This is a genomic window from [Clostridium] symbiosum, from assembly GCA_036419695.1.
GTDB classification, from domain to species: domain Bacteria; phylum Bacillota; class Clostridia; order Lachnospirales; family Lachnospiraceae; genus Otoolea; species Otoolea symbiosa_A.
The window spans coordinates 4152201-4209871 of record CP143946.1 but is presented as its reverse complement, the minus strand read 5'-3'; the positions used below and the strand labels follow the sequence as shown (position 1 = coordinate 4209871).

Sequence of the window (57671 nt, the reverse complement as noted above, 5' to 3'; positions counted from 1 at the left end):
CGCAGGGACAAAGACGGGAGACAGGCTCCGCGTATTTATTTATAAGGATTCGGAGGACCGTCTGATCGCGACGGCAACTATGCCGAAGCTGCAGGTGGGAGAAACCGCGCTCCTTAAGGTGACCGATGTGTCCAAAATAGGTGCATTCCTGGACATGGGTCTGGAAAAAGAACTGCTGCTTCCTTTTAAGGAGCAGAACCATAAGGTGCGTGTCGGTGAAGAATGTCTTGTAGCCCTTTATGTGGACAAGAGCGGCCGGCTGGCGGCGACGACAAAGGTATACTCCTATATGAACAGCAATGCGCCATATAAAAAGGACGACTGGGTAGAATGCCGTGTCTATGAAATCAATGAGAATCTGGGAGCCTTTGTGGCTGTCGATGATAAATATTATGGATTGATCCCGAAGAAGGAACTGTTTTCCAGCTGCCATCCCGGCGAGGTGCTGAAAGCCCGCGTGACGAAAGTCAGGGAAGACGGAAAGCTGGATTTGAGCCTGAGGGATAAAGCATATCTGCAGATGGATACCGATGTGGATCTGGTGATGAAGGTGGTTGATGAGTTTGACGGAGTCCTTCCCTTCAATGACAAAGCGGATCCCGAAGTGATCAAACGGGAACTGGGCCTGAGCAAGAATGCATTTAAGCGAGCCGTAGGACATCTCTTAAAAGAAGGTAAAATAGAGATAACAGAAAAAAGTATCAAAAGAAAAGGAAAGTGAGGAAATGAACATGAAGAAAGTAATCAGCACAGAAAACGCACCGGCAGCAATCGGACCTTATTCACAGGCGATTGAGGTAAACGGCATTGTCTACACATCCGGCCAGATTCCGGTAAACCCGGCTACAGGCGTAATTCCTGAGGGAATCGAAGCACAGGCCGAGCAGGTGATGGAGAATGTAAAAAACCTTTTAGAGGCGGCAGGTTCCTCAATGGCCAATGTAATCAAGACAACCGTATTTATCAAAGACATGGGCGAATTCACAAAGATTAATGAGATCTATGCCAGATACTTTGAGGGTGACTGCCCGGCACGTTCCTGCGTGGAAGTTGCCAGACTGCCGAAAGATGTTCTGATGGAGATGGAAGCAATTGCTTTAAAATAATTGAAGCTTAAAGAATTACAGTTTGAAGAATTACAGATGAGTGAACGGAAGATCCGGCCGGAAGGCCGGGTCTTTTTAATATAATAGGATACTTCCATGATATTAAAAGCCCTCCGGGCAGGAGGCGCACTCACGCCAAGGTGTAATATGCCGCTATGTGGCCGCGCCTGGCGCGCGAGTCCGGTAAACAGAATTCTTTGTTATTAAACTTGCTGAGAGAAGTTTTACAAAAGTATAATTTTTCATCCAAAAGGATAGACATTTTGCAATTATTTTATTATAATTTAAATATACAATCTGTATACAGGCTTTAAGCAGATTGTTTATAAATACAGTTACTATTTGTCGGTATTTTATGGACAAAAAATAGGGAGGAAACATGAAAAAATTTAAGTATCCAAAAAGAATTTCATCACTTTTAATCGCTGCCGCACTGGCAGTCGTGTCAGTGGGGTGCGGTAATGGAAGAGAAACCGCAGCAAATATAACGGAAGGAAACACAGAAGAGACTACGGCCACGGTCACTGCAGAGCAGATGAACCTTGATGAAGATGAAGTAGAAACAAAAGGAATTACTGAATCTGGACAATCGGTCGAAAGAATTGTAAGTGGATATTATATTACCACATCTATGCTCATTGCCCTTGGCCTGAAAGAACGCATTGTTGGCATTGAAGCAAAAGCTGATAAAAGGCCGATCTACAAATTGGCGGCTCCGGAGCTATTGCAGCTTCCAAACGTAGGAACGGCTAAGGAGTTTGATTTGGAGGGATGTGTGGCATTGGAACCAGATTTGGTGATACTTCCTCAAAAACAGGCCGAACAGGCGGATATATTAGCCGATTTGGGAATTAACAGTTTAGTGGTAAATCCCGAGAGCATGGATGAACTTAAAAAGACAATTATGAGTGTAGCCGAAGCAACAGGCGCCAGTGAGCGTGCGGATCAGCTTTTAACATATTTCGATGAAAAAACAACGTGGCTGGCATCGCTCGCGGAAGAAGATAAGAATCAGGGAGCAAGACCATCAATATATATATCCGGCAATGCCGATATTTTACGGACAGCTGGTAAAAACATGTATCAGAATGAAATGATCGAAATGGCTGGAGGTATCAATGTGGCGGAGGATTTGACGGACGCGGGCTGGTCAAATATTTCCTATGAAAAACTGCTGACTTATAATCCTGATTATATCATTATTTCCTCAGAGGCAGATTATACAAAAGAGGATGTTTTTGAAAATGATCTGCTGAAGGATCTGAAAGCCGTACAAAACAAAGCAGTATATGAGATGCCGTATGCTTTTGAAGCGTGGGATTCACCGGTACCGTCCGGAATTCTTGGCAGTATGTGGCTGGGCTCGATTATAAATGAAGAGGCATATCCGTTTGAAACATTTAAAAAAGATGCGGCTGCATTTTATAACGAGTTTTACGGAATAGAGATTGACAGTTCACTTATTACGCAATAACTATGATGATACTGGGGGAATGGAACATAAATGGTGATTAAGAGTAATAGAAAAAAAACAGCGGTAATTTTCGGTATCATCCTGTGCCTTACGGCAATGGTATTTTATGTTTCCCTCTTAGTGGGAAAGTATCCAATAGCTCCAAAAGAAGTGACAGGTATTTTTAGGGGACGGGAGATGGATGAAATGGCTGCGAGAGTATTTTTTACTCTCCGTTTCCCCAGGACAATTATGGCATTCTTAGCAGGAGCCGGCCTGAGTGTGGCCGGCTCTATTTATCAGAATATCTTTCACAATCCTTTGGCGTCCCCGGATCTTATTGGAGTTTCCAGTGGAGCCAACGCAGGGGCAGCTTTTGCTATTGTATGCCTGCATGGAGGAGTGGCTTTGGCTGCCGGCAGTGCGTTTGCCGGTGGGATTTTAGCTGTCTCGCTTGCTGTTTTTTTAGCCGGAACGGCAAAGCGGCGCTCCGCAGCTGACTTTGTGCTGGCCGGGGTTGCGGTAAAAGCACTCTCGGATGCTTTTATCATGACCATGAAGTATATGGCGGATCCGGAACGGCAATTGGCATCAATTGATTATTGGTCAATGGGAAGCTTTGCAGGTATGACGGCAGATAAACTTAAGGTGGCCGGACCTCTCGTTATATTTGCATTTATGGGTCTTATACTACTGCGATGGAGGATCAATCTTTTGACGCTTTCCGATGATGAAGCACAAATGCTGGGAGTGTCGGTACATATAAACCGCATCATCGTCCTGGGGCTGACCACGTTGATGGTGGCGGCCAGTATCAGTGTTACCGGGAGCATTTCTTTTATAGGCCTGATTGCCCCTCATATTGCCAGAATGGCATTTGGAAAAAGCGATTTTATAACGGCGGTGGCTTCCGGGATAATTGGCGGGTTCATAATTTTAGTATCTGATATCGGAGCGAGGAGCTTTTCTGCCAGTGAGATACCTGTCAGCATTTTTACCTCACTCATCGGAGTTCCGATTCTATTATGGCTTCTAAGCAGAAAGGAGGCATAAATTTGGAAAAAAATCCTTTGTTGCAGGTGAAAAACCTGCGGGTTTCTTATGAATGTGGAAAGAAGAAAATTTTAAGAGATGTGTCTTTTAACTTGGAGGCCGGTGAGATTACGGCTCTTTTGGGCTTAAATGGCTCGGGAAAAACAACCCTTTTGAAAGCGGTCTGCGGCCTTCTTCCCTCTACGGCTGATAAATGGGAACTCTGCAGCCGAACCGCCAGAAAAATGACAGGGAGGGAGATTTCATCCCTTGTCAGCTATATTCCACAAAAACACAGTATTATGTACCACATTGCTACGGTTGATGTTGTCCTGATGGGAGTGAACCCAAGGCTTAGATGGTATCAGACCCCTACAGCCCGTGACAGAAGCCTGGCTGTAGCAATGCTGGACTACATAGGGCTTGGAAATAAAGCTCACGAAGATTTTCTCTCGCTCAGTGAAGGACAGAAACAGATGGCGATTTTAGCCAGAGCAATGGTACAGAATGCACCTGTTATGCTGTTTGACGAACCGGACAGCGGCCTCGATTATGAAAATAAACGCCTTATATTTGAACAAATCCGCCTTATTAACAGGGAAAAAGGATATAGTGCCTTGCTGGCGCTTCATGATCCTGATTATGCACTGCGATATTGTGACAGAATTATACTCCTGAAAAATGGCGGAATTGAAGGAACAATTAACTGCAGGCAGGATGGAATACAGGAGATCTTACCAAAGCTCAGAACCCTTTATCCAAGGCTGGATATGATTAAATATGGGCACAGTTTTTTGACGCTCAAATAGGGCGAAATATCAGCTTGACAAGCTTGAATTCAACAATTATAATGGTTGTATGCAAGTTAGCGCGGAAGGAGTATACATAACATTTACTCAGGATTAGTGAGGGGGGAGAAGGTCAAAAGAGTAGGAAATAGATGGGGGGTGAAGTGGGGAGGGGCAAAACAATTTTAGCCCAAGAACTCCATAGTGCTTTATAAGACATTGTGGATAGCAGACTATCGTAACCAAACATACTGTCGTGTTAATTTGAACTTGAAAAGTACCGGCCAGGTTTTAGGCCAGGAGGTGGAAATGAACGAATTTTATAAGACTATATGTATTGAGGTGAATGGAGTTACCTATCAGCGTGTGGTCAAGACATCCGTAACTCTTTTGGATTTCATCAGAGAAGATTTAAAGTTAAAGGGTACAAAAAAGAGCTGTGACAATGGGGAGTGTGGGGCATGTACGGTAATCATGAACGATGAAATTGTTTACTCATGCCATGTGCTTGCGGTGCAAGCCGACGGAGCAAAAATTGTGACAATTGAGGGGATATCCACGGATGCGTCGCTTCATCCGATTCAGGAGGCTTTGATCGATGAAGGTGCCGTACAGTGCGGTTTTTGTACACCGGGAATGGTTCTTGCCATTAAAAAACTGCTGGAGGAGCATCCTGATCCGACGGAAAGTCAGATACGATATGGCCTGGCGGGTAACATCTGCCGCTGTACCGGTTATGTTGCGATTGAAAATGCAGTAAAGAAGGCTGCCGCTATCATGAGAGGGTGATCAGAATGGACATTGGCTGTAAAAAGGATTTAAAAAATGCGATCCGCCGTATAGAATCTGTTTCCAAAGTCACGGGGAGCGCACAGTATCATGATGATTTAGAAATGCAGGGAATGGCATATGGGGGAATTATCCGCAGCCCATATCCTCATGCAATCGTAAAATCGATCGATATAAAAGAAGCAAAAGCGATCCCGGGGGTGTTGGGAATACTTTGTCCCCAGGATGTACCACAGATTAAGTTTAACTGCACCGGCTTTTTACCTTCGGATGCATTGATCAAAGATGAGGAGATTTTGACGATGCATCCCAGACATGAGGGGGATCGAATCGCAGCAGTGGTTGCTCAGTCTTATGAAATCTGTAAAAAGGCGATGGATGCTGTCAAAATTGAATATGAGGTTCTGCCAGCCATTATGACAATTGAAGAAGCGATGAAGGAAGACGCTCCTCTGGTAAATCCTGATGTTTATGACACGAACTGTTTTTATCACAAGATTGGTGAAAGAGGCGATTTAGAGGAAGGATTTGCCCAGAGTGATTATGTTTTTGAAGGCACTTACCATACTCCAATCCAGCACCCGATCCCAATGGAACCCATATCATGTATCGCGCACTGGACACGTGACAACAAGCTGAAAGTCTGGGCTAATTCACAGACACCTTACCAGGACAGAAGAATTTTAGCAGAACAGTTTGGACTTCAGGAATGCGACGTGATTTTGCATCGGGCCATGATCGGCGGAGGTTTCGGACAGAGAGAAGAATTGCACAATCAGGACGTAGCGGCAGCTTTATCACATTTAATCTACCGCCCTGTAAAGATTGTAAATGAACGAAATGACGAAATGATCTCGACGGCCACGCGCCATGCTTCATTTTCAAAAGTGAAAATGGGAGTCAGCAAAGACGGACAGTTAATTGCCTACCATCATATTATGTACACGAATGCAGGGGCTTATTGTACACATACTCCACTTGTAACGGGGGCTCCGGACCGTAAATGTCCTTATCACATGCCTAATTTCCGTTTTGATGGAATTGGTGTATTGACGAATGGTCCCGTTTCAGGAGCTTTCCGCGGATATGGGAATCCGCAGGTGAGTTTCGCCAGAGAGTCCATGATCAATGATATTTGCCGGAAAATGGGATGGGATCCAGTTAAATTCCGATATGATAACGTATGCAAGCCAGGAGAAAAAATGCATTCCAATATCACGCCTCTGAGCACATTTCCTGCAGATCAGTGCTTTGAGAACGGCATTCGGATTTGCCGCGAAATTGATGAGAAGGAAGGCCTGCGGGATGATGAAGAGGTAAAAGAGGCATGGGGCATGAACCTAATCAGCCATACAAGTGCGGTATCATCCCTGGAAGCGTTGAGCAGTTCCTGTATTATCTGCAATCCTGACGGCACGGTTAACCTTATGACGGGCACAATTGACCTGGGGCAGGGGGCGGAAACCGCTATGGTGCAGATTGCAGCCGATAAGCTTGGAATTGACGTGAAGGACGTTACCCATGCAGAGCTTGATACGACCACCAGCCCATACAACTACGGTAGTTTTTCAAGTGGACAGGCATTTTTAACCGGAAATGCAGTAGCTTTTGCCTGTGAAGATATAATCCGCAAGATAAGGGTTCAACTGGCCAGTTTCTACAAAATTGCCGAAGCGGAGGTGCAGTATCGCGATAAAAAATTCCAGATTGTTCAAAGAGGAAAGATGCTGGGATTCAAAGAAGCCGTAAAAGTAGTCGCCGATCGCTGCCGTGGTACTTTCATAATGGGAAGCGCCGTAGCGGACATGGTGGATGCGCCGCCGCCATTTGCATTGTGTTGGGCTAAAACGGCATTCTATAAAAAAGAGAACGCAATAAAAGTAACACATATTGTAGAATCAGTGGATATCGGCCGGATGATAAATCCGATGATTGTCAAGGGACAATTGGAGGGGGCGATACAGATGGGTGTCGGCTACGCTTTAATGGAGGATTTGGAGGTGGACAGGTTAACCAAAAAAGTGATTTCTGCGGATCTTTTAAATTATCGGAATCCACTGATATTAGATATGCCGGAAATACATTTATTTGTGGCGGACAGCTATGAACCATTTAGTGCCAACGGTGCGAAAAGCGTGGGAGAACTCGGAATCATACCTGTGGCAGGAGCGATTTGTGATGCAGTGAGTCAAATAAGCGGTCGGGAAATAACCAAGTTCCCACTGAGCCATGAATTCTTTATAAAAAACAGCCGCTATGACGAGTTTTTTGAAGGGGGGATGGAATAAATGTTAATTTTATCTGATTATACGTATCATTGCCCCACAGCTATAGCCGATGCACTGGTACTCCTGCAGGAGGGTGGCACTTTGATAGCCGGTGGTTCGGATGTTATGCCACAACTTAAGACAGCTGTTGTTTCTCCAAAGGCATTAATTGATTTAAATAATATTACAGAATTAAAGGTGTTGGAGGAGAGGGAGGATGGAATTCATATCGGTTCCATGGTGACGCTGGCTCATCTGGCCAAGTCTGTGCTGATACTTTCAAAAGTGCGGGCCATATCGGAGGCAGCCAGAAACGTTGCATCACCGCAAATTAGAAATAGAGGAACTGTAGGCGGAAATATTTTACAGGCCAGAAGATGTATTTATTATAATCAGACGAAGGAATGGCGTCAGGGTATTCCGGCCTGCTTTAAGACGGGAGGAGATCGCTGCATCCAAATTGCCAATTCTTCGGTATGCCGGGCGATTTATTATTCGGATATGGCGCCTGCATTACTGGCATATGGCGCAGAAGCAGTCGTGGTGACGGAACAGGGAGAGGAAAAAAGGAGCTGTCAATCCGTAATTGATGCCCACACGGGGGATTCAAAGGAACAGTACATAATAAAAGAATTCATTATCCCACGGGAGGAGTACACCGATGTAAAAGCGGGATTTTACAAGCACAGCCTCCGCGGCGGTATTGATTTTCCAATTATTAATTTTGCGTATTCCTATAGGGAAAAATGTGTCCGGCTGTTTATGGGGGCTATGTCGGTCAATATCGTGGAATTAACGGAAACGGAAAAATATTTAACAGAGCGGAAAAAAGAATTTGAGGTAGAGGAAGCATACCGTATTGCCCTCGCAGAAGCAAAAAAGAAAAGCCAGCTTATACATGAATCAGGAATCTCTGTACAGGTGAAAAGAGGGGCGGCAAGCCACCTTGAGCAGCTGCTTAAGGAATTGAAAAAGAGTATATAGATGTAAGGCAGATTCTGTCTTATCATAAAGTACAAAGGAGAGGGAACTATGAGAAAATTAACAGCAATGGTATTGGCGGGGATAATGGCCTGTTCTTTTTTAAGCGGCTGCGGCGGCTCTAAATCTGCAACGCCCCAGAGCACTGCAAAAGCGGCAGAAGAGCCGGCTGCTTCCGGGGATATGCCGAAAGTTTCGGCTACGCTTGCGATTATGCTTGCTCCGGATCATCCGCAGTGCATAAGCGCACAAAATGTATTGGCAAAAGAAGTTTCAGAAGCGACGAACGGAAACTTTACAATCGATGTCCAGACCAATGGTGCGCTTGGCTCTGATGCTGAAACAGTAGAAGCTACGATCATGGGCACGATGTATATGACAGGAACTTCTGCGGCAACTCTGGCAACGGTAGATCCCAACTGGTATATTCTGGACATCCCGTATGTATTTACCTCGAAGGAACAGGCCAGAGCCGCTCTGGATGGAAAACTGGGCGAGTATTTGTCAAAGAGTCTGGAAGAAACCTGCGGAATGATTTGTCTGGGATTCGGTGAGTCTGGAATGCGAAACCTGTCCAACAATTCCAAAGAAATTACTGCTCCCGCTGATTTATCCGGTATGAAAATCCGTGTACTGGAAAATAAATACCATCTGGATACGTTCCAGATATTAGGAGCCAACCCTACAGCGATGTCTTTCTCTGAAGTTTATACTGCTATGCAGACAAAGCAGATCGACGGTCAGGACAACCCTATTACAATTACAGCAACAAATAAATTCTATGAAGTACAGAAGTTCTACACCATGACAGAGCATATGTTCTGCGCAAACACTGTTACGGTCAACGCCGAATGGTTCTATTCCCTGCCGGAAGAGTATCAGAAAATCTTACGGAATGCGGTGGGAGATATGATTAAAGAACAGAGAAGGCTCATAGACGAGAATGAAAAGTCTTACATCGAGGAGATGGAGAAAAGCGGATGTAAGGTTACTGCTTTAACAGATGCTCAGAAACAGGAATTTGTAGATGCCACACAGAAAATAAGAGATGATTTCGCTGTTGAGTTCGGCGAGGCAGGAAAAACCATGTTGGAACTGGCAGCAGAATATCAAAAGTAAAGTCTAATGAAGCGTCAACAGATGACTTGATGATTGGAGGGGAGCGGAAATCAAACGCTCCTTTCTAATATGAAGGATAGTGAAGGTGAAGAGAATGAAAAAAGTATGGACATTCATAGACAAGCGCATGGAAGAGATGATCCTGGTTTTTGGGGTAATCGTCATGATTATCGTAATCTTTTTCCAGGTGGTAATGAGATATTTTTTTAACAGCTCCCTGGCCTGGTCGGAGGAACTGGCCAGATATGTGTTCATCTGGCAGGTATGGCTGGCAGTTCCTTACACGGTAATGAAAGGGCGCCATATCCGTCTGGAGCTGCTGCGTGATGTAGTAGGACCAAAGGCAAAATTCGTGCTGGATATGATTTTCTTTTTTGTCAGTGCAGCCTTTTTTAGCTTTTTAGCATATCAATCCGTTTCAGTAGTCCAGGGAATTCTGAAGATGAATCAGGTGACTCCGGTTATTCAATTTCCTAAATGGATATGTTACCTTTCTGTTTCGGTTGGCTGTGGTCTTGGGGCGGTTCGTTTTATTCAGTATGGCATTCTGAGGATTATGAGATTTATTAAAGATCCGAATGATACGGCAACGTTTCATTTAGAGCCGGAGGATTAAAAAGGCCATAATAGAGCGATTATGGACAGGAGGAGAGGGAGAATGGATTTTTTGATTTTATTTGGTGTTTTATTTGGCCTGTTGATACTGGGCGTTCCCATTGGAGTTTGCCTGGGCTGCGGTACTCTGGCCGTGATGATGTTAACGACTGATTTATCCCCTATGCTTTTAGCCCAGGCCTGCTTTACAGGTTTGGATTCATTTACACTGCTGTCAATTCCTTTCTTTGTGGTTGCGGGAAGTTTCATGATGTATGGAGGGATCTCCCGCAGGCTGCTGAACTTATTTAACGCCCTTATCGGTCATGTGACAGGCGGACTGGCGGATGTAACAACGATTTCCTGCATGTTTTTTGCCGCAATTTCAGGGTCGGGCCCAGCGACGGTGTCTGCCATTGGCTCCTTTATGATTCCTGAAATGGAGGAAAAAAATTATGATCCTGCATTTGCGGCTGCATTAACCGCATGCGCCGGAGCGATAGGCGTTATCATCCCACCCAGTATTCCTTTTATTCTGTATGCGGTTGCAGTGGGGTGCTCCGTTAGTGAACTCTTTCTTGCAGGAGTGGTGCCGGGCATACTGATAGGAATTCTGCTGATGGGAGTGAGTTATGTCATGGCCAGACGGAACGGATGGTATGGAAATGATCATAAAGCCAGCAGGAAAGAAGTGTGGAGTGCTTTTAAAGAATCAATTCTGGCGATCCTGTCTCCCGTTATTATTTTGGGAAGCATCTATGCCGGAATCTGTTCTCCAACAGAGGCGGCCGTTTCGGGTGTGGTATATTCTTTTGTTGTGGGAGCATTTGTTTATCGGGAACTTAAGTGGAAACACATTGTCAAATCTATGGTGGATGCAGTTCTTATCAGCGGTTCCACATTGTTTATGGTGGGTATTACCACTTCACTGGGACGCGTATTAACGTTGAAAGCGATTCCGGACAGGCTCTGTACGATGCTGACTTCATTTAGCGATAATCCCGTCATTATTATGTTTATGATTGCGGTACTGCTGCTGATTGTCGGATGCTTTATGGATAATATATCTGCTACAATCATTTTGGCCCCTATTTTACTTCCTACTGCCGTCCGGTGCGGTCTTTCCGTTGTACAGTTTGGAATTGTGATGACTATGCTGCTGGCAATAGGCTTTATTACACCGCCCTATGGTATCAACCTGTTTGTAGCGAATCAAATCAGTGGGGTTCCGTTGCTGCGCATTGCAAAACGTGCCGTACCGTTAATGCTGGCAATGTTGATTGCTACGATTTTCACGATGTTTATTCCGGGTATTTCTATGGGACTGGTGAATTTGATGGGATAATGTGACGGTCGGAGGGGAGCTGCTGTGAAAGAATATAAGATACCTTATTCAACTGAGAATATACCGATATTACTCCCTGAAGAACAAGTGGATTTTACCGGGGAACTTCAAAAAACGGAAGAAAATCTCAGTTGGAAAAAAGAACTTTTAGAGAAATTGGAACATCCTACAGCGGGGGCCGCTTTAAGTTCCCTGCTGGAGGAGAACCAGCATATCGTAATTTTAGTAGAAGATAATACGAGACATACACCAGTGAGGGATATTCTTCCGATTCTCTGCGATTATCTTACAAAGTATGGCTGTGGACTGGAGCAGCTTGAAATCCTCGTGGCTCCCGGAACTCACCGGATTTTAACAGAGGAGGAATTATGGGATAAGTTAGGAAGTTTTGTCATGACACATCTCAAAGTGAGCCAGCATGATTACCGGGATGAAACAGTATTGGAACAGTTGGAGGATGTGTATATCGGTGAAATGAAAATCCCGGTATATGTAAATCACATTGCTGTTTCGGCAGACCTGTTAATTGGCCTTGGAAACATTATTCCTCATCCAAATGCCGGCTATTCAGGGGGAGCAAAAATCCTGGATCCGGGATGTTGCGGCAGGACGACGGTGTCGGCCACTCATACGGCGGCGGCGCTGATGGGATACCTGCCGCTTGGAATGGAGGAAAATGCCTGCCGTGACAGTCTGGAACGGGTGGCAAAGGCAGTAGGGCTCGATTTTATTATCAATGTTGTCCTGAATGAAAAAAATCAGGTGGTAGATGTTGTGACCGGTGATTTTATACTGGCCCACCGTGCGGGGGCAAAACGGGCCAAAGAAGTATTTGGAGTGGCGGTTGAAAATCCTGTAGATATATTAATCAGCTGCTCTTATCCATATGATATCGACTTCTGGCAGTGTGAAAAAGCGTTGATAGCCGGTTTTTTTGCGGTAAAGCAGGGCGGAATCATTATATTGCCGGCTCCCTGCCTGGAAGGAGTGGTGCACAACCATGATGACCTTTTGGAATGGACGCAGATGAGCAGCAAAGAAGCGAAGAAGAAAATCCGGTTACTTGCCAACCAGGAGACAGATCAGGATTTAGTTGCCGCCGGTATTGCCTTGGGCGCACTGATGGTCCGCGATAAGGCCGACATCTATATTTACAGCACAGGATTAACTCAGGAAGAGATCGGAAAATTGGGTTATACAGGCTTTTCAAGCCTGCAGGAAGCAGTTGATGCCTCTCTGGCAGCGAGGCCGGGAGGAAGAATCGGAATACTGCCACGGGGCGGAGACTGCCTGCCCTATCTTGTATAATAAAAAACCTTAGTAACATTAAGCGGGAGGATTATGAACGTAATAGGAAAATCATATCCCATTCATGATGCGGTGGGAAAATCTGCTGGAAGCACTGTATATGCGGGCGATATACAATTGAAGGGGATGCTTTTCGCCGGACTTATCCTGAGCACAATCCCACATGGTTATGTAAAGGATATAGATTTCTCGGATGCTGAAAGAATGCCCGGTGTAGCCGGATGGCTAAGCTGCCTGTCAAACAGCGGGGCGCCTTTCTGCCGGTATCGCAATATAAAAGGGCAAAATACTCCGGATCAGGAATACGTGTGGAACCGGCACGTTCGTTTTGTAGGGGATCGCATAGGCTGTATATTAGCCACAAGCCGGGACGAGGCACGAAAGGCGGTTCAAAAAGTTAAGGTTTTTTATGAAGAATATCCTGCGGCGCTGACGGTAGAACAGAGTTTACATGGCTGCGGGGAAGGAATCCATGAAGAGGGCAGTGTTTCGGAAGAAATTCTGGTGGAAGAAGGAAAAATGCCTGTCGGAGAATGGACGAAAGTAGCGACACACAGCAGTCTGGCGCGAATCAATCATATGGCAATGGAACCGCATGTCTGCACTGCAGACTATAACCGCCATACCGGTATGTTGACAATATGGAGTCCCAGCCAGTCGGTTCATGGACTGCGTACGGTAATCGGGGATATATTTGGATTGCCTTACCATAAAGTCAGAGTGATTAAGACTACCATGGGTGGTTCATTTGGAGGGAAACAGGAGTGGATTACGGAACCGGCCGCGGCCGCGGCTGCTCTTTATATTCAGGGGCCGGTTCAGCTTACATTGAGCCGTGAAGAGGTCTTTAAGACAACGATAAACAGGGCTCCTATGGAACTCGAGGCGAGGGGTTACTTTGATGGGAAAGGCCGTTTAATAAGTTTTCAACTGGATAATACACTGGATGCCGGTGCCTATATGGGAAATTCGAAAGATTATTGTGGAGCAATGGCAAATAAATTCTTCCGCTGTTATAAATATCCCCATATGAAATATACGGGCCGGGCGGTGATTACCAATACTCCGGTATCAGGAGCTTTCCGGGGATGGACAAGTCCTGAACTGGCAATATGCCTCGAACATAATTTGAATATGGCGGCGAGACGTCTGAACGTAGACCCTTTAGAACTGCGTCTTATCAATGCTGCTGAATCGGGGGATATGGATATACGGCTTAGGGAAAGCCTGGGACCCATCCGTTTGAAAGAGTGTATAGAGCTGGGCAGGAACCGGTTTGGGTGGGATAAAAAAAGAGAAGAAGATAGATCATTCAATCGGGAAAGCAGGCGGTATCGCAGAGGAACCGCTATTGCATGCGGCGGCCATTTAAACGGGTATTATCCGCGTGTTAATGATTTCTGCGGAGTCGAAATGCGGATGACTGAGACGGGAAATGTATTGGTGAATGCATCACTTCATGATCACGGGTGCGGAACGGTCCAGGCATTTCGCATGATTGTGGCAGAGGTTTTATCGCTTTCTCCGGATATGGTGCAAATTGGAGAGGGGGACACGGCTATAACCCCCTTTGATTATGGATGCTATTCCAGCCGAAGTACGTACGTCATTGGAAAAGCAGCAATGGATTGCGCCGATCTTATAGCAGGGCGGCTGAAGCGGGTCGTATTCCGTCTGGAAGGCGTGCCGGAAGAACAGTTATTGATAGAAAACGGTGCGGTTCAATGGAAGGAGGGCAAGAAAAGCTGGCTCTTTTCCAGTGTTGTTCAGGCAAGCCATTCGAGACTGCAGGAAGAAATATTTGCAGCGAAACAGTATGTGAATATATCCAATCCAGGTGTCACGGGGGCTCATTTTGCCCATGTAGAAGTGGATCTTGGGACCGGTGATGTAGAGATTCTGGATTACCTGGCGGTTCATGATATTGGAAAAGCCATTAACCCTGAAATGTGCCGTGCCCAGGTGCAGGGAGCCGTTGCTATGGGAGCCGGGGCCGCCTTGAGAGAAGAGGTGACGGTCGGTGCAGATGGAAGAGTTTTGGGTTCCCTGCGGAAGTACCATCTTCTAAATATGCCGGAACTGCCGGAAATTCGGGTGGAATTCATTGAGGACGGGGGGACGGAAGGTCCCTTTGGCTGCAAATCCATTGGTGAGGTGTGTCATGTGCCTCCGACTGCAGCCATTATCGGTGCGGTGAATGAAGCACTTCAATCGGATCTTTGTCAAATTCCGTTAAATCAGGATCGCATTTGTGCGTGGCTGGAGGAGCGGTCAAAGGAGAAACTATGAGGCTGGATTTTTTTGTGAACGGTAAAGAAATCGTTCTGGATGTTGAACCGGAGAAGCGTTTAATTGATATATTGAGAGAGGATTTGGGACTCACAGGTACGAAAGAAGGCTGTGGGGAAGGAGAATGCGGGGCCTGCACCATAATTCTGGATGGAGAAGCAGTTCACGCCTGTCTCACAATGGCCATCCAGCTTGAAAACTGCCATGTGGTGACGATTGAGGGATTAGAACAAAACGGAGAATTGTCTACCCTGCAAAAGGCGTTTGTGGAGGAAACGGCAATACAGTGCGGATACTGCACTCCGGGCATGATTATGTCAACGAAGGCTCTTTTGTTGAAAAACCCTCATCCCGACGATGAAGCTATTCGGAAAGCCCTGGCGGGTAATCTTTGCCGCTGTTCCGGGTACAGCCAAATATTGAGGGCTGTAAAAAGGGCTGCCGGAGAGGGGGATGCACATGAATGCATATAGCCCAAAAAGTTTGGAAGAATTAACGCAGCTTTTGGAGCAGTTTTCCGGCAATGTGTTGTTTGTTGCAGGTGGAACAGATCTCATTATCCAGTTGAGACATACTGCCTATGAACCGGAAAATTTGGTTTATCTGGGACAAATACCGGAACTCAAGACGATAAAGAAATATGGGGAGAGATTATTGATCGGGGCGGCCTGTACGATGTCGTGGCTGTCGGAGCACCCCATGCTCTCCGGAGCTTATCGCGTTTTGGCAGAGGCAGCAGGCAGTGTGGGTTCCGTACAGGTAAGAAACAGGGCTACTATTGGAGGGAATATTGCGCATGCCTCTGCGGCAGCAGACATGGCAGCGCCTCTTCTATGCCTGAATGCAGATGCTGTTGTACTGCAAAGTGGGAGGAAATTAAAAATACCGGTTTCTGAGCTGATTGTAGGTAACGAAAAAACTATCTTAGGGGCAGGGGACGTGATTCTTGGATTTTTTCTGCCGTCTTATACCGGGCAGACGGTCAGCCATTATCATAAATTGGCATTTCGGAAGGAAATGTCCATTTCGCGTTTTGGAATTGCGGTGATGATACAATATGCGCAGGAAGCAGTAGAACAGGCGTCGGTCTGTATTGGGGCAATCGGTCCTAAAGCCGTCAGGATGCCGGAGGTGGAAGGGCTGATAATTGGTAAGCCGCTGACTGAATCGGCAATAGAAGAGGCTGGACAGCTGTTGAGCGATTATATTGGTGCCACGAGTGGAAGAAAGTATAAAATGTGGGCGGCCGGCAGTGTGATGGCGGATGCGCTTCGCCCTTTTATGAAACGGCAGCAGGGGAACGGTGCGGAGTGAGAAACAGAATCTATTTCAGGGCAGATAAGGAGAAAGTGGATTAAGGGTCTGGGAAACCGTTGTATATGGTATGTTCCTGCTACGAATTGCAGTTTCTTTATGGATAGACCTGGAAAAATATTGAAAAAGAGCGCCTGGTATACTGGACAGGCGTTCTTTTTAATAGTAAAATAATTTTAACTGTTTCAGTGCAAATTACTATAGATGGAAAGAGGAGCTATGCAGGGGCAAAGTGGATTTACAAGGAAAGAGCCAAAGACGAGTTTGGTGCAGATGGCTTATGAGGAAATTCGAAGATTAATCATAGAAGAAGAGTTAAACCCCGGCGAACTGCTTAGCGAAAACCAGCTCGCCGAGTATTTAAAAATGAGCAGAACCCCTGTGCGGGAGGCAATCAGACGCTTACAGGCAGAAGGAATAATGGAGTCCAAGCAGGGACTCGGAACCTTTTTAAGGCCGCTTACGCTTAAGGATGTAAAGAATATATATGAGGTGAGGATGGCTTTGGAGCTTATTGCCTGTGAAACTGCGATTGATCGAATCACGGATGATGAGATAAAAGCGGTCAGAGAGAGCCTAATTACCCTGCTTGAACGTGATAAAGCAGGAGAACCTATCGATCGGATGGAATTCAGTAAGCTGGATGGGCAGATTCACGATTTAATCGTGAAACGTTCTAATAACAGCTATATTAAGATTTTGATGGATCAGATTTATTTTCATGTGGATCGATACCGGATTATATCATTTCATGTGTCTTTGAATATGGAAGAGAGTACCAGACAGCATCTTGAACTTTTGGATTGTTTATATGACAGGGATTTGAAACGATTAAAAGAGCGTTTGAGTAAACATCTGGAATGGTCGCTCGATTTGATTTTAAAACATTTGGAGCTTTAAGAAATTATTATACATAGATGCCTAAAAATCCGGACTGTTTGCCAAATAGTCCGGATTTTTAGGCATTTGTTGTTTATTTCAGCAGTGAGCGGCTTCTATTTACTTGTCTCCAGATATTGGAATTGGTGCTTTATCTGATCCGATTTTATGAAAATAACGATGTCAAGCGGCAATCCTTCACGTCTTTTCCGCTTCCCGCGCCGCTTAAATTTGTCTAAAATAGACAAAGAAAAAAAGAAGGCAAGAGGATTGCACAGAAGCGGGAGTAAAAGTTTGTTGAGTTTTCACAAATTTGTTTTTAATTTAAACAATTCTACCAAATTTAAACGGAATCATCGGAATGAAGCGAATTTAATTTGACATTTTGAACACTTTTTTTGCTGTATATACAAAATGCTCAAAACGGGGAAATGATTTTGTGACATTTAAAACATGGTCTGGAAAACGAAGACATGGTAGGATAGATGCATACCGAATGAGAAAAGATATCGTGATGATGCAGTTGAAACAGGAGGAACAGGAAGAATGGCCAGTTTATCACTTAAGAACGTAACAAAAAAATATCCCAATGGCTTTGTAGCCGTTAAAGATTTTAACCTGGAAATAGCAGATAAAGAATTTATCATCTTTGTAGGACCTTCCGGCTGCGGTAAGTCTACGACACTTCGTATGATTGCCGGTCTGGAAGACATTACTTCGGGTGAACTTTATATTGATGGAAAACTGATGAATGATGTGGAGCCGAAGGACAGAGATATCGCCATGGTTTTCCAGAACTATGCGTTATATCCCCACATGACCGTATATGATAACATGGCTTTTGGCTTAAAGCTGAGAAAGATGCCGAAGGATGAGATCGACCGTCTGGTACAGGAAGCGGCAAAGATCCTGGATCTTTCCCACCTGCTGGACCGTAAGCCGAAAGCGCTCTCCGGCGGACAGAGACAGCGTGTGGCTATGGGACGCGCTATTGTGCGTAATCCAAAGGTCTTTTTGATGGACGAGCCGCTGTCCAACCTGGATGCCAAACTGAGGGGACAGATGCGTATTGAGATCTCAAAACTTCATCAGAGACTGGGAACGACCATCATTTACGTTACCCATGACCAGACAGAGGCCATGACGCTGGGAACCAGAATTGTCGTTATGAAAGACGGTGTCGTTCAGCAGGTGGATACGCCACAGAACCTTTACGACAAACCGGCCAACAAGTTCGTTGCAGGCTTTATCGGAGCTCCACAGATGAACCTTTTAGATTCCACCGTCGGCAAGTCCGGCTCCGACGTGACCCTGTCGTTTGCAGGCAATACCATCGTACTCCCGGCCGACAAGGGCAAAGCGCTGGAAGATGCGGGATATATCGGCAAGGAAGTGACCATGGGTATCCGTCCGGAAGATCTGCATGATGAGGAGGAAGCGGTTAAAGCGGCGGCAGGTTCCACGATCAAGGCACCGATCCGTGTATACGAGATGCTGGGCGCCGAAGTATTCCTGTACTTCGATGTGGATGAGAGCAGCTGTACGGCCAGAGTAAACCCAAGGACAACCGCACGTCCTGGCGACACGGTTGAATTTGCACTGGATATGGCGAAAGTACATATCTTTGATAAAGAAACAGAACAGGTGATTTTAAACTAGATATCGGATAAGGCCTTAAAAGAGCCGGAACGCGCAGCGGGGAGTATCTCCGCTTCGCGGGCCGGCTCTTTTTTGCGTGGGGATTTAACTGAGAAATGAGAACGCCGCCGGAACGGTCGGGGTTCGGGATGGTGAGGGGGATTATGAGTCTTCAGTCCCGGTTTGTAGGTTATCGCGGGTGGGAATCCGGGCAGAAAAAGTTCCTCCGGGAAACGCTTGCGCTCTTTGGAGTACATAACGGACACTAACCTCGAAAAAACCTCGGTAAGTGCCGATGAACTCCCAGGTTCCCTGCGGAATCTTTTTCTCCCGGATTCCCCACGGGAAGGTTATGACCCGGGACTGAAGACGCGAAGGTTGTCGCCATCCCGTACCCCGGCCTGCGGCCGCTGAATTGTTCTTATTCCTTCAAAGGGGGGAGGTATTGTCGCTGTCACTACATTTCTTCGAATTTCAGGAGAATGCCACCCTATATTGTCAAGTGATTTTCTGTATGGTATTCAATTGTGGTATTCAATTGATGAATCTGAGCTTTAGCATCTGACCTATCCTTAAATAACTATTGAATTTTTAATTCATCATTAATTTTAGCTTTGGATTTTTCTCTGAATCCAGCCCGAAATACCTCCAAAAAGTAAATCGTTCACGACTGCATAGTGGACGCAACAATACCTCCCTCCGCACTTGACGAAAGAGACAATCAGCCCCTGAAGCCGGCGGACGGGGCAACACGCTTCCCTGAGTCTTCAGTCCCGTCGACAACCTGCCCGGGGAAGGAAGGAGAAAACTTTCCGAAGGGAGACCTTGGAATCCGCCGGTGCTTGCTGAGGTTTCTCACGAAGCTAGCATCCGCTGCGCATTCCACAAGCGGGAGCGAGTCCCCGTAGGAATTTTTTCTCCTGGATTCCCCCTCACCACAACTTCCCGCCGGGACTGAAGACTCATCCATCCAACCCACTCCCCCGTCCGCCGTCTTACAGAGGCGTCCTCGCATCTCAATTAAATCTCTATTTTGTTTTATAGGCACGTTGACAAATTGATAAAAGGGGTGTATTTACCGTACAAAGAATTCGGGCGACAGATTCTGTTTTTTGACAGACCGTTAAAAAATGATCACACGCAGATATTTGCGGCCCGGCAGGACAGAACGTAAAAGGGAGGGTGGAAATGATAGAGGTGGACCTGGCCAGGAAATTTATTGAGCAGATTACACAGTATACGGACTACAACATAAATATTATGAACGAGCAGGGATATATCATTGCCAGCCGGGATCCGAAACGGATAGGGACATTCCATGAGATTGCCTATCATATTGTGACGGGGAAAGAGGACATGGTGGTGACGTCCGGAGAATATGACTATCCGGGAGTCCGGCGTGGAATCAATATGGTAATCAATATTGACGGGAAACGGGCGGGAGTGGTGGGAATTACGGGCGACCCGGAGGAAGTAAGGCCCGTTGCAATGATTACGAAGATGTCGATCGAGGCAATGCTCAAATATGAAAAGCAGCAGAACGAACTGCTGCGCAGACAGAACCGGAAAGAGCGGTTCCTGAGTCTTTTAATTCACGAGAAGTATGCCGAACCGGCAATGCTGCGAAGTGTGGCCCGTCAGCTGAATTATTCCGAGGAAATGATAAGGGTGCCAATCCTCTGCACACTGTCGGACGGACTTGCAGAGACGTTCCTGGAGACGGTTAAAAAGGGGAGCTGCCACAGCAAGGAGGACATCAGTTTTACGCTTGACCGGGAAAGGGCGCTGATATTTAAGACGGTGCAGGGAAACAGGAGGTATATGTTCTCGGAGTATAAGGAAATGGTGGCCGAGTATCTGCGTGATGCGCTCCGCCTGTTGCGCCAGCAGGGGGAAACATGCCGGTATTTCGTAGGATCTTTCCAGAACAGCTTCACCCAGTATTATTTTGGCTACCAGCATTGCAAATGGCTGGAGGAGACGGCGGACGCCGCGCTGGACTGCGTATTTTTCTATGACTTCTCCGGGATATACCTTCAGTCCGTCATGCCGATGAACGAACTTCAGAGGATGTTCCATGTGTTTGACAATGTCCTGGACAGTGATTTCCGCCAAAGCTATCTGGAAATCATAGGAGCGTTGATAAAGACAAACTGGAACCTGGTCGAAGCGGCCAGAGAGTTGTTCATGCACAAAAATACGCTTGTATACCGTTACAACAAACTCAAAGACCGTCTGGACGTCAACCCGATTGTGTCGTCATCGGACCGCTGTTTTGTGGAAGCGTTTTATGTTTATCTCATTAAAAAGAAATAATTTTGTGCTGTTGACACAAAAAAAGCCGGCAAATTCAGATTGTCGGCATTTTTAATAAATATAAGCAAAAATATATAATTGATATATAAAATTTAAATGAATCGGCAAAATTTCAGAGAACTGAGCCGATGGATGGGGAGGAATGCGGCACAGGAGAAAAGATGTATTGAAAACGTAGCAAAGAAGGGAAGGAGACGGGAGGAATGAAAAAAAGTACGGAGAATTCTGAGAAAGGGGGCAGGAAACGGAAAGATGAATAGTTCGATGATGTTTGTACAGGCGTTGATTGACGGATTACTGATTGGAGGCGTCTATGCGGTCGTAGCGATTGGACTGAGCCTGGCGTTCGGCGTAATGAGAATTGTAAACTGGGCCCATGGGGAACTGTTGATGCTCAGCATTTATTTTTCTTATTTTATATTTTCATGGTCCGGCATGGATCCCTATCTGATTATGTTCCTGAATGCGGTTGTGATGGCCGCGGTGGGATACATCCTGCAGCGCTTTATTATCTCCAATATGCTGGCAAGGGAGAAGGAAGTGGAGCCGGTCAGCGTACTTCTGTTTACCGCGGGGCTGGGCGTATTTCTTTCCAATCTGGCCCTTGTCATCTTTAAGGGAAACCCGAAGACCGCCACCACGGTTTACACGGGCCAGTCGCTGCATTTGGGGGAACTGTATGTTTCGGTGCCGAAACTGATATCATTTGCCATAGCAATGGTGTGTACCCTGGCTTTGTATTTCTTTCTTCAGAAGTCGGAGACAGGCCGGGCGATCCGGGCGGCGTCGCAGAACAGGAATGTGGTCACGCTGATGGGGGTGAATATCAAACGGCTCTATAATATCGCGTTTTCCATCAGCGTCGGCATGGTCGGAATCGCGGGAGCGTTACTGCTTCCCTACAGCTCCGTGCAGCCCACGTCGGGTTCCACTTACAGCTTTAAATCCTTCGTTATTATTGTGCTGGGAGGACAAGGCAGCGTGATCGGCGCGCTCTTAAGCGGCCTGCTGGTCGGAATCATTGAAAAGACAGGAACCCTGTATTTCTCGGACACAACGGCGCAGATTGCGGTATTTGCCGTATTTGTAATCGTGCTGCTGTTCCGGCCAAACGGATTATTCGGGAAAAAACAGAGTGTATAAACATCGGTACCGGCAGAAGGCAGGTGAACAATTATGAACAAGAAAAATGCGGAGCTTACAGCCGCGGTATTGGGGCTTTGCGCGCTGGTTCCCGTATTTGTGGACCGGTCCCTGGTGCTCCAGTACATAATCAATATGATGATATTCGGATATCTGGCGCTCTCCTGGAACATTATCGGAGGGTATGCGGGACAGCTTGCGCTGGGAAACGGCGTTTATCTGGGAATCGGCGCCTATGTGGCGGCCGTGCTTTATACCTACGAGGGGATATCTCCCTGGCTCGGCATGCTGGCGGCCGGAGTGATTGCGGCGCTGCTGGCCTTTGTCGTAGGCAGGATTACATTTAAACTGGAGGGCTCCTATTTTGCCCTTGCGACGGTCGCCATGCTGCATATTATCAGAATTACCTTTATATCCAATGAGTACATTCTGGGATACAGGACGAAAGGGGCGCTCAGCTTTAACATCAAGTGGAAGGGCGGGCTTGCCAATATGCAGTTTGACGGAAAGAGCGGGTATTACTGGCTGTTTCTGGGCCTGCTGGTGGCTGGCATCGCGGTCTCGGCATGGATTAAAAGCAGCAAAATGGGGTATTACCTTCAGGCCATCTGTACCAATCCGGAGGCGTCCAGCTCCCTTGGCATTAATGTTTTGGGGATGAAGCTGGCGGCTAACTGTATTTCGGCTTTTATGACGGCGGTCGGAGGTTCCATGTATGCTTTCTACTTAAGCGTCATCGATCCGTCCAGCATGCTGGGGTACGATATGTCAATTAAAATATTGCTTTTTGCAATAATCGGCGGGCGGGAAACGCTGCTGGGCCCCGTTTTTGCAGCATTTATCATGGCGCCTCTGGGAAATATCCTGCGCGGGATCGTGGGGGCGTCGGTGGCCGGACTGGCGGAAGTGATTTACGGCCTTGTGCTGATGGCGGCAATCTATTTCATGCCGCGCGGAGCCTGGCCTTCGATTATGAAGTTTTACCAGAATAAAACCGATGGGGGGAGCAGGAAATGACAACGGAAACGAATGCTCTTCTTAAAGTGGAAGAGGTAACGAAGAAATTCGGCGGGCTCACTGCGGTGAACCAGGTCTCCCTTCATGTAAACCAGGGAGAGACGGTAGGGCTTATCGGAGCAAACGGGGCGGGGAAGACGACGCTGTTTAACCTGATTGCGGGAGCCTACCATGTGACGGGCGGGAAGATTTTATTCGAGGGACGTGAAGTCCAGAATATGCCGTCCCATAAACTTGCCAGAATCGGCATTGCGAGAACCTACCAGATTGTAAAACCGTTCAGTAACCTGACCATGCTGGAAAATACGATGGTTGGCGCCCTGCAGAAGCACTCCCGGGTGGAGGAGGCAAGGCAAAAGGCGGAGGAGATTCTGGAACTGGTGGAGATGGGCGACCGCAAAAATGTGAGGGGAGAAAACTTAAACCTGCCGGAGCTGAAACGGATGGAGGTTGCCAGGGCGCTGGCGACGGAACCGAAGATTCTCCTGTTAGATGAGGTAATGGCCGGTTTAAACCCGGCGGACAGCCAGAGGGTGATCAATCTGGTGCGGAAAATCAACAGGGAATCCGGGCTTACGATTGTCATCATCGAGCATGTAATGAAGGCGGTAATGACACTGTCCGACAGAGTCTATGTGCTGAACCAGGGCTGTCTGATTGCGGAAGGCACCCCTGAGGAAGTGACGACTCATCCGGAGGTAATCAAGTCCTATTTAGGAGAAAAGCGATATGCTAAAAATTGACGGTATTTATGTTAATTATGGAAATTTTGAGGCGCTGCACGGGATATCCCTGAAGGTGGAGGAAGGGAAAATTGTCGCCCTTGTAGGCGGGAACGGAGCCGGGAAGACGACGACCATCAATTCCATCTCGGGCCTGACCACACTGCGGGGAGGGGATATCCTGTTTGACGGAAAAAGCATTAAGGATGCCCCGGCCCACGAACGGGTCAAAATGGGAATTATCCAGGTGCCGGAAGGGCGGAAACTCTTTCCCTACATGAGCGTGTATGAAAACCTGATGATGGGCTCCTACCTGCCGCAGAACCGGGCGGAGAGGAAAGAGAACCTGGAAATGTGTTTTGACATTTTCCCGAAGATGGCGGAGCGCAAAAACCAGCTGGCGGGGACCATGTCGGGCGGCGAGCAGCAGATGTGTGCAATCTGCCGGGCGCTGATGTCAAAACCCAGGCTGCTGATGCTGGACGAACCGTCCCTGGGCCTGGCGCCCGTCATCGTGGATACCGTGCTGGACAGTATTGTCCGGATCAACAAGGCGGGAGTAACGGTGCTTCTGGTGGAGCAGAATGTCCTTGCGACGCTGGATATAGCCGACTACGCCTATGCGATTGAAACAGGGCAGAATGCCCTTGAGGGAACGGGGAAAGAACTGCTGGAAGATGAACAGATCCGGAGTACCTATCTGGGAATCTGATAACAAAAGGCAGCAGTTCAGCCATGATGGATTCAGCGAGGCGTTTTCATGCGTATTTCGTGGAAATCCCGGGTTGCGCGGCGCGAAACGGTGTTTTTTACCGTTTCTGTACATCATTTGCTGCAGTCTGGCTGGACTGTACCAATATAAGGGAGGTGTTATAGATGTGTGATACGATTAGTGTGAGCGGCAGCTTGTGCAGAGGAGGAAAACCCATCTTTGGAAAGGCGAGTGACCGGGCGGTGAATGAGCCGCAGCCATTCATCTTTGTACCGGCCGCCGGCCACGTAGCCGGAGAAACGGTGAAATGCACATATATTGAGGTGGAGCAGGTAAGCCATACAAATGCGATGATTCTGGCAAAGCCGTCGTGGATCTGGGGAGCCGAGATCGGCGTAAATGAGCATGGCGTCTGCATGGGAAACGAGTCCGTATTTTCCAAAGAGATGAACGTCAAAGAAAAAGCTCTTCTGGGAATGGACATCGTCCGTTTGACGCTGGAGAGGGCGCATACGGCGGAATCTGCGGTCCGCATATTAGGTGAGCTCATGGAGCGGTACGGCCAAGGCGGTAACGCCAGCTTTGACACGGTGTTCCATTATGACAATGCCTATTTGATTATGGATGAGAAGGAAACATGGCATGTGGAGACGGCTGGAAAACATTACTGGGCGGCAAAACGCGTTTCCGGAGCATACAGCATTTCCAACTATTTGTCCATCTGTACGCCGGATCTGATTCATAGCGGGGTGATTGAAAATGCCGTGGAGAAGGGATATCCGATTGATGAACCGTTTGATTTTGCAAAGGCGTATGTGGACTGGTCAAGCCCGATTAACCGAAGCGGGATGCTCCGCAGGTGCTGCAGCTTCCAGATGGCAAATAAACATGGAAACCATTTTCAGGTGGAGCACATGATGGAGACGCTGCGGGCGCATTATTCCGAGGATGCCTGGACCGACGGGGACGGCTGTGTCTGCATGCATGCGAAAAATCCGGTCCAGCCGGAGGATGTGACATGCCAGACATGTTGCGCCATGATTGCGGAATGCTGCGGGCGCGATACCGTCATGTGGGGGACGGGAATGGGAGTGACCTGTATCGCCCCATTCCAGCCGTTCTGGTTCGACGCATTCAGTAAAAAGCAGGTGTTCCCCTATGAGGACATGGAGAAAGGCGTGGACGAATGGATCCGGAGGGAAGGCATAAACAGGGCAATTCTGGACGGAAGGATTCCGGCGGAGGAGTACCGGGAGGAGCTGTATGGGATGGAAAAGAAGTGGCTTGCCCGTGTGAACGGCGTAAAAGCGGACCAGGCGTCCAGACAGGCTCTGTGTGACGAGATAGCGGACGAGGCGGAATCATTTATCGGAAAATGGCTTGAACGCGCCGAAAAGACCGCACCGGCGCCTATGGGGACGGAGGAGTTCCAGGCGTACTGGAAAAAGAAGAATGCGGAGCTGGGGAAGGATCAACGAATCGCAAGGTAAAAATGAAAATATAAGGAGGAAGACAGATGAAAAAAATGAAAAAAGTATTGGCGGTTGTATTGACCGCAGCAATGGTATTGGGACTTGCCGCCTGCGGCAAATCCGGCGGAAGCGGCACGGGGAGCGCTGCGGAGGAGAAGGGCGGCGCCGTGACGGAAGCGGAGAAGGAAACGGAAGCGGAAAAAGCAGCCGGCGAAACGGAAGCGGATTCTCAGGATACGATAAAGATTGGCGTCATCCTGTCATTTACCGGTTCCGCGGCCTATGAGAGTGAAATGCTGAAACAGGGCTACGATTTTGCGGCAGAATACTGGAACAGCAACGGCGGAGTGAAAGCTCTGGGCGGTAAAAAACTGGAAATGATTTATGCTGACCATGCCGATGATGTGGAGACCGGCGTGACGGAGTTGGAACGCCTTCTGGACGAGGGCTGCTCCATCATCTCCGGCGACTATTCCAGCGGCTCTGTTACCCTGGCCATGCAGCCAATCTGCGAGCGCAGGAAAGTACCGTTCGTAGTGAGCCAGCAGTCGGCGCTGGAAGTTTATACGGAGGGAAACGAGTGGGTGTTCAATCCGACGAACGACGCATCGACCAATGCACAGGGGCTGGTCGGCGTTATCAAAATGATTGCCGAGATGTACGGGGATGAAGTCCACGGCGTGGGATTTATCGCAGAGAATTCCGAGTGGGGACAGTCTCAGATGGCAAGTTTTGTCAAATACTTTGAGGAAGCCGGAATCCAGATTGCCTACAAGGAATTCTATGAGCTGGGTACAACGGATTTCACGACACAGGTAACAAAAATGAAGGCGGCCGACGTACAGTACCTGATTCCGGTTGTTTCAGGACTGGAAGAGGGCGTGTCACTGTACCGCACCGTAAAAGAATATGAGCTGGATGCAGGCTTCTTCTGCTGTGGCGGCGTCATCGTAACCGATGAATTCAAGGAGGCCGTGGGGGAGAGTGCAAACGGCATTTTCTCCACCGATACGTGGAATCCGGGATTCCTGGAGAAAAAGGGAGAAAAATCCCTGGCGGTCCATCAGTTATACGTGGATGAACACGGCTACAACATGAACGAGAATGCCGGTTGTGCCTGGAACTCCGTAGCAGTCATGATGGCAGCCCTGGAAGCGGCCGGAAGCACCGATGGTTCTGAGATTCAGAAAGCGCTTAAGGAGATGGATTTGAAACCGGATTCTCCTTATATGATTATGACACAGTTTGATGGAATGAAATTCGGATATCCGGACAACAACGGAAACTACGGACATAATATCTATGGCCTGTCTACGGTTTCCCAGTTAATAGACGGCACATGGCGGATGGTATGGCCGAATGAAATGCTTAAGAATAACCCGATTATCTGGCCGGTAGAGTAAAGAAAAGGAGAAATCCAGACGTGAAACTGTTATTTGCATCCGACTCTTTTAAGGGAACACTTTCCAGTGAAAAGACGATCTGCCTGCTGACGGAAGCGGCGAAAGAAGTGTTTGGAGAATGTGAATGCATGGGACTTCCCGTCGCAGACGGAGGCGAAGGGACAACGGATGCCCTGATCCATGTCATGAAGGGGGAAAAGATACATCTTACGGTGCACGGCCCTCTGATGGAGCCGGTACGGGCCTGCTACGGCAGGCTGGATGAAAAAAGGGCAGTCATTGAGATGGCTGCCGCGTCCGGCCTGCCCATGGTGCCGGAGGCGCTGAGGGATCCGAGAAATACGACGACTTACGGAACGGGGGAACTCCTGAAGGATGCGATAGAGCGCGGATTTACGGATATATCCATCGCCATAGGGGGTTCTGCTACCAATGACGGCGGGATGGGCTGTATGCGGGCTCTCGGCGCACGTTTTCTGGATCGGGACGGGAAGGAGCTGGAAGGACGGGGATCCGATTTAATCCGGGTCGCCCATATCGACTGCTCCGGAATGTCTCCGGGAATACGCGATACAAAGTTTACGGTCATGTGCGATGTAAATAACCTTCTCTGCGGAAAAGACGGAGCCACCTATACGTTTGGAAAACAGAAGGGGGGAACGCCCGGCATGCTGGATGAACTGGAACGTGGAATGATAAATTACCGCGACGTGATTATCCGGGAATTCCATGTCAACCCGGATGAGATTCCGGGAGCCGGGGCCGCGGGAGGACTGGGAACAGCGCTCATGGTATTTCTCGGGGGTACCTTGAAATCGGGAATTGAGACCGTGCTGGATCTGATAAAGTTTGACGACCGGCTGTCCGGAGTATCGCTGGTGGTAACAGGGGAGGGCAGGGCGGACTGGCAGTCCTGTTTTGGAAAAGTGATGCAGGGGATAGGAGGCAGATGCCGCAGACACGGCATACCGGCGGTTGCCCTGGTGGGCGGCATGGGCGACGGGGCAGAGCAGATCTATGGCTGTGGGATATCCTCAATGATGACGACCGTGAACGCTGTAATGGAACTGGAGGAGGCCTTAAGGAGGGCGGAAGAGCTGTATTATTCAGGCGCGGTCAGAATGTTTCGGATTTTAAAGGTAGGCATGGGACTGAACGGCTGAGAAGGGAGTAAATATGGACAAACAGATATCGCTGCCCTATGGAAATGGACAGATCACGGTAAAAATCCCGGCAGGGGAACTGAGGTCCGTGATAGAATCGGGCCTGTCCGATTTTCCGCCGGAGAAACCGGAGGCGGAGATTGTAAGGTCTGCCCTGCGCCACCCCCATGATTCCCCGGAACTGGAGGACTTGGCACGGGGAGCCGAAACGGTGGTAATCATTACATCGGATCACACACGCCCGATGCCCAGCAGAATTACAATGCCGCTTCTGCTTCAGGCAGTCCGCCGCGGCAGCCCGGACGCCCGGATTACAATCCTCATCGCGACCGGGTGCCACAGGGCTATGACCCGAGGGGAGATAAAGGAGCGTTTTGGAGAGAAAATCGCAGAGAGGGAAACCATCCTGGTACATGACTGTGACAAGGGTCCGTTCACCTATGTGGGCACCAGTCCTGGCGGAAACCGGATTGAACTGAACCGTCTTGCCTGTGACGCCGATCTGCTGATTGCGGAGGGATTTATCGAACCTCACTTCTTCGCCGGTTTTTCCGGCGGCCGTAAGAGCATTCTGCCGGGAATCGCATCGCGCAGCTCCATCATGTACAACCACTGCGCGTCCAATATTGAAAATCCTCATTCCGTTATGGGAAGTCTTGACTGTAATCCCATTCATCAGGACATGATGTTTGCGGCAGGGGCGTCCAACCTCCGCTTTATCCTGAATGTAGTAATTAATTCTAAAAAAGAGGTGATAGGCGCCGTGGCCGGTGACGTCACATCGGCACACGGGGCGGGCGTAGAGATATTGTCAAATCTGTGCTGCAGCCGGGCGGAACCATCCGATATCGTCATAACAACCAATGGAGGTTTCCCGCTCGACCAGAATATTTACCAGTGCGTAAAAGGAATGACGGCCGCCTCCTCCGTCTGCAGGGAGGGAGGCGTGATCATCATAGCGGCCCGCTGTAACGATGGCCATGGCGGCAGCGCCTTTTTCAACACCTTCGCAGAAGAGCCGGATACAGGAAAAATACTGAAGGAAATTCTTGCGAGAAGAGCGGACGAGACCATCCCGGACCAGTGGCAGTCCCAGATTTTCTGCCGGATCTTACTTAAAAACAGGGTGATTCTGGTAAGTGACGCCCCCAGGGAAATGGTGGAGGCCCTGCATCTGATATACGCTCCGTCCATGGAGGAGGCCCTGCGGACGGCAAAGGGGATTTTGGGTGTGGAACATCCTTCTGTGACGGTGATGCCGGATGGGGTGGCAGTGATTCCTCGGGTTTAATTGAGAGGTGAGGACGCCTCTGTAAGGCGGCGGACGGGGGAGTGGGAGGGGGTTTATGAGTCTTCAGTCCCGGTTGGTAGGTTGTGGTGAGGGGGAATCCAGGAGAAAAGATTCCTACGGGGACCCGCTCCCGCTTGTGGAGCGCACAGTGGATGCTAAGCTCGTGAGGGACCTCGCTAAGCATCGGCGGGCTCCAATGTCCCCTTCGGAATTTTTTCTCCTTCCTTCCCCGGGCAGGTTGTCGACGGGACTGAAGGCTCAGCGAAGTGTATTGACCCGTCCGCCGGCTTCAGGGGCTGATTGTCTCTTTCGTCAAGTGCGGGAGGAGGTATTGTCGCGTCCACTATGTAGTCGTGTAGTGGCAGCGACAATACCTTCCCCCTTTGAAGGAATAAGAACAATTCAGCGGCCGCAGGCCGGGGTACGGGATGGCGAAAACCTTCGCGTCTTCAGTCCCGGGCCATAACCTTCCCGTGGGGAATCCGGGAGAAAAAGATTCCGCAGGGAACCTGGGAGTTCATCGGCACTTACCGAGGTCTTTCACGAGGTTAGTACCGTTATGTACTCCAAAGAGCGCGAGCGTTTCCCGCAGGAACTTTATCTGCCCGGATTCCCCACCCGCGACAACCTTCATCCCGGGACTGGAGACTCATCCCCTCCCTCTCACCATCCCGCCCCCCAGCCGTCCCAGCGGCGTTCTCATTTCTCAATACAAATCCTTAAATATTACTTGACAAAAATTGTCAACATTGGTATAGTAGAGACAGATAAGAAAGGGAGGCGCAGAACTTGCTGATAACGAGAGAGACCGACTATGCACTGCGTATACTCCGCGCCCTTTTAAGCGGTGAAAGCCATACCGTGGGAGAACTTGCCGAGAGAGAGAGCCTGCCTCAGAAGTTTGCATACAAGATTCTCAAGAAACTCGAGAAAGCGGGATTTGTGCAGATTACGAGGGGAGCGAGCGGAGGCTGCCGGCTGGATTGTGACCTTAATACGATGACACTCTATGACCTGATTGACGCGGTGGAGACGAATGCCCGTCTGACTTCCTGTATGGAACCGGGATATGAGTGTGAGTGGCGCGATAAGTATGGGGCGCCGTGCAGGATTCATATGCAGCTTGCCAAGGTACAGCATGCCATAGACCAGGAATTCCGTTCGAGAAGTCTTTACTGGATTTTACAGGGGGATGAGGAAAGCGGAGAAGTGTAATAAAAGCACAATTGAAAGATTCATACATGACAAAACAGTACCGCCGCTGACGGAAAATCAGAAGGCGGAATTCTTTAAAGAGAAAAGTGGATAAAAATTGTCAAGTATAAAAACAAGTTTCCATCATACAATATTAGAGATCTTGATACAGTTTGGCCCTGAGGCCGGGCTGCTGCGGGATTTTCAACAGGCGGTCCCGTTGAGTGCCAATGAAAGGTTCGCGAAGCGTGCTTTTCGTTGTTTGAAAAAGCGGCGCAGAGTTGCCTGAAATGTTACTGTTCACAGGTAACATCCTGCAAGGCGTGTTACTGTACACGGATTGAACCGTAACTTTGAACCAGATATTACCTGCCCAAGATAAGGCGGTAACAGATAGATGATGCATGATTAAAACCAAAAAGGAGAAGGAGGAAATCATATGCTGTTTACAACGACACAGGAACATGAGGAGATTCGCAGGAAAATCCGGGAATTCGCGGAGGCTGAGATTAAGCCGCAGGCGTTTCTTCTCGATCAGAACAATGAATTTCCGGCGGAAGCCGTAGAGAAACTTGGGAAGATGGGCCTGATGGGTATTCCATATCCAAAAGAGTACGGCGGAGCCGGTAAAGATGTCTTAAGCTATGCGATTGCAGTAGAGGAGCTCGCAAGAGTGGACGGCGGTGCAGGCGTTATACTTTCCGCACACGTATCATTGGGATCCTGGCCGATTTTTGCATTCGGTACGGAAGAGCAGAAACAAAAATATCTGGTTCCCCTGGCTAAGGGAGAGAAGATTGGAGCTTTTGGCCTGACGGAGCCGAACGCCGGTTCAGATGCGGGCGGAACAGAGACGACGGCAGTTTTAAAAGGTGACTATTACCTGTTAAACGGCGGCAAGATCTTTATCACGAATGCGCCGAAGGCAGATACATATGTGGTGTTTGCAGTGACGACACCCGATATCGGAACAAGAGGCATTTCCGCTTTTATCGTAGAAAAGGGCTGGGAAGGGTTTGAGTTTGGAGATCATTATGACAAGATGGGTATCCGTTCCTCCTCAACGGCAGAACTGATTTTTAACGATGTAAAAGTTCCGAAGGAAAATCTTCTCGGCAAAGAGGGAGAGGGATTCAAGATCGCGATGGCGACACTGGACGGCGGACGTATCGGAATTGCAGCCCAGGCGCTCGGCATTGCCCAGGGAGCTTATGAGAATGCACTGGAATACTCAAAAGAGAGAATCCAGTTCGGCAAACCTATCTGCCAGCAGCAGATCGTATCCTTTAAACTGGCCGATATGGCTACAAAGCTGCGCTGCGCAAGATTTTTGATTTACAGCGCTGCGGAACTGAAAGAACAGCATGCGCCATACGGTATGGAATCGGCAATGGCAAAACAGTATGCCTCCGATATCGCCCTTGAGGTTACAAACGACGCACTCCAGATCTTCGGCGGCAGCGGTTATCTGAAGGGAATGGAAGTGGAACGCGCTTACCGCGATGCGAAAATCACTACAATTTATGAGGGAACCAACGAAATTCAGAGAGTGGTTATCGCCTCCCATATCATCGGCAAGATGCCGAAGGAATCCGGCGGCGGAGGGGCCAAGCTGGTAAAAAAGGCAGCTCCGATTACCGGACTCAGAAAGAAACAGATCCTGAAAGAGGGAAAGGCGCAGGAGAAGGTAGACACCCTTGTGGCAGCCCTGAAAAAAGACGGCTTTGATTTTACAGTAGGAATCCCGTTAGACACACCGATTCCTCTGGCAGAGAGAGTTGTATCCGCAGGAAAGGGAATCGGCGACAAGAAGAACATGAAGCTGATTGAAGCGCTGGCTGTCCAGGCAGGAGCCGCAATTGGTTCCTCACGTCCGGTGGCGGAGACGCTTAAATATGTGCCGCTCAACCGGTATGTTGGAATGTCGGGCCAGAAATTCACAGGAAATCTTTACATTGCCTGCGGTATCTCGGGTGCAACACAGCACTTAAAGGGAATTAAGGATGCATCCATTATTGTGGCAATCAATAAGAATGCAAACGCGCCAATCTTTAAAAACTGCGACTATGGAATTGTCGGGGATGTGATGGAAATTCTTCCGCTTCTGACGGCGGCGCTTGACAACGGAAAGGCTAAAGAACCGGCTCCGCCAATGATCAAGATGAAACGTCCTCAGATGCCGAAAGAAAAACCGATCGGCAAGACATATGTCTGCGGAGGCTGCGGTTATGAATATAATCCATCGGAAGGCGATCCTGACAATGATATTGCTCCGGGAACACTGTTTGAGAAACTTCCGGAAGACTGGGTCTGCCCGGAATGTGCAGAAGGAAAAGATATGTTTATCGAGGCGTAAAACTCGGGAATTTTGGTAAGAGATGCACGAAAACACCTCGCAAAGCAGTGCCCCGTCTTACCGGGCACATCACCTGTGAACAGTAACGAAAGGAGAGTCACTTTATGTATTGTGTAAGAAATGTAACGGAAGATTTATATTGGGTTGGAGCCAATGACCACCGTCTGGCCCTGTTTGAAAATATACATCCCATCCCAAGGGGAGTTTCCTATAATGCGTACCTGCTGCTCGATGAGAAGAGCGTTTTATTTGATACGGTTGACTGGTCGGCATGCCGCCAGCTTCTGGAAAATATGGATCACCTGCTGGGTGGAAAACCTCTTGATTACCTTGTAATCAACCATATGGAGCCCGACCACGGCGCATCCATCGAAGAGATTCTGTTGCGCAATCCGGACGTAAAGATTGTCAGCACGGAGAAGGCGTTCATGCTGATGCGTCAGTTCGGCTTTGATGTTGACAGCCATGAGCTGATTGAAGTCCATGAAGGTGATACAATGACCTTTGGTAAGCACACGGTAACCTTTGTCTTTGCCCCGATGGTACACTGGCCTGAGGCTATGGTAACCTTTGATATTACCAACGGCGTCCTGTTTGCAGCCGACGCATTCGGTTCCTTCGGCGCCCTGGATGGAAAGCTTTTCAACGACGAAGTGAATTTCGACAGAGACTGGATTGACGACGCACGCCGCTATTTCACCAATATTGTTGGAAAATACGGCCCTCACGTGCAGGCGCTTTTAAAGAAAGCCGGAACCATCGACATTAAGATGATTTGTCCGCTTCACGGCCCGGTATGGCGTTCTGATTTAGGATACTTTATCGACAAATACGATCACTGGAGCCGCTATGAACCGGAAGAAAAAGGCGTTCTGATTGCCTATGCCTCCATGTACGGCAATACGGAAGCGGCGGCACAGGCGCTGGCTACAAAACTCTGTGAAAAAGGAATGACCAATGTACATGTGTACGACGTATCCAACACACACGTTTCACAGCTCATCTCGGAAACATTCCGCCTGAGCCATGTGGTATTGGCATCCGTTACCTACAATCTGGGAATCTATCCGGTTATGCACAATTTCCTGATGGATATGAAGGCGCTGAACCTCCAGAACAGAACGATTGCCATCATTGAGAACGGCTCATGGGCCTGCAAATCCGGTGATTTGATGCAGAAGTTTGTAGATGAAGAACTTAAAAACATGACGGTTTTAAACGAAAGACTTTCTCTGGCCTCCGCTCTTCATGCCGATAAGGCGACGGAGCTGGATGCGCTGGCAGACGGTATTATTGAATCAATGAATAAAGCAGAATAATGAAATTTCAGTCCCTGGAGAGCGGGTGACGACCGGGAAAACGGTCGTACGCAAGGTCTCCGGGGGCTGATTTTTACGTCATGCCGGAAATACGGCGGCTGGAGGGGCATAGCGGTAGTAAATGGGATTTCCTTCACTGAGCCTGAGGATGGAGCTGTCCCGCCTTCGAGGGGAAAGATAGTGGAAAAAAAGAAAATTTTATTTTTTTTCAGACACCCTCTTTTATTTTTCCTCGTTTTGCATTAATATAGTAATTAGGGAAAATATAAAATTAAAGGAGAGAAGGATATGATATCAAATCAGATACTCCAGACAAATATTGAGGGTTTGAAGGGTATTACCAGAGTGGATTTAAGCATTTGCGATACTGAAGGCAAAGTGCTTGCGTCCACATTTACCGGTGCTGAGGAGTATGAAAGCGCGATTTTGACTTTCGTAGACTCTCCGGCGGACAGTCAGGTAATTCAGGGCTATCAATTTTTTAAGGTGTTTGATGAACACCAACTGGAATATATTCTGCTGGCCAGAGGCGGCAGTGACGACGTTTACATGGTGGGCAAGATGGCGGCGTTCCAGATACAGAACCTGCTGGTTGCTTACAAGGAAAGATTCGACAAGGATAACTTTATCAAGAACCTGCTTCTTGATAACCTGCTGTTAGTGGATATCTACAACAGGGCGAAGAAACTTCACATCGAGACCAATGTCAAGAGAATCGTTTTCATCATCGAGACACAGCACGAGAAGGATGTCAACGCCCTTGAGACGGTGAGAAGCCTCTTCTCCACAAAGACGAAGGATTTTATCACGGCGGTGGATGAGAAGGACATTATCCTGGTCAAGGAAGTGAAACCGGGCGAGACTTACGACGACCTGGAGAAGACAGCCAGTATGATCGTGGATATGCTGAATACGGAGGCCCTCACAAGAGTTAATGTGGCCTTTGGTACGATTATCAACGAGATCAAAGATGTTTCACGCTCCTACAAGGAGGCCAAGATGGCTCTGGACGTAGGAAAGATTTTCTACAGCACAAAGAATGTCGTGGCTTACAGCAAGCTGGGAATCGGCCGGTTAATCTATCAGCTTCCGCTTCCTCTGTGCCGCATGTTCATCAAGGAGATTTTCGACGGCAAGTCACCCGATGACTTTGACGAAGAGACCCTGACCACGATCAACAAATTCTTTGAAAACAGCTTAAACGTATCGGAGACGTCCAGACAGCTCTATATCCACAGGAACACACTGGTATACCGTCTCGATAAACTTCAGAAGAGTACGGGACTGGATCTGAGAGTATTCGAAGATGCCATTACCTTTAAGATTGCACTCATGGTAGTCAAGTACATGAAATACATGGAGAATCTTGATTATTAAAGAAAATTAGTAACAGTTCAGGACGGCGGGAAAAATAGTGCAAAGGCAGGCGTTAAGCTTGCTTATAAGACTGTTTTTGCACTATTTTTCACATCGGATGAATAATCGATGCTTCTTGACCGGCTTTTTCGGTCAGGAAGATGAGCCGTCCTGAACAATTACAAAAATTTAAAAGAGGGAAAAAGGGGAATGCTGTGGTATGGGTTACGTGCCTGTGCCGCAGCAATTCTGTAATTGAGGGATACGAGAAAGATGATAGAGATAACAAATCTCAACAAAACATACAAAGCGGGGAACAGGGCTTTAAAAAACATCAATATCACGATCCAGGACGGCGAATTTGTTTTCATTATGGGACGGAGCGGTTCCGGCAAATCCACCCTGATGAAGCTGCTCTTAAAAGAGGTGGAGCCGACTTCGGGGAAAATTGTGGTGAACGACATGGATCTGGGGAAGATGCCCAGAAGATATGTTCCCAAATACAGAAGGCGTCTGGGAGTGGTTTTCCAGGATTTCCGCCTGCTGAAAGATAAGACCGTGTATGAGAATGTGGCGTTTGCCCAGCGGGTGATTGGAGTGCCGACGAGGACCATCAAAGAGTCGGTCCCCGAGATGCTGAGACTGGTAGGCCTTTCATCAAAATACAAATCATTTCCCAACCAGCTTTCAGGCGGTGAACAGCAGAGGGTGGCGATAGCCAGGGCATTAATTAATTCCCCCGAGGTTCTGCTGGCTGACGAGCCGACCGGTAATCTGGATGCCCAGAACTCCATGGAAATTATGAAGCTTCTGGAAGAGATCAACTGCAGGGGGACGACGGTGGTTGTTGTCACCCACAGCCAGGAGATTGTGAACAGAATGGGGAAACGTGTAATCACGCTGGACCGAGGAGTCGTGGCGGAAGATGAAATAAAAGGCGGTATAGGATATGAGGCTTAGTACATTTGCATATTGCCTGAAAGAAGGTATGAGGAATATATGCAGGAATATATGGTTTTCGCTGGCTTCTACGGCGATTATTTCTGCGTGTATTTTTTTATTCTGCATGTTTTTTGCCCTGGTGGCGAATGTGCAGTACATGGTGAAAAATGCGGAAACCACGGTGGGAATCTCGGTGTTTTTCGATGAGAATATGACGGAGGCCGACATTCTTGCGATAGGAAAAGAGATCGGCGCAAGGAGCGAGGTAAAGGAGACAATATACATCTCCGCAGAGGAGGCCTGGGAGACATTCCAGAAGGAATACTTTAAGGATGTGGAAGAACTGGCGGAAGGTTTTGCGGACGACAATCCCCTGGCCGGTTCGGCTTCTTACGAGATTTACCTGAAAGATATCGCGGATCAGGATAAGATGGTTTCGTATCTGGATACCATACCGGGGATTAGGAAGGTTAATTATTCCAACGATACGGCTTCGGGTCTTTCCAATTTCAACAAGATGCTGGGCCTTATCTCGGGCGTAATCATCGCGATCCTTCTGGCGGTGGCGGTTTTCCTGATCAGCAACACGATCTCCACGGCTGCGGCCTTCAGAAAAGACGAGAATAAAATCATGCGTCTGATCGGAGCCACCAACTTTATGATACGCGCCCCCTTTGTCGTGGAAGGTATCATCATCGGCTTTGCCGGTGCGGCGATTCCGCTGTTCAGCGTCTATTTCCTGTACAGGAATGCAGTGGAATATATGATTGAGAAGTTTAACATCATTTCCAACATCATTGAGTTTATCCCGATCGAAACGATTTTCCCGTATATGATCGCAGTGGCAGTGGCGCTCGGCGTGGGAATCGGATTCGTCGGAAGTTTCTTCACCATACGGAAACACCTGAAGGTATAAGAAGAAAGATGGATAAGGAGTAACAGTCCGGCTGCCCCGCTGTTTGCACGGAGACCGGACTGTATGCATAAGGAGCAAAAGATGAGGTATAATGCAGCAGTAAAGAGAACGGTTATTGCCGTTCTTCTGGCATCCCTGGCTGTAGCTCCCGTCTATGGAGCATCCAAGAAAGACGTGGACAGCGCCAAGGGAAAGATAACCTCCATCGAGGAGGAGAAAAAGAAGACGGAACAGGCCATAAAGGAACTGGAATCTCTCAAGGCAAATACAGAAAGCTATGTGAGAAAGCTGGACTCCCAGCTAGAAACTCTGAATGCGGAGATAAGCAGGCTGGAAACAAACATCAGCGATAAAGGAAAAACCATTGAAGAGACCACGGTAAAGCTTGAAGAGGCCGGAGAAGTGGAGAAGAAGCAGTACGAGGCCATGAAAAAAAGGATCAAGTACATGTATGAGAAGGGTGACAGCAGTTACCTGGATCTTCTTCTGCAGTCCAAGTCCATGTCGGAGCTTTTAAACAGGGCCGAGTACATCTCAAAGATTTCAGAGTATGACCGGAAGATGCTTGATCAGTACATCGGAATTAAGGACGGCATCGCGGAGGATAAGGCGCAGCTTGAAAGAGAAAAGCAGGAACTGGTCGCGCTTCAGGAGCAGACGACAAGCAAGAAAAATTCCGTGGAAACGCTTGTAAATGAGAAATCGGCCGAACTTAAGAAGGTGGATTCACAGATTGGCACCAAGACGGCCCAGGTGGAAGCTTATGAAAAAGACATAAAGGCTCAGGAAGACAAGATCAAGCAGATAGAGGCGGAGATTAAGAGACAGGAAGAGGAAGCCAGGAAAAAAGCCGAGGCGGCGGGACAGAAGTATAATACAGTAAGTATTGGGAATATTAAGTTTATATGGCCATGTCCTTCCAGCAGCAGGATTACATCGGGCTTCGGAGGAAGGGAATCACCGACGGCGGGAGCCTCTTCCAACCATCAGGGAATCGACATCGGCGCACCGACGGGAAACAATATTATCGCGGCGGCCGACGGAACCGTGACAATTTCTACATACAGCTATTCTGCCGGGAACTATATTATGCTGAATCATGGCGGCGGGGTGTCTACCGTTTACATGCATTGTTCCCAGCTGCTGGTATCGGCCGGTGACACGGTAAAGCAGGGCCAGGTCATTGCCAAGGTTGGCTCCACCGGCTATTCTACCGGATCGCACCTGCATTTCGGCGTCCGGCTGAATGGAAGCTATGTAAATCCGACAAAGTATGTAAGCCCATAAATTAGGAGGCATTAGAGATGGATAATAGAAGTAAATTCTGGAGAGGCGTCATGGTCGGCGTCCTTGTGACGGCATTTGCCTGCCTTGTGACGGTGGGAACATCGGCCGGTATTTATATGTTCGGCCGGCGTGTAATCGACAATCAGGTGCAGGTCCAGGCGGAGCAGGGCAATTCCGGCGCCGAGGCCAATGCGGCCGGCCAGGCAGGCAGCGAAAAGATTGATATGGAACGCGTCAACCGTAAGATTGGCGAGCTTCAGTCGCTCATTGACAAGAAATATCTATTTGAAGACAAGATAGAGGTGGGGAAAGAGGAATCCGGTATCTACAGTGGTTTTCTTTACGGACTGAACGATCCCTACGCGGTTTACTACACACCCGAGGAGCTGGCCAGCTTTATGGATGAGACGAACGGTTCCTACTGCGGGATCGGAGCAATGGTTTCCCAAAACCAGAAGACGGGAATCTCGACGATCATCCGCGTGTTTGAAGACAGCCCTGCCGAGAAGGCGGGTATCCGTCCTGGCGATGTGATATTTGCCGTGGGTGATACGGAAGTGACGGGCATGGATCTCACCATTATGGTCAACAACTACATCAAGGGTGAGGAAGGCACGGATGTAAGGCTCACTGTTTACCGGGAAGAGGAAAATGAATACGTGGATCTCACCGTAACGAGAAAGCCGGTGGACGTTCAGACGGTCAGCGGCAAGATGTTATCCGACGAAATCGGCTATATCTCCGTGATCGAGTTTGACAAGGTTACGGACGCCCAGTTTAAGGGCAAGATCGAGGAACTGACCTCCCAGGGAATGAAGAAGATGATTGTGGATCTGAGAAATAACCCCGGCGGTGAATTAAATACCGTGGTTTCCATGGCCGACTATATCCTGGAAGACAAGGGACGCATTCTGACTGTAGCTGACAAAAACGGCGCGGAGGAAGTCTATAATGCCCAGGACGGACACAGTCTGGATATTCCGATCGCAGTCCTTGTAAACGGCAATTCCGCCAGCGCCTCCGAGGTGTTTACCGGCGCGCTTAAGGATTATGAGGCGGCTACCATCGTCGGAACCCAGACCTTCGGCAAGGGAATCGTACAGACCCTGTTCCCCCTCTCCGACGGAAGTGCGGTAAAGCTGACGACCAACCACTACTATACGCCGAGCGGACTCGATATCCACGGCAAGGGAATTACGCCCGATGTGGAAGTGGAGCTGGACGAAGAAGCGGCAAAAATGCCGGTTCTCCCCGAAGAGATGGATAACCAGCTTCAGGAAGCAATCAGCATATTAGAAGGAAAATAGACAGAACCGGGTTACTGTTCACCGGCAGTATTCCGCGAGGTGTTTTTTGTGAGTGGAGCAGAGCGAAAGTCACAGACAGCGGGCCCCCTTGGGTCAAACCCGAGGGTTACGGCGCGAAACGGCGCTTTTTACCGTTTCTGTGCATCGCGAAGCGTATAAACGTGTTTATCCCAGGTGAGCAGGTTCTCCTGCTTCATCCGCCCCAGCTCCCGGACCAGGGCGCTGCGGTTGACACCCAGGTATTCTGCCAGCTCGGTATGGGTGAGCGGCACGAATACCTGGTTTTTTTTGAGCCTTTTTTCCTGTATTCTGTCACCGCGCAGGCCGATGATATCGGGATACTCCTCTACGATATGGAGAAAACGCAGAATCCGGCCGCGGAGGGAGCGGGTGGAGAGGATCTCTACCTTTGCGAGGAAGGTTCTGGTCTTGAGCGCCAGGAGATACATCAGGTTTTCTGAAAAGACCAGATGGCAGCGGCAGTTCCTGCGGCAGAAGGTTCTTGGATCCCGGTACTGGAACAGAAGGACGTGGCAGTCCGTCATAGCCCTGTAATTGACGGTGCTGCTCTGTACACGGCTCCCGATGAAGGCATCCCCGAACAGTTCGTTTTTCCGTATCTCAGTGAGAAAAAAGCTGTTGCCCTGCAAATCACTTTTTTCCATCAGCACAGTGCCGGAGAGGATCAGCCCCACGCAGGTGACGGGATCGCCCTCCAGCACCAGGTATTCATCTTTATAAAAATTAGCAAAACGGAATGAAAAACAGTTGGAAAGCTGGTCTAAACCGCCTATGTCTATCCCTTTGAAAAGCGGATGGTTCTGTAACAGGTAAAGTTCGTCTGCCGATGTAGCCATCATAATTCCCTCCTTTTCCCTTTATTTTATCTCTTATATGTTGCTGCGGCAACAGTAAACTGTAAGAAAAGTGATAAAATTTATAATCGTTGGGCAATAGAACAGCAGGAGGGGACAAGATGAGTTCAGTGGAAGTATTCAGAGATCTGGCCGTAATACTGGTTGCGGCAAAATTCTGTGGGATTGCGGCGAGGAAGCTGCATGCGCCGCAGGTAGCAGGGGTTATTGTGGCAGGGCTTCTTATCGGGCCGGGAGTGCTGGGAATCGTTAAACAGAGCGAATTTCTCGGGATGATGGCGGAGATAGGCGTAGTGCTGCTTATGTTTTCGGCGGGACTTGAGACAAACCTGCGCGACCTGGTTAAAACCGGGCCGGTGGCTTTTTTGATCGCGTGTGCGGGCGTTGCGGTGCCTCTGGTTGGAGGGACGCTGCTCTATATGATTTTTTACGGAGTTTCCCCATTGGGCTCGGAGGAATTTTACAGGGCGGTATTCATCGGGGTGATCATGACGGCTACATCGGTAAGTATCACGGTGGAATCCCTCAGGGAGCTTGGGAAGCTGAAAGGGAAAACGGGAACGGCCATCATGGGTGCGGCCATTATCGATGATGTGATTGGAATTATTGTACTCACCTTTGTCATCGGATTCCGGGATCCGCAGAGCAGTCCGGTGGCTGTTATTATCAATACGGTGCTGTTCTTCCTGTTTGCGGGAGTCAGCGGTTTCGTGTTCTATAAGGTGTTTAAATGGCTGGATGCAAGATATCCGCATACAAGACGTATCCCGATTCTGGGACTGGCATTCTGTCTTTTCCTGTCCTATGTGGCGGAGACATATTTCGGCATTGCCGATATCACAGGGGCCTATGCGGCGGGAATCGTGCTCTGTTCCCTGAATGATTCGGACTATATTGCAAGCAAGATGGATATCAACTCTTATATGCTGTTCGGTCCGGTATTTTTTGCCAGCATCGGGCTTAAGACAAACGTGGGGAATATAACGCCTGAGATTATGATTTTTTCGGCTGCCTTTGTTGCCGTTGCCCTTGTTACAAAAATTATGGGCTGCGGGATGATGGCAAGGATATGCGGGTTTTCAGGAGACGATTCTCTGAAGATAGGAGTCGGCATGATGACGAGAGGGGAAGTGGCGCTTATCGTGGCACAGAAGGGTCTGGCGGTGGGACTGCTGAATTCGGTTTACTTTACATCGGTAATTTTCCTGATTATCATTTCTTCGATTGTCACGCCCATTATATTGAAAGTGCTTTATACAAATAAGAGTGCAGCCCGGGGAATTCTCCGTCTGCGGCGGGCCGCTTAAGCGGTATCAATTTGTACGGGCCGGAATATCTTTTCCGGCCCGCGTCAATGTATCAATTATTTGGTTTCCATTTTTTGGAGGATACTCCTGGCGACGCTGATTCCGTTGGCAGACGCCTGCTGGAGGCCGCGGGTGACGGAAGCTCCGTCGCCGATGGCGCGCAGGCCGCGTATGCTGGTTTCAAAATCGGTGTTGACAACTACCTTGTTGGAATAGAATTTGACTTCCACGCCGTAGAGGAGCGTTTCATCGCTGGCGATGCCGGGCGTGACCTTGTCGAGAGCCAGGATCATTTCTTTTATATCAACCATAATGCGGTGCGGAAGAACTAAGGAAAGATCTCCCGGAACCGCATCTTTTAATGTCGGTATCAGGTTATTGCGGCAGAGGCGCTCTTCCGTGGTTCTCCGTCCTCTCTGGAAATCACCGAAAGTCTGCACCAGGATTTTGCCGTCGCAGAGCATGTTGCTGAGCTGGGCGATGTGTTTGCCGTACTCGATGGGAGTTTTGAACGGCTTGGTAAAATTCTTGGATACCAGCAGTGCAAAATTCGTGTTATTCGTCTTATATTCCCTGGATTTATAAGCATGGCCGTTTACGACCGCAAGACCGTTCTCATAATACTCGGTCGCCACCTCGCCCGACGGGTTGGTACAGAAGGTGCGCACCTTGTCATCAAAGGTTGGCGTATAGTAAACGAGCTTAGCCTCGTAGAGGTTCTTGTTCAGGAATTCCATAACCTCGTCGCGGACTTCCACCCTGACGCCGATATCGACGGTTCCGACCTCCGTATCAATGCCATGGCGGCCGCAGATGTGGCTGAACCAGTCCGAACCCTCACGGCCGATGGCGGAGATGATCTCATCGGCGTAATACGTCTCATTGCCGTCCGTGACAACGGCTTTGGCAACGCCGTCCTCGATGATGATATCATTGACCATGGTGTTGAAAAGCATATGTACGCCCTGTTTCATCAGGTGTTCCTGGAGACGGGTATATATTTTGTAGCCTTCCTCCGTACCCAGATGGCGGATTGGGCATTCGATCAGTTTTAAGTTGGCGGTGATGGCCTTACGCCTTATTTCCTGAATCTCTTTCTGTTTGTCGACGCCGTATACGTTCTCATCGGCACCGAATTTCAGGTAAATATCGTCGGATTCCCGTATAAGCTCCAGAGCCTTGTCATATCCCAGAATCTCCGGAAGATTGCCGCCCACGTCGGGTGACAGGGAAAGCTTGCCGTCGGAGAATGCTCCGGCGCCTGCAAAGCCGGTGGTGATGGAGCAGGGCTTGCAGCCCACGCATACCTTTGTTTTACGTTTTGGACAGACTCTCTTTTCGATTGGTCTTCCCTTTTCAATCATCAGTATCTTCATATCAGGTTTTGCCTTGATTAATTCGTATGCACAGAAGATGCCCGACGGGCCGGCACCGATGATAATTACGTCTGCCTGATTCATTGTGTCCATAATGTTGCCCCCTTTTCGTTGTTTAAGCTAAGAACAGAAGTGTTACTGTCCGCAGAACCACTGGCTTTTGCAGGGCTGTGAATCGTAACACGGAATCCTGCATTACGGGATTCCCAGCCCACGGCAGGCTGTTTTTCACCATAATTTCCATAACATAAAAAAAACCAACCGCGGAAGTAAGATACGACAGTAAAGCTGTCGCCTATAGTCAACTATTCCGGTAGCTGGTAGAAACGTTCAACCAATCATGAACTTATATAAGCACAACACTAGAATTCTACCATAATCAGGGGGAGAGGGCAAGTGGTTTTAGAGGGATAATACCTGCTATTTCCTCTTTTTTTGTATTAAAAATGATGTCACAATATCGAAACCTATGATACATGAGAAAATAAGATAAAAGACAGTGCCGGGCAGTCCTGTTTTATGCTCTTTCTTTAATTGGAGAATCAATGGTACGGCATAAAAAGGCCGAGTAAATTGCGTGCAGCCGGATAGGTAATGATAGACAGACCGCGGATCATGATCTTTGATTTCTTCATACTTACGCCTCCAGTTTCATTTTATTTATTTTATCATATTCCCAATCAACTTGATATTACTTCTTATTTCAACCAGATCTTATTTTCTTGCCAATTTCCGGGATGAGAGCTAATATTATCTTAACCAGGAGGCGACTTATGCCGATTGGACCAAACATCAATTTCTTCGAAGGAGGCAGACGGTTATTCAAAAGAGAATCAGCTTTCAATCCGTTATTGTGGCAATGATAAGCGGCATCATCCTGGGATTGGCCGCAAAACTGGTAGATGTGCCGGAGGTTACATGGAAACTCCCCGTACTGGATGATATAGGCGGCAGGTTCGGCATATGGATTTTTGCAGCGACATTACTGGCAGTCCGTTCCGATACGCCGGCGTACGCGGCGGTCAGGGTATTCGGCTTTTTTGCATCAATGCTTTTGACATATTATTTATACACGGTTTTATTTCTCGGTTTCTATCCAAAATCGCAGATGATATTATGGGGCTCCATATCACTTATTTCTCCCTTTTGTGCATTTATCATATGGTTTTCAAACGAAAGAAATCGGGCCGCGGCCATCCTTGGAGCCCTGCCAATCGCAGTGATATTTGCAGAGTGGTATGTAACAGGCAGTGAAAACAATTTACTTTTCATCGCATATCTGAGTATGATAATCTGCCTGTTGCTTTTTGTTCCCGGAACGGCAAAAAAGCGCCTGTCCGTTTTGTTATATGCAGCCGTAATGGCACTTTTGCTGATAAAAACAGGACTGATGGATTTTATATGCAGGGAATTATTAAACATATAACACCCTGTTGCGGATGCGGAACAATTTACATCCCAGAGTAATAAAAATAAGGACGGCAAAAACAATGGATGAAAAGTTTCAAAAAATACTGGACGATATAAAACGTTCAACAAAAGAAATAGAAGTTCTCCCAAGCGATCCACGCATAAGAGAGCAGTATAAAAGAACATACCAAATCAATCCCCAAAGCCTGATAGGCACAATTCTTGAAAACACGGGGGGAATCATAATCGAGAACTGGCTGCGCTTATACGGCACGGGCCCGGTCGACTTTGTGACACGGAACCGCCTGTTTCCATTTAAAGAAACAGTGATAGCGGAAGATGTGCTGGGCGGTCTGTTCATCTATCTGGAACATGGCGGCATCGGCTATTTCGCGCCGGATACCCTGGAATTAGAAGACATGGAAATCGGGATGGGGCAGTTTTTATACTGGTGTCTCCATGGGGACACGGATACCTTTTATATCGATTACCGTTGGAAAAACTGGAAAAAAGAGCTCGCAGGCCTTAACTATGATAAGGGAGTCGCCTTTTATCCGTTCCTGTGGGCAGATGCAGAGAGCCTTGAAAGCCGGAAACGGGAAATTCTTCCCATAGAAGAAATAATCTGCCTTGAATTCGATTTTTTACAACAGCTCAGCGTCAAAACCGAAACAGACAGAGTAACAACCGTACAAAAAAAGTGAAACGGAGCAGGAATCTTATGGAAAAATACAGCATAACAGCAGTCGAATTAAAGACCATGAAAGAAACACAACTGCAAATAGAGGCCGACGAAGCCGAAACAAGTGAGGAAATCGTCTTAACAACCCAATTAAACGGCCAAACCATATCAAAATCAGACTATGCATATTTCCCGGCCTACCAAAAACTCCGTGACGCCCTGTTTCAGGCAGGATATGGCCTAAAATGTGCCGGCTCCCAAATTAACGCCGTCCAGTCAGGCATGATGGGGGCGTGCGAAAAAATATACCTCGTAAAACCGGGAGAGCAAGCCCTCAAAAAAGACATCATAAGCCTCTGGACCTACTCAGACCAATCCACCTTCCCCACCACAGAAGACCAAACCCAATTTTTTACAAAATGGTGCGCCTCCCTCTCCCAACCCCCATCCCTCCAATAACGCCTTTTCCTTCCCTTCCTCCTCCCCCGAAAAAGGAGTTCAACCAGCCGGCGTCCGGATGGCGTACGGGCCGATCCGTCCCCTGTCTTCAGTCCGATGCGATTTACTACCCGGGGAAGGAGGAGGAAAACTTTCCGCAGGGGACCTTGGAGTCCGCCGGTGCTTAGCGAGTGAAACGAGCTTAGCATCCGCTGCGCACTCCATAAGCGCAAGCGAGTCCCCGAAGGAATTTTTTCCTCCGGATTCCCCCCTTGCGCTCCACTCGGCAGGACTGAAGACATTCCACCGAACCTCGCCACCCCGTACGCCATCCACCACCCGCGACTCATTTTTCCACCACCTCCCTTTACATCCCCCCAAAAACCTGCTAAAATGGCTAAACACAGCGTTAGATTCCCAGTGGAGGAAATCTAACGCTTTAAGGCGTGTCTGTCCGCAAATTCCGGGGACATATCAGCCGGACGAAAGACGATATCAAAAGCAGAATCGCATAAATTTGATCGTATAAAGGAGAATTTATCATATGTATATTATAGCAGGACTGGGAAATCCGGGAAAAGAGTATGACGGCAGCAGGCACAATGTGGGATTTATGACTCTGGATACACTGGCCGACCGGTATCAGATCGATATCAGGGAAAAAGCACATAAGGCCCTGATAGGAAAAGGAATGATTGAGGGAAATAAGGTGATACTGGTAAAGCCGCAGACTTATATGAACCTGAGCGGAGAGAGTATCCGCTCCGTGATGGATTATTATAAGACAGAGCCGTGGGAATTTATTGTGATTTACGACGACATCAGCCTGGAACCGGGACAAATAAGAATCAGAAAAAAAGGCAGCGCAGGCGGGCATAATGGTATTAAGAATATTATTGCCCATCTGGGAACGCAGGAGTTTCCGCGGATCCGCATCGGGGTCGGGGAAAAGCCGCCCAGGATGGATCTGGCTGACTATGTGCTGAGCCGTTTCCCGAAGGAAGAAAAAGAGGAAATGGAGCAGGCGTTCCGTGACGGGGCGGCGGCGGCTGTTTCCATGATGAACGAGGGGATTGACACGGCGATGAACCGATTTAACGGATCGGCCAGGGCCACGAAGAAAGAGACTAAGCAGCCCGAAGAGCAGACAAAGGCGTGAAATCAATGATGCAAACAAACGGCAAAAAGGCCGTTTCTGTATAGATAGAAAGAGCGGGGAATCACATGGAAAGCATTTTTGCAAATCCACTGGAAGAATTAATTGAATTTGGGGACATGAACCGGGATCTGGAGAGGGGACAGGGGCCGCTTTTGGTGAGCGGCTGTATGGACTCACAGAAGGCGCATCTGATATCGGAGCTGACGAAGCAGATTCCATGGAAACTGATTGTCACATACGATGATCAGAGGGCCAAGGAGCTTTACGAAGATTACAGATGTTTTTCTTCCGATGTGTTTTTATATCCGGCCAGGGATCTTCTGTTTTACAGTTCCGATATTCACGGAAACCTGCTGACCAGGCAGAGAATGCAGGTGATGAAACACCTGGCGGAGGAGGAGAAGGGTGTCATCATCACGACCGTGGACGGCCTGATGGATCACCTGCTTCCCCTGGAAAACCTGAAAAAACAGTGTATCACGATCGCCAGCGGGGAGGCTCTTGATGTGGATGCCCTGAAGCTGTCCCTTGCCGGAATGGGATATGAGAGGGTGGCCCAGGTAGACGGAATGGGGCAGTTTTCCGTAAGGGGAGGAATCATCGATATTTTCCCTCTGACGGAGGAACTTCCTTTCAGAATCGAACTCTGGGGGGATGAGGTGGACTCCATCCGAACCTTTGACCCGGAGAGCCAGAGGTCGGTGGAACAGCTTGAGGAGGCCGTGCTTTATCCGGCCACGGAACTGGTTCTCACCAAAAAAGAGGCGGAAGCCGGAATCTCCAGGATAGAGAAGGAGAAGACAAAGTACGTTAAGACTCTGCGGGAGCAAATGAAAACCGAGGAGGCGCACCGGATCGAATCGGTGATCGGGGAGCTTTCGGAGGGACTGCGGGAGGGATGGAGAGTCCACGGCCTCGGCAGTTTTATCCGTTATTTCTGTTCGGAAACCGTGTCCTTCCTGAAATATTTTCCGGCCGACGGACTGACCGTGTTCATAGATGAACCGCTTCGGCTGAAAGAAAAAGCCGAGGTCGTGGAGGAGGAATTCAGGGAGAGCATGACCCACAGGCTGGAGAACGGCTATCTTCTTCCGGGACAGGCGGACTTTATGTACTCCGCCAAGGCGGTCCTTGCGATGGCTATCGGCGGAAGAACGCTTCTGATGCTGGGGCTTGAACAGAAACTTCCCGGCATTACCGTGAAAAAGAAATACGGTATGACCGTCAAAAGCGTAAACTCCTATCAGAACGGCTTCGATCTCCTGATCAAAGACCTGACGAAATGGAAGAAAGAGAAATACAGGGTAATCCTGCTCTCGGGTTCCAGAACAAGGGCCAGCCGTCTGGCCGGCGATCTGAGAGAGTATGATCTGCGGGCCTTTTGTCCCGACGAGGGCCAGACCCAGGTGCAGCCGGGCGAGATTATGGTGACATACGGAAACCTGCACAGGGGATTTGAATATCCGCTGATCAAGTTTGTCGTAATCACGGAAGGCGACATGTTCGGCGGGGTGCGCCAGAAAAAGAAGAGAAAAAAGACAGCCTACCAGGGTAAAAAGATCCAGAGCTTCTCCGAATTGGCCGTGGGCGACTACGTGGTCCATGAGAGCCACGGGCTCGGAATCTACCGCGGCATTGAAAAGATAGAGCAGGACAAGATTGTAAAGGATTATATCAAAATCGAATACCGTGACGGCGGCAACCTCTATCTCCCTGCCACCAGGCTGGAGGGAATCCAGAAATATGCGGGCGCCGACGCCAAACAGCCGAAGCTCAACAAACTGGGCGGCACGGAGTGGAATAAGACCAAGACCAAGGTCAGGGGAGCCGTAAAAGAGATTGCAAAGGAGCTGGTGGAGCTTTACGCAGCCAGGCAGCAGAGCGAGGGCTACCAGTATGGACCCGACACGGTCTGGCAGAGGGAATTTGAGGAGATGTTCCCCTTTGAGGAGACGGAGGATCAGCTGGATGCAATCGAATCCACGAAAAAAGACATGGAGAGCAGAAAGATCATGGACCGCCTGATCTGCGGCGACGTGGGATACGGAAAGACCGAGATAGCGCTCAGAGCCGCTTTTAAGGCAATCCAGGAGGGGAAGCAGGTCGTTTACCTGGTTCCCACGACCATCCTTGCCCAGCAGCATTATAATACCTTTGTGCAGCGCATGAAGGACTTTCCGGTCAGAGTCGACATGATGTCGCGCTTCAGGACGGCCACAGAACAGAAGAGGACGCTGGAAGACCTGAAAAAGGGCTTTGTCGACGTGCTGATTGGAACGCACCGCGTGCTGTCAAAGGACGTGGTTTTCAAGAGCCTCGGACTGCTTATTATCGATGAAGAGCAGCGTTTCGGCGTGGCACATAAAGAGAAAATCAAGCAGCTCAAAGAAAATGTGGATGTGCTGACCCTGACCGCGACACCGATTCCGAGAACGCTCCACATGAGCCTGATCGGAATCCGTGACATGAGCGTGCTGGAAGAGCCACCGGTTGACCGTCTCCCCATCCAGACCTATGTGATGGAGTACAACGACGAGATGGTCCGTGAGGCCATCCACCGCGAATTGTCCAGGGGCGGCCAGGTGTATTATGTATACAACAGGGTCAACAACATCGATGAGATTACAAATCATGTGGCATCCCTGGTGCCGGAAGCCAATGTGACTTTTGCCCACGGCCAGATGCATGAGCACGAGCTGGAACGGATCATGCTGGACTTTGTCAACGGCGACATCGATGTGCTGGTGTCCACGACCATTATTGAGACAGGACTGGATATCCCCAACGCCAACACGATTATCATCCATGACGCCGACCGGCTCGGACTTTCCCAGCTCTATCAGATCAGGGGCCGCGTCGGGCGTTCCAACCGGACGTCTTACGCATTTTTGATGTACCGGCGCGACAAACTCCTGCGCGAGGAGGCCGAAAAGCGGCTTCAGGCCATCCGTGAGTTTACCGAGCTGGGCAGCGGAATCAAGATTGCAATGCGCGACCTGGAACTGCGCGGGGCGGGAAATATACTGGGCGCCGAGCAGCACGGCCACATGGAAGCGGTCGGATACGATCTGTACTGCAAGCTTTTGAATGAGGCGGTCCTGGCGCTTAAGGGGCAGAAAGAGGAAGAAAGCTTCGAGACCGTGGTGGACTGCGATATTGACGCCTACATTCCAGGCTCTTATATCAGGAACGAATACCAGAAGCTCGATATTTATAAACGGATTTCAGGAATTGAGAACCAGGATGAGTATATGGATATGCAGGACGAACTGATTGACCGTTTCGGCGATATACCGAAGCCGGTTGAAAACCTCCTTCTGATTGCGGCGTTAAAGGCAATGGCCCATCAGGCGGGAGTGACGGAGGTCAACATCAACCGCCAGGAGATTACGCTCAAAATGTACAAAAATGCCCGAATCGACACTTCCGGGATACCGGCGCTGATCGACAGGTATAAAGGCGCGCTGACGCTCCGGACAGGAGACAGTCCGTCCTTTTTCTACCAGGATCGCAAGGGTAAGAATAAGGACTGCGCTGCCATGGTGGAAAAGGCAGAGGAAATCCTCGGCGAGCTGGGGAAAATGAGGATTTAGTTGAGATGCGAGGACGCCTCTGTAAGACGGCGGACGGGGGAGTGGGAGGTTGGATATGAGTCTTCAGTCCCGGCGGGAAGTTGTGGTGAGGGGGAATCCAGGAGAAAAGATTCCTACGGGGACCCGCTTCCGCTTGTGGAGCGCACAGCGGATGCTAGGCTCGAAAGAACCTCGCCAAGCACCGGCGGGCTCCAATGTCCCCTTCGGAATTTTTTCTCCTTCCTTCCCCGGGCAGTTTGTCGACGGGACTGAAGACTCAGCGAAGGTGATTGCCCCGTCCGCCGGCTTCAGGGGCTGATTGTCTCTTTCGTCAAGTAAGGGGGGAGGTATTGTCGTGTCCACTATGTAGTCGTGAATCTTTTACTTTATGAAGGTATTTCGGGCTGGATTCAGAGAAAAATCCAAAGCGAAACTTAATGATGAATCAAAAAATTCAATAGTTATTTAAGGATAGGTCATGCGCTAAAGCTCTGATTCATCAATTGAATACCATACAGGGGGCATTCTCCTGGAATTCGAGGAAACGTAGTGGCAGCGACAATACCTCCCCCCTTTGAAGGAATAAGAACAATTCAGCGGCCGCAGGCCGGGGTTCGGGATGGCGAAAACCTTCGCGTCTTCAGTCCCGGTCCATAACCTTCCCGTGGGGAATCCGGGAGAAAAAGATTCCGCAGGGAACCTGGGAGTTCATCGGCACTTACCGAGGTTTTTCACGAGGTTAGTACCGTTATGTACTCCAAAGAGCGCAAGCGTTTCCCGGAGGAACTTTTTCTGCCCGGATTCCCCACCCGCGACAACCTGCAAACCGGGACTGAAGACTCACAACCTCCCCTCACCATCCCGCCCCCCGACCGTCCCGGCGGCGTTCTCCTTCCTCAATTAAATCCTTATTTTACAGCGCAGGATGCCGATATAAATCACGGTTCACGCCGTGTCCGGTAACACGCTGCGGGATGCCCGGAAACGGCAAAAAACGCCGTTTCGCGCTTGACAAAATGAGCATGGATGATATAATCAAAAAATAAGTGAAGGAAATTTTTACCTGACAACCGGCTCTGACAGCTTCCCGTCCGGGAAGGGCGCCGCCCTCCGTTATCGTCATTATTTGAGAGGCCGGGCAGCGGAGTCTGTTCATTTAATCAAGGCGGATACACGATAACTATCGTCCCTTGATACAGGAAACTGTGTCAGGGGATTTTTTGAATCATAAGAGGGGGTGCCATAAGATGGAGCATCATAAGATACATCAAAAGGAGGCCCGTCCTGTGATTCAGAAAACGTTCTGCAGGGATTGGACAAAAGAATCAAGCGATATGGAATAAAAAACAATAAAGTGAAAACGAATTGGGAGACGAAACGTGGTACAAAAAGCGCAGCCATATAAATATCAGGTGTACGATGAAATTAAACGGGGGATACTCAAGGGACAATATATGCCGGGCGACGTGCTGACGGAGAGAAAACTGTCAGATGAGATGGGAATCAGCAGGACACCGATACGTGAGGCAATGCAGATGCTGGCCCACGACGGATGGCTGGTGATGGAGACTTATAAGGGCGCAGTGGTCCGCGAGTTCGATCTTGAGTATGTACTGGAAGTGTTAAAAATCAGGAAATCTCTGGAGATGCTGGCCGTGGAGGACGCAGTACTGAATGTGACGGACCGGGATCTGGAGGAGCTGGAAGAGATAGCCCGATGCCAGAGAGATATGCTGAATCACTACGACGAATACGATTACATTGAGATGGACCGCAAATTCCATCAGAAGATTTATGAGCTGAGCCACAACAGGACGTTGCAGAGCCTGCTCAACAATTTTAATGATATCATTTCATTCTTTGGTATCCGTGCTCTGAAACAAAAGGAGCGGAAAATTACGACGATGGAAGAGCACCAGAAGATCCTGGATGCCGTTAAAAGCCGGGATGCCGGTGCGGCGGTCCATGCAATGGAAGAACATATGTCGAAAACATTTATCAACATCGAAGGCTATATGAAAGAACGCCGAAATCAGTAAAACCGGCCGGTGCCGCCAGTTGGTGCAGACCGGCCTTCTTGCCGTGGGAAAATTCATGTCTTGTTATGATCATTTATCGTTCATGTAAATTCTGCCTAAAAAATTACTTGGAAAAGAAAATAGCTTGACAATAATGCACAATTATGTTATCTTGTATCAAGTGGTATACCATATATCATATATAATATATCATATATCAAACAAAAGAGATAAAGAGGATAAAAGGGTAAGAGGTGGAGAAATGATGAAAGTCAGCATTGTTCAGATGGATGTGCGGCTTGCGGACCCGGAATACAATTTTTCCCATGCGGAAGAACTGATTCGGAAAGCAGCCGCAGAAAAACCGGATGTCATCTGTCTTCCGGAGACCTGGAATACGGGCTTTTTCCCAAAGGAAAATCTGGAGAGCCTGTCGGATCAGGACGGCAAAGAAGTAAAGAGAAGGATCGGTTCCCTGGCAAAGGAACTTGGAATTAATATTGTGGCCGGTTCCGTAGCCAATTTGAAACAGGACGGCGTATATAATACGGCATACATATTTGACCGTGAAGGAAACTGCATTGGGGAGTATGACAAGACCCATCTGTTTACCCCCATGGGAGAACAGGATTTCTTTAAGCTGGGCGATCATACCATTAATTTTGAGCTGGACGGCGTGGCCTGTGCAATGGTTATCTGTTACGACATCCGCTTCCCGGAACTTATCAGAACCCTCACTCTGCGGGGCGTGGATGTCCTGTTTGTAGCTGCCCAGTGGCCGAGCCTTCGAAAAGGCCACTGGCAGGTATTAAACCGGGTGAGAGCGATTGAAAACCAGTGTTTTGTAGTCTGCGTCAATGCCTGCGGCACCGCGGGAGAAACAAAATACGCAGGATATTCGGCGGCCATCGATCCGTGGGGCGAGACAATCGCCGGTGCAGACGGGGCCGAGGCAGTATTGACTGCAGAGCTGGATCTCGACATGATAAAGGGAATCCGGGAGAGCATTAACATATACAGGGACAGACGGCCCGAAATTTACGATGTGAAAGGAAAAGCAAAAAATGAGTAAGATGAAATTCCGCATTCTGACAAAGAACGGTGAAGCAGAAAAAGAGATAAAGTACGACAGGGTATTTGCCATAGGCTATGCGGGCCGCAATATGGAAAAGACGATGGAGCATATTAAGGAGCTGGAGGAACAGCTTGGAGTGCCTGCACCGAAGAAAATCCCGACGATTTTCCAGTGCGGCAACTATGTGCTGACCCAAGAACAGGACCTGCATTTTGTCGGTGAAAAAACATGCGGGGAAGTTGAATACGTGATGGTTGTGACGGACGGAAAGCTCTATATCGGACTTGGAAGCGACCATACGGATCGCGAACTGGAGAGCGTAAGCGTTCCGAAGGCAAAGCAGATTTGTGCAAAACCAATCGGAACAGAGTTATGGGATTATGATGAATTAAAAGAACACTGGGAAACCATTAAGCTATATTCCTATCAGACGGTAGACGGAAAAGAAATCCGGTATCAGCAGGGAACCCTGGCCGATATCATGGATCCGGCCATGATTCTCAAGGAACTGGAAGAGAGAGTGGGCGGTATAAGGGACGCGGTGATTTACTCCGGTACGGTTCCGCTGACCGAAGGATTCCGCTATGGAACGAATTTCAGATGTGAGATGGCAGACGAGGTGTTGGGAAGAAAGTTATCATTAAACTACAATGTGATTACAGTGAGCGAGGAGGAACGGTAAGATGAAAAAGTTATTTCGGGCAGTATTGGCATCAGCGGTGATTGCGGTGGCGCTTACAGGCTGCGGCGGCAGTAAAGAGGGTACGCCGGCCGGCACGGAAGCGAAGAAAGCGGCGGCTGCGGCAAGCGGCGATGCGGTTGAGATTAAGGTGGCGACCGTCGGAAATGAAAAACACCAGTCTACCATAGCGGCAACGTATTTTAAGGACAAGATTGAAGAACTGTCCGGCGGCCAGGTCAAGGTGACGATTTATCCGAACGCTTCTTTAGGCAGCGAGCGTGAGGCGGCCGAGGGCGTAAAGCTGGGGACACTGGAGATGACCATCGTTACCACGGACGGCACACTCCCGTCATGGGTATCGGATGTACAGCTTTTATCCATCCCATATTTATTTGAAAACAAAGAAGAAGCTTATTATATTCTGGACGAAGTGCTCCAGCCGGAATTTGAAAAACTGTTCGAGGCACAGGGATTTAAACATCTGGGCTTTGCAGAGCTGGGATTCCGCCATTTCACAAACAATGTGCGTGAAGTTGTAACGGCCTCCGATATGGAGGGGCTCTCCATCCGTGTCCAGGAGGCAACCGTATGGTTCAGCCTGATGGACTGCTTAAAGGCAAGGGGAACGGCGTTTCCGTTTAATGAGCTCTATACGGCGCTTCAGCAGGGAACCGTGGACGGCCAGGAAAACCCAATCGTTTCCATCGCTTCCTCCGGTTTCGACGAGGTTCAGAAATACATGGTTCTGGACGGCCACACCTACGGTGCGGAGAGCGTTATCATGAACCTGGGCTTCTATGACAAACAGACGGACGAGGTAAAGGGCTGGATCGACGAGGCGGTTAAATATGCCATTGACGAGCAGAGAACGGCCGTGGACTCCATGGAAGCAGAGTATATGGAGCAGATTAAGAACAGCGGTGTAAAGGTCAGCGAGCCGGACATCGACAGCTTCAAAGAAGCGACAAAAGATTTCTATAAGAGGGATGAAATCAAGGAGCTTGTTAATCCGGAGCTGGTAGAGCTTGTAATGCAGAAGCTGGAAGAACACAAAAACAGCGGAAATTAATCCGGCATAATATGACATAAATAAATCTGACAAAATAGGAAGAATGGGTGGTTACCGTTTGCAGAACCGCATTGTTTCGCGGGTCTGTGAACGGTAACAACGGATGAGAAACGGATAGAGAGGTCGAGTATGAAAGTTATCAATCTAATGGTGGATCATGTGATAAAAGCCGTGATGGCGGTCAGCGGCATCGTCCTGCTGGCGGTGACATTCTGGCAGGTAGTCTGCCGGTATGTGTTGAAAGCGCCCCTGCCATGGAGCCAGGATATTATCAGGCTGAGTTTTACATACCTTGTATTTTGGGGAGCGGCTTACTGTGTACATGAAAAAGCAAACTTAAACGTAGACGTGTTTCTGACGGCGCTTCCGAAGAAAATCGGAAAACTGGCGGAAATCATAATTAATGTGGTACTGATTGGATTTTTTGCCTTCCTGTTATATATGGGAATCCAGTTTGCACAGACGGGCACGACCCAGACGACATCTTATCTGCCGATTCCGATGTCCTGGTATTACATGAGCATTCCAAGCGCTGCGGCATTTATGATCTTTTACATGGTTCAGATTCTGGTGGAGCAGGTGAAAGAACTGCTTGGCATGGGAAAGGAGGAACAGTAGGATGGCGCTTATTTTATTTCTCTTTGTGTTATTTATAGCCGGAGTTCCGATTTGTTTTTCCCTTGGCTTAATCTCACTTTACGGAGTAGCGGCAGCCGGTTATCCCCTGTCCGTCATCACCCAGAGAATGTTCACTGGAGCGGACAGTATCTCCCTCATTGCCATTCCCCTGTTTATTCTGGCAGGAGGACTGATGGTCCAGGGAGGCATGTCCAGGCGTATCGTGGATTTTGCAGACGCCCTGATTGGCCATTTCCCCAGCGGACTTGCCATGGTCAGCATCCTGGCCTGCATGTTTTTCGCTGCCATCACCGGTTCCGCCATTGCGGCTACCGCGGCGATCGGCGGTATCATGATTCCTCTGATGAAGGAAAAGGGATATGAGAACACGTTCTCGGCTCCCCTTCTGGCCTGCGGCGGTTCGATCGGGCCGGTTATCCCGCCCAGCATTCCGCTTCTGCTTTACGGAACCATGGCCAGCGTCAGTATCGGAAAGCTGTTTATCGGCGGATTTATCCCGGGCATTATCATGGGCGTGGGCCTGATGATTTACAGCTTCTATGTGGGTAAGA

At 48.8% G+C, this 57671-nt stretch carries 48 protein-coding genes and 1 riboswitch (2 of these 49 cut by a window edge); of the genes, 46 read left to right on the top strand and 2 right to left on the bottom strand.

Annotation, left to right across the window (positions count from 1 at the left end; all coding sequences use genetic code 11):
- The 34 genes from V3C10_18960 to V3C10_18795 all read left to right on the top strand — a co-directional run.
- Positions 1-721 carry the 3' portion of a S1-like domain-containing RNA-binding protein gene (locus V3C10_18960; protein WVP64666.1) on the top strand. It extends 119 nt beyond the left edge of the window, so the window shows 721 of its 840 coding nt (coding positions 120-840); its start codon lies beyond the left edge, outside the window; it ends in the stop codon at positions 719-721.
- 10 nt (positions 722-731) lie between these two features.
- Positions 732-1106, top strand: coding sequence for a RidA family protein (locus tag V3C10_18955; protein ID WVP64665.1), 375 nt, complete (start codon positions 732-734; stop codon positions 1104-1106).
- Between the two features lie 379 nt (positions 1107-1485).
- On the top strand, positions 1486-2580 hold the full coding sequence (locus V3C10_18950; protein ID WVP61362.1) for an ABC transporter substrate-binding protein: 1095 nt from the start codon (positions 1486-1488) through the stop codon (positions 2578-2580).
- Between the two features lie 96 nt (positions 2581-2676).
- On the top strand, positions 2677-3612 hold the full coding sequence (locus V3C10_18945) for an iron ABC transporter permease (GenBank protein ID WVP64664.1): 936 nt from the start codon (positions 2677-2679) through the stop codon (positions 3610-3612).
- 2 nt (positions 3613-3614) lie between these two features.
- Positions 3615-4400, top strand: coding sequence for an ABC transporter ATP-binding protein (locus tag V3C10_18940; protein WVP61361.1), 786 nt, complete (start codon positions 3615-3617; stop codon positions 4398-4400).
- 288 nt (positions 4401-4688) lie between these two features.
- Positions 4689-5168 carry a (2Fe-2S)-binding protein gene (locus V3C10_18935; GenBank protein ID WVP61360.1) on the top strand — a complete coding sequence of 160 codons (480 nt, stop codon included), beginning with the start codon at positions 4689-4691 and terminating at the stop codon, positions 5166-5168.
- 5 nt (positions 5169-5173) lie between these two features.
- A complete protein-coding gene (locus V3C10_18930) occupies positions 5174-7456 on the top strand; it encodes a molybdopterin cofactor-binding domain-containing protein (protein WVP61359.1) in 2283 nt (760 codons plus the stop codon).
- On the top strand, positions 7457-8419 hold the full coding sequence (locus tag V3C10_18925) for an FAD binding domain-containing protein (GenBank protein ID WVP61358.1): 963 nt from the start codon (positions 7457-7459) through the stop codon (positions 8417-8419).
- A 48-nt stretch (positions 8420-8467) separates the two neighbouring features.
- Positions 8468-9535 (top strand): TRAP transporter substrate-binding protein, encoded by a 1068-nt coding sequence (locus V3C10_18920; protein ID WVP61357.1) that lies wholly within the window; start codon positions 8468-8470, stop codon positions 9533-9535.
- A gap of 94 nt (positions 9536-9629) precedes the next feature.
- The gene (locus tag V3C10_18915) at positions 9630-10151 is read left to right on the top strand and encodes a TRAP transporter small permease (protein WVP61356.1); all 522 of its coding nucleotides are present in this window, start codon (positions 9630-9632) and stop codon (positions 10149-10151) included.
- Positions 10152-10193: 42 nt separating this feature from the next.
- Positions 10194-11474 carry a TRAP transporter large permease gene (locus tag V3C10_18910; GenBank protein ID WVP61355.1) on the top strand — a complete coding sequence of 427 codons (1281 nt, stop codon included), beginning with the start codon at positions 10194-10196 and terminating at the stop codon, positions 11472-11474.
- Positions 11475-11498: 24 nt separating this feature from the next.
- Positions 11499-12782: a nickel-dependent lactate racemase gene (larA, locus tag V3C10_18905; GenBank protein WVP61354.1), complete on the top strand. Its 1284-nt coding sequence runs from the start codon at positions 11499-11501 to the stop codon at positions 12780-12782.
- Positions 12783-12815: 33 nt separating this feature from the next.
- Positions 12816-15071, top strand: coding sequence for a xanthine dehydrogenase family protein molybdopterin-binding subunit (locus tag V3C10_18900; protein ID WVP61353.1), 2256 nt, complete (start codon positions 12816-12818; stop codon positions 15069-15071).
- A complete protein-coding gene (locus V3C10_18895; protein ID WVP61352.1) occupies positions 15068-15544 on the top strand; it encodes a (2Fe-2S)-binding protein in 477 nt (158 codons plus the stop codon). The genes V3C10_18900 and V3C10_18895 overlap by 4 nt, the downstream gene beginning before the upstream one ends.
- Complete coding sequence (locus V3C10_18890; protein WVP61351.1) at positions 15531-16385, top strand: FAD binding domain-containing protein; 855 nt, start codon at positions 15531-15533, stop codon at positions 16383-16385. The genes V3C10_18895 and V3C10_18890 overlap by 14 nt, the downstream gene beginning before the upstream one ends.
- 219 nt (positions 16386-16604) lie before the next feature.
- Positions 16605-17285, top strand: coding sequence for a GntR family transcriptional regulator (locus V3C10_18885; protein WVP61350.1), 681 nt, complete (start codon positions 16605-16607; stop codon positions 17283-17285).
- 525 nt (positions 17286-17810) lie between these two features.
- Positions 17811-18923, top strand: a complete 1113-nt coding sequence (gene ugpC, locus V3C10_18880; GenBank protein ID WVP61349.1) for a sn-glycerol-3-phosphate ABC transporter ATP-binding protein UgpC — start codon at positions 17811-17813, stop codon at positions 18921-18923.
- Between the two features lie 1167 nt (positions 18924-20090).
- Entirely contained in the window at positions 20091-21218 is a 1128-nt protein-coding gene (locus tag V3C10_18875; GenBank protein ID WVP61348.1) for a sugar diacid recognition domain-containing protein, read from the top strand.
- A 252-nt stretch (positions 21219-21470) separates the two neighbouring features.
- On the top strand, positions 21471-22361 hold the full coding sequence (locus tag V3C10_18870) for a branched-chain amino acid ABC transporter permease (GenBank protein WVP61347.1): 891 nt from the start codon (positions 21471-21473) through the stop codon (positions 22359-22361).
- Between the two features lie 33 nt (positions 22362-22394).
- Entirely contained in the window at positions 22395-23378 is a 984-nt protein-coding gene (locus tag V3C10_18865) for a branched-chain amino acid ABC transporter permease (GenBank protein WVP61346.1), read from the top strand.
- Positions 23375-24121 (top strand): ABC transporter ATP-binding protein, encoded by a 747-nt coding sequence (locus tag V3C10_18860; protein ID WVP61345.1) that lies wholly within the window; start codon positions 23375-23377, stop codon positions 24119-24121. Before V3C10_18865 ends, V3C10_18860 begins: the two co-directional genes overlap by 4 nt.
- Entirely contained in the window at positions 24108-24812 is a 705-nt protein-coding gene (locus V3C10_18855; GenBank protein WVP61344.1) for an ABC transporter ATP-binding protein, read from the top strand. Before V3C10_18860 ends, V3C10_18855 begins: the two co-directional genes overlap by 14 nt.
- A gap of 164 nt (positions 24813-24976) precedes the next feature.
- Entirely contained in the window at positions 24977-26302 is a 1326-nt protein-coding gene (locus tag V3C10_18850; protein ID WVP61343.1) for a C69 family dipeptidase, read from the top strand.
- A gap of 26 nt (positions 26303-26328) precedes the next feature.
- Positions 26329-27687, top strand: a complete 1359-nt coding sequence (locus tag V3C10_18845; GenBank protein ID WVP61342.1) for an ABC transporter substrate-binding protein — start codon at positions 26329-26331, stop codon at positions 27685-27687.
- A 20-nt stretch (positions 27688-27707) separates the two neighbouring features.
- Positions 27708-28850 carry a glycerate kinase gene (locus tag V3C10_18840; protein ID WVP61341.1) on the top strand — a complete coding sequence of 381 codons (1143 nt, stop codon included), beginning with the start codon at positions 27708-27710 and terminating at the stop codon, positions 28848-28850.
- Positions 28851-28863: 13 nt separating this feature from the next.
- The gene (gene larA, locus V3C10_18835; protein WVP61340.1) at positions 28864-30141 is read left to right on the top strand and encodes a nickel-dependent lactate racemase; all 1278 of its coding nucleotides are present in this window, start codon (positions 28864-28866) and stop codon (positions 30139-30141) included.
- A 789-nt stretch (positions 30142-30930) separates the two neighbouring features.
- Entirely contained in the window at positions 30931-31356 is a 426-nt protein-coding gene (locus tag V3C10_18830) for an Rrf2 family transcriptional regulator (GenBank protein WVP61339.1), read from the top strand.
- Between the two features lie 418 nt (positions 31357-31774).
- On the top strand, positions 31775-33691 hold the full coding sequence (locus tag V3C10_18825) for an acyl-CoA dehydrogenase family protein (GenBank protein WVP61338.1): 1917 nt from the start codon (positions 31775-31777) through the stop codon (positions 33689-33691).
- Between the two features lie 104 nt (positions 33692-33795).
- Complete coding sequence (locus V3C10_18820; protein WVP61337.1) at positions 33796-35010, top strand: FprA family A-type flavoprotein; 1215 nt, start codon at positions 33796-33798, stop codon at positions 35008-35010.
- Between the two features lie 288 nt (positions 35011-35298).
- On the top strand, positions 35299-36387 hold the full coding sequence (locus V3C10_18815; protein WVP61336.1) for a helix-turn-helix domain-containing protein: 1089 nt from the start codon (positions 35299-35301) through the stop codon (positions 36385-36387).
- Positions 36388-36639: 252 nt separating this feature from the next.
- On the top strand, positions 36640-37326 hold the full coding sequence (gene ftsE, locus V3C10_18810) for a cell division ATP-binding protein FtsE (protein WVP61335.1): 687 nt from the start codon (positions 36640-36642) through the stop codon (positions 37324-37326).
- Positions 37316-38224 (top strand): permease-like cell division protein FtsX, encoded by a 909-nt coding sequence (gene ftsX / locus V3C10_18805; protein ID WVP61334.1) that lies wholly within the window; start codon positions 37316-37318, stop codon positions 38222-38224. Before ftsE ends, ftsX begins: the two co-directional genes overlap by 11 nt.
- A gap of 81 nt (positions 38225-38305) precedes the next feature.
- Entirely contained in the window at positions 38306-39511 is a 1206-nt protein-coding gene (locus V3C10_18800) for a peptidoglycan DD-metalloendopeptidase family protein (protein ID WVP61333.1), read from the top strand.
- A 17-nt stretch (positions 39512-39528) separates the two neighbouring features.
- A complete protein-coding gene (locus V3C10_18795) occupies positions 39529-40818 on the top strand; it encodes a S41 family peptidase (GenBank protein ID WVP61332.1) in 1290 nt (429 codons plus the stop codon).
- Between the two features lie 128 nt (positions 40819-40946).
- On the opposite strand, the gene V3C10_18790 is transcribed toward V3C10_18795, so the two are convergent.
- Positions 40947-41678, bottom strand: a complete 732-nt coding sequence (locus V3C10_18790) for a Crp/Fnr family transcriptional regulator (protein ID WVP61331.1) — start codon at positions 41676-41678, stop codon at positions 40947-40949.
- Between the two features lie 116 nt (positions 41679-41794).
- Between V3C10_18790 and V3C10_18785 the strand changes: the two genes are divergently transcribed.
- Positions 41795-43000, top strand: coding sequence for a cation:proton antiporter (locus tag V3C10_18785; protein ID WVP61330.1), 1206 nt, complete (start codon positions 41795-41797; stop codon positions 42998-43000).
- A gap of 56 nt (positions 43001-43056) precedes the next feature.
- Here the strand turns inward: V3C10_18785 and V3C10_18780 are convergent, their stop codons facing one another.
- Positions 43057-44469 (bottom strand): NAD(P)/FAD-dependent oxidoreductase, encoded by a 1413-nt coding sequence (locus V3C10_18780; GenBank protein ID WVP61329.1) that lies wholly within the window; start codon positions 44467-44469, stop codon positions 43057-43059.
- Positions 44470-44654: 185 nt separating this feature from the next.
- A riboswitch (purine riboswitch) is annotated at positions 44655-44750 on the bottom strand.
- Between the two features lie 479 nt (positions 44751-45229).
- Here V3C10_18780 and V3C10_18775 point away from each other — a divergent pair.
- The 11 genes from V3C10_18775 to V3C10_18725 all read left to right on the top strand — a co-directional run.
- On the top strand, positions 45230-45802 hold the full coding sequence (locus V3C10_18775) for a hypothetical protein (protein ID WVP61328.1): 573 nt from the start codon (positions 45230-45232) through the stop codon (positions 45800-45802).
- A 64-nt stretch (positions 45803-45866) separates the two neighbouring features.
- Complete coding sequence (locus V3C10_18770; GenBank protein ID WVP61327.1) at positions 45867-46490, top strand: DUF2625 family protein; 624 nt, start codon at positions 45867-45869, stop codon at positions 46488-46490.
- Positions 46491-46507: 17 nt separating this feature from the next.
- The gene (locus tag V3C10_18765) at positions 46508-46927 is read left to right on the top strand and encodes a hypothetical protein (GenBank protein WVP61326.1); all 420 of its coding nucleotides are present in this window, start codon (positions 46508-46510) and stop codon (positions 46925-46927) included.
- A gap of 523 nt (positions 46928-47450) precedes the next feature.
- Positions 47451-48065: an aminoacyl-tRNA hydrolase gene (pth, locus tag V3C10_18760; protein ID WVP61325.1), complete on the top strand. Its 615-nt coding sequence runs from the start codon at positions 47451-47453 to the stop codon at positions 48063-48065.
- A gap of 65 nt (positions 48066-48130) precedes the next feature.
- Positions 48131-51658 carry a transcription-repair coupling factor gene (mfd, locus tag V3C10_18755; GenBank protein ID WVP61324.1) on the top strand — a complete coding sequence of 1176 codons (3528 nt, stop codon included), beginning with the start codon at positions 48131-48133 and terminating at the stop codon, positions 51656-51658.
- A 1358-nt stretch (positions 51659-53016) separates the two neighbouring features.
- Entirely contained in the window at positions 53017-53676 is a 660-nt protein-coding gene (locus tag V3C10_18750; GenBank protein ID WVP61323.1) for a GntR family transcriptional regulator, read from the top strand.
- Between the two features lie 241 nt (positions 53677-53917).
- Entirely contained in the window at positions 53918-54727 is an 810-nt protein-coding gene (locus V3C10_18745) for a carbon-nitrogen family hydrolase (GenBank protein ID WVP61322.1), read from the top strand.
- Positions 54720-55412, top strand: coding sequence for a DUF2848 family protein (locus V3C10_18740; GenBank protein WVP61321.1), 693 nt, complete (start codon positions 54720-54722; stop codon positions 55410-55412). Before V3C10_18745 ends, V3C10_18740 begins: the two co-directional genes overlap by 8 nt.
- Before the next feature lies 1 nt (position 55413).
- Positions 55414-56481, top strand: coding sequence for a TRAP transporter substrate-binding protein DctP (gene dctP / locus V3C10_18735; protein ID WVP61320.1), 1068 nt, complete (start codon positions 55414-55416; stop codon positions 56479-56481).
- Positions 56482-56610: 129 nt separating this feature from the next.
- Positions 56611-57099: a TRAP transporter small permease gene (locus tag V3C10_18730; protein ID WVP61319.1), complete on the top strand. Its 489-nt coding sequence runs from the start codon at positions 56611-56613 to the stop codon at positions 57097-57099.
- 1 nt (position 57100) lies between these two features.
- Positions 57101-57671: the start of a TRAP transporter large permease gene (locus V3C10_18725; protein WVP61318.1), read on the top strand. It continues 698 nt past the right edge of the window; only the first 571 of its 1269 coding nucleotides appear in the window; its start codon is at positions 57101-57103; the stop codon falls past the right edge of the window.

Coding starts and splice junctions, on each gene's coding strand:
- V3C10_18955 (WVP64665.1), top strand. CDS start 732: ATGAAGAAAGTAATCAGCACAGAAAACGCACCGGCAGCAATCGGACCT.
- V3C10_18950 (WVP61362.1), top strand. CDS start 1,486: ATGAAAAAATTTAAGTATCCAAAAAGAATTTCATCACTTTTAATCGCT.
- V3C10_18945 (WVP64664.1), top strand. CDS start 2,677: ATGGTATTTTATGTTTCCCTCTTAGTGGGAAAGTATCCAATAGCTCCA.
- V3C10_18935 (WVP61360.1), top strand. CDS start 4,689: ATGAACGAATTTTATAAGACTATATGTATTGAGGTGAATGGAGTTACC.
- V3C10_18930 (WVP61359.1), top strand. CDS start 5,174: ATGGACATTGGCTGTAAAAAGGATTTAAAAAATGCGATCCGCCGTATA.
- V3C10_18925 (WVP61358.1), top strand. CDS start 7,457: ATGTTAATTTTATCTGATTATACGTATCATTGCCCCACAGCTATAGCC.
- V3C10_18920 (WVP61357.1), top strand. CDS start 8,468: ATGAGAAAATTAACAGCAATGGTATTGGCGGGGATAATGGCCTGTTCT.
- V3C10_18915 (WVP61356.1), top strand. CDS start 9,630: ATGAAAAAAGTATGGACATTCATAGACAAGCGCATGGAAGAGATGATC.
- V3C10_18910 (WVP61355.1), top strand. CDS start 10,194: ATGGATTTTTTGATTTTATTTGGTGTTTTATTTGGCCTGTTGATACTG.
- V3C10_18900 (WVP61353.1), top strand. CDS start 12,816: ATGAACGTAATAGGAAAATCATATCCCATTCATGATGCGGTGGGAAAA.
- V3C10_18895 (WVP61352.1), top strand. CDS start 15,068: ATGAGGCTGGATTTTTTTGTGAACGGTAAAGAAATCGTTCTGGATGTT.
- V3C10_18890 (WVP61351.1), top strand. CDS start 15,531: ATGAATGCATATAGCCCAAAAAGTTTGGAAGAATTAACGCAGCTTTTG.
- V3C10_18885 (WVP61350.1), top strand. CDS start 16,605: ATGCAGGGGCAAAGTGGATTTACAAGGAAAGAGCCAAAGACGAGTTTG.
- ugpC (WVP61349.1), top strand. CDS start 17,811: ATGGCCAGTTTATCACTTAAGAACGTAACAAAAAAATATCCCAATGGC.
- V3C10_18875 (WVP61348.1), top strand. CDS start 20,091: ATGATAGAGGTGGACCTGGCCAGGAAATTTATTGAGCAGATTACACAG.
- V3C10_18870 (WVP61347.1), top strand. CDS start 21,471: ATGAATAGTTCGATGATGTTTGTACAGGCGTTGATTGACGGATTACTG.
- V3C10_18865 (WVP61346.1), top strand. CDS start 22,395: ATGAACAAGAAAAATGCGGAGCTTACAGCCGCGGTATTGGGGCTTTGC.
- V3C10_18860 (WVP61345.1), top strand. CDS start 23,375: ATGACAACGGAAACGAATGCTCTTCTTAAAGTGGAAGAGGTAACGAAG.
- V3C10_18855 (WVP61344.1), top strand. CDS start 24,108: ATGCTAAAAATTGACGGTATTTATGTTAATTATGGAAATTTTGAGGCG.
- V3C10_18850 (WVP61343.1), top strand. CDS start 24,977: ATGTGTGATACGATTAGTGTGAGCGGCAGCTTGTGCAGAGGAGGAAAA.
- V3C10_18845 (WVP61342.1), top strand. CDS start 26,329: ATGAAAAAAATGAAAAAAGTATTGGCGGTTGTATTGACCGCAGCAATG.
- larA (WVP61340.1), top strand. CDS start 28,864: ATGGACAAACAGATATCGCTGCCCTATGGAAATGGACAGATCACGGTA.
- V3C10_18825 (WVP61338.1), top strand. CDS start 31,775: ATGCTGTTTACAACGACACAGGAACATGAGGAGATTCGCAGGAAAATC.
- V3C10_18820 (WVP61337.1), top strand. CDS start 33,796: ATGTATTGTGTAAGAAATGTAACGGAAGATTTATATTGGGTTGGAGCC.
- V3C10_18815 (WVP61336.1), top strand. CDS start 35,299: ATGATATCAAATCAGATACTCCAGACAAATATTGAGGGTTTGAAGGGT.
- ftsE (WVP61335.1), top strand. CDS start 36,640: ATGATAGAGATAACAAATCTCAACAAAACATACAAAGCGGGGAACAGG.
- ftsX (WVP61334.1), top strand. CDS start 37,316: ATGAGGCTTAGTACATTTGCATATTGCCTGAAAGAAGGTATGAGGAAT.
- V3C10_18800 (WVP61333.1), top strand. CDS start 38,306: ATGAGGTATAATGCAGCAGTAAAGAGAACGGTTATTGCCGTTCTTCTG.
- V3C10_18795 (WVP61332.1), top strand. CDS start 39,529: ATGGATAATAGAAGTAAATTCTGGAGAGGCGTCATGGTCGGCGTCCTT.
- V3C10_18790 (WVP61331.1), bottom strand. CDS start 41,678: ATGATGGCTACATCGGCAGACGAACTTTACCTGTTACAGAACCATCCG.
- V3C10_18785 (WVP61330.1), top strand. CDS start 41,795: ATGAGTTCAGTGGAAGTATTCAGAGATCTGGCCGTAATACTGGTTGCG.
- V3C10_18780 (WVP61329.1), bottom strand. CDS start 44,469: ATGGACACAATGAATCAGGCAGACGTAATTATCATCGGTGCCGGCCCG.
- V3C10_18770 (WVP61327.1), top strand. CDS start 45,867: ATGGATGAAAAGTTTCAAAAAATACTGGACGATATAAAACGTTCAACA.
- V3C10_18765 (WVP61326.1), top strand. CDS start 46,508: ATGGAAAAATACAGCATAACAGCAGTCGAATTAAAGACCATGAAAGAA.
- pth (WVP61325.1), top strand. CDS start 47,451: ATGTATATTATAGCAGGACTGGGAAATCCGGGAAAAGAGTATGACGGC.
- mfd (WVP61324.1), top strand. CDS start 48,131: ATGGAAAGCATTTTTGCAAATCCACTGGAAGAATTAATTGAATTTGGG.
- V3C10_18745 (WVP61322.1), top strand. CDS start 53,918: ATGATGAAAGTCAGCATTGTTCAGATGGATGTGCGGCTTGCGGACCCG.
- V3C10_18740 (WVP61321.1), top strand. CDS start 54,720: ATGAGTAAGATGAAATTCCGCATTCTGACAAAGAACGGTGAAGCAGAA.
- dctP (WVP61320.1), top strand. CDS start 55,414: ATGAAAAAGTTATTTCGGGCAGTATTGGCATCAGCGGTGATTGCGGTG.
- V3C10_18730 (WVP61319.1), top strand. CDS start 56,611: ATGAAAGTTATCAATCTAATGGTGGATCATGTGATAAAAGCCGTGATG.